The 57671-nt window shown below is 63.2% G+C and carries 50 protein-coding genes and 1 pseudogene (2 of these 51 running past the window's edge); 15 read left to right on the forward strand and 36 right to left on the reverse strand.

Features of this window, described 5'->3' with window-relative positions; genetic code table 11:
* Positions 1 to 931: the 5' portion of an efflux transporter outer membrane subunit gene (locus tag SB772_RS28935; protein ID WP_410836586.1), read on the reverse strand. Its footprint begins 530 nt before the window's first position; the window shows 931 of its 1461 coding nt (coding positions 1-931); it begins with the start codon at positions 929 to 931; its stop codon lies beyond the left edge, outside the window.
* A gap of 94 nt (positions 932 to 1025) precedes the next feature.
* On the opposite strand from SB772_RS28935, the gene SB772_RS28940 reads away from it, so the two are divergent.
* The 3 genes from SB772_RS28940 (at position 1026) to SB772_RS28950 (ending at position 5965) form a co-directional block, all read left to right on the forward strand.
* Positions 1026 to 1643, forward strand: a complete 618-nt coding sequence (locus tag SB772_RS28940) for a TetR/AcrR family transcriptional regulator (protein ID WP_410836587.1) — start codon at positions 1026 to 1028, stop codon at positions 1641 to 1643.
* A gap of 81 nt (positions 1644 to 1724) precedes the next feature.
* Positions 1725 to 2840 carry an efflux RND transporter periplasmic adaptor subunit gene (locus tag SB772_RS28945; RefSeq protein WP_410836588.1) on the forward strand — a complete coding sequence of 372 codons (1116 nt, stop codon included), beginning with the start codon at positions 1725 to 1727 and terminating at the stop codon, positions 2838 to 2840.
* Positions 2837 to 5965: an efflux RND transporter permease subunit gene (locus tag SB772_RS28950; protein WP_410836589.1), complete on the forward strand. Its 3129-nt coding sequence runs from the start codon at positions 2837 to 2839 to the stop codon at positions 5963 to 5965. Before SB772_RS28945 ends, SB772_RS28950 begins: the two co-directional genes overlap by 4 nt.
* Before the next feature lie 351 nt (positions 5966 to 6316).
* On the opposite strand, the gene SB772_RS28955 is transcribed toward SB772_RS28950, so the two are convergent.
* From SB772_RS28955 to SB772_RS28970, 4 genes are all read right to left on the reverse strand, one after another.
* On the reverse strand, positions 6317 to 7759 hold the full coding sequence (locus tag SB772_RS28955) for an MFS transporter (RefSeq protein ID WP_410836590.1): 1443 nt from the start codon (positions 7757 to 7759) through the stop codon (positions 6317 to 6319).
* A 104-nt stretch (positions 7760 to 7863) separates the two neighbouring features.
* Positions 7864 to 8940, reverse strand: coding sequence for a 4-hydroxyphenylpyruvate dioxygenase (hppD, locus tag SB772_RS28960; protein WP_410836591.1), 1077 nt, complete (start codon positions 8938 to 8940; stop codon positions 7864 to 7866).
* A gap of 41 nt (positions 8941 to 8981) precedes the next feature.
* Positions 8982 to 10133 carry a CaiB/BaiF CoA transferase family protein gene (locus SB772_RS28965; protein WP_410836592.1) on the reverse strand — a complete coding sequence of 384 codons (1152 nt, stop codon included), beginning with the start codon at positions 10131 to 10133 and terminating at the stop codon, positions 8982 to 8984.
* 7 nt (positions 10134 to 10140) lie between these two features.
* Positions 10141 to 11082, reverse strand: coding sequence for a hydroxymethylglutaryl-CoA lyase (locus SB772_RS28970; RefSeq protein ID WP_410836593.1), 942 nt, complete (start codon positions 11080 to 11082; stop codon positions 10141 to 10143).
* Between the two features lie 146 nt (positions 11083 to 11228).
* On the opposite strand from SB772_RS28970, the pseudogene SB772_RS28975 reads away from it, so the two are divergent.
* Positions 11229 to 11357 (forward strand): annotated as a pseudogene (locus tag SB772_RS28975) (LysR family transcriptional regulator); the annotation flags it as partial.
* 436 nt (positions 11358 to 11793) lie between these two features.
* On the opposite strand, the gene SB772_RS28980 reads toward SB772_RS28975, so the two are convergent.
* The 3 genes from SB772_RS28980 to SB772_RS28990 form a co-directional block, all read right to left on the reverse strand.
* Entirely contained in the window at positions 11794 to 12366 is a 573-nt protein-coding gene (locus SB772_RS28980; protein WP_410836594.1) for an OsmC family protein, read from the reverse strand.
* Positions 12367 to 12407: 41 nt separating this feature from the next.
* On the reverse strand, positions 12408 to 13340 hold the full coding sequence (locus SB772_RS28985; RefSeq protein ID WP_410836595.1) for a hypothetical protein: 933 nt from the start codon (positions 13338 to 13340) through the stop codon (positions 12408 to 12410).
* Between the two features lie 305 nt (positions 13341 to 13645).
* Positions 13646 to 14689 (reverse strand): AraC family transcriptional regulator, encoded by a 1044-nt coding sequence (locus SB772_RS28990; protein ID WP_410836596.1) that lies wholly within the window; start codon positions 14687 to 14689, stop codon positions 13646 to 13648.
* Between the two features lie 551 nt (positions 14690 to 15240).
* Between SB772_RS28990 and SB772_RS28995 the strand changes: the two genes are divergently transcribed.
* Positions 15241 to 15546, forward strand: a complete 306-nt coding sequence (locus SB772_RS28995) for a hypothetical protein (RefSeq protein ID WP_410836597.1) — start codon at positions 15241 to 15243, stop codon at positions 15544 to 15546.
* Positions 15547 to 15998: 452 nt separating this feature from the next.
* Here SB772_RS28995 and SB772_RS29000 read toward each other — a convergent pair whose 3' ends face one another.
* The 3 genes from SB772_RS29000 to SB772_RS29010 form a co-directional block, all read right to left on the reverse strand.
* Complete coding sequence (locus tag SB772_RS29000) at positions 15999 to 16577, reverse strand: MFS transporter (RefSeq protein ID WP_410836647.1); 579 nt, start codon at positions 16575 to 16577, stop codon at positions 15999 to 16001.
* On the reverse strand, positions 16577 to 18193 hold the full coding sequence (locus SB772_RS29005) for an MFS transporter (protein WP_410836598.1): 1617 nt from the start codon (positions 18191 to 18193) through the stop codon (positions 16577 to 16579). The genes SB772_RS29000 and SB772_RS29005 overlap by 1 nt, the downstream gene beginning before the upstream one ends.
* Positions 18194 to 18802: 609 nt before the next feature.
* Positions 18803 to 19165, reverse strand: a complete 363-nt coding sequence (locus SB772_RS29010; RefSeq protein WP_410836599.1) for a winged helix-turn-helix transcriptional regulator — start codon at positions 19163 to 19165, stop codon at positions 18803 to 18805.
* A gap of 84 nt (positions 19166 to 19249) precedes the next feature.
* Here SB772_RS29010 and SB772_RS29015 point away from each other — a divergent pair, with 84 nt between their 5' ends.
* The 3 genes from SB772_RS29015 (at position 19250) to SB772_RS29025 (ending at position 21100) form a co-directional block, all read left to right on the forward strand.
* Complete coding sequence (locus tag SB772_RS29015; RefSeq protein WP_410836600.1) at positions 19250 to 19576, forward strand: nuclear transport factor 2 family protein; 327 nt, start codon at positions 19250 to 19252, stop codon at positions 19574 to 19576.
* Complete coding sequence (locus SB772_RS29020) at positions 19576 to 20355, forward strand: SDR family oxidoreductase (protein ID WP_410836601.1); 780 nt, start codon at positions 19576 to 19578, stop codon at positions 20353 to 20355. The genes SB772_RS29015 and SB772_RS29020 overlap by 1 nt, the downstream gene beginning before the upstream one ends.
* Before the next feature lie 130 nt (positions 20356 to 20485).
* On the forward strand, positions 20486 to 21100 hold the full coding sequence (locus tag SB772_RS29025) for a LysE family translocator (protein ID WP_410836602.1): 615 nt from the start codon (positions 20486 to 20488) through the stop codon (positions 21098 to 21100).
* A 22-nt stretch (positions 21101 to 21122) separates the two neighbouring features.
* Here the strand turns inward: SB772_RS29025 and SB772_RS29030 are convergent, their stop codons facing one another.
* A complete protein-coding gene (locus SB772_RS29030) occupies positions 21123 to 22550 on the reverse strand; it encodes a PLP-dependent aminotransferase family protein (protein WP_410836603.1) in 1428 nt (475 codons plus the stop codon).
* Positions 22551 to 22752: 202 nt separating this feature from the next.
* Here SB772_RS29030 and SB772_RS29035 point away from each other — a divergent pair, with 202 nt between their 5' ends.
* Positions 22753 to 24081, forward strand: a complete 1329-nt coding sequence (locus SB772_RS29035; protein ID WP_410836604.1) for an aspartate aminotransferase family protein — start codon at positions 22753 to 22755, stop codon at positions 24079 to 24081.
* A gap of 97 nt (positions 24082 to 24178) precedes the next feature.
* Here SB772_RS29035 and SB772_RS29040 read toward each other — a convergent pair whose 3' ends face one another.
* Complete coding sequence (locus SB772_RS29040) at positions 24179 to 24697, reverse strand: DUF6496 domain-containing protein (protein ID WP_410836605.1); 519 nt, start codon at positions 24695 to 24697, stop codon at positions 24179 to 24181.
* Between the two features lie 259 nt (positions 24698 to 24956).
* Between SB772_RS29040 and SB772_RS29045 the strand changes: the two genes are divergently transcribed.
* The gene (locus SB772_RS29045) at positions 24957 to 25208 is read left to right on the forward strand and encodes a hypothetical protein (protein WP_410836606.1); all 252 of its coding nucleotides are present in this window, start codon (positions 24957 to 24959) and stop codon (positions 25206 to 25208) included.
* A gap of 54 nt (positions 25209 to 25262) precedes the next feature.
* Here SB772_RS29045 and SB772_RS29050 read toward each other — a convergent pair whose 3' ends face one another.
* The 11 genes from SB772_RS29050 to SB772_RS29100 form a co-directional block, all read right to left on the reverse strand.
* Positions 25263 to 26480 (reverse strand): ABC transporter substrate-binding protein, encoded by a 1218-nt coding sequence (locus SB772_RS29050; protein ID WP_410836607.1) that lies wholly within the window; start codon positions 26478 to 26480, stop codon positions 25263 to 25265.
* 71 nt (positions 26481 to 26551) lie between these two features.
* On the reverse strand, positions 26552 to 30160 hold the full coding sequence (locus SB772_RS29055; protein ID WP_410836608.1) for a molybdopterin cofactor-binding domain-containing protein: 3609 nt from the start codon (positions 30158 to 30160) through the stop codon (positions 26552 to 26554).
* On the reverse strand, positions 30157 to 30723 hold the full coding sequence (locus tag SB772_RS29060) for a (2Fe-2S)-binding protein (protein ID WP_410836648.1): 567 nt from the start codon (positions 30721 to 30723) through the stop codon (positions 30157 to 30159). The genes SB772_RS29055 and SB772_RS29060 overlap by 4 nt, the downstream gene beginning before the upstream one ends.
* 31 nt (positions 30724 to 30754) lie before the next feature.
* Complete coding sequence (locus tag SB772_RS29065; RefSeq protein WP_410836609.1) at positions 30755 to 31954, reverse strand: amidohydrolase family protein; 1200 nt, start codon at positions 31952 to 31954, stop codon at positions 30755 to 30757.
* 72 nt (positions 31955 to 32026) lie between these two features.
* Positions 32027 to 32740: an ABC transporter ATP-binding protein gene (locus tag SB772_RS29070; protein ID WP_410836610.1), complete on the reverse strand. Its 714-nt coding sequence runs from the start codon at positions 32738 to 32740 to the stop codon at positions 32027 to 32029.
* Positions 32737 to 33546, reverse strand: coding sequence for an ABC transporter ATP-binding protein (locus tag SB772_RS29075; RefSeq protein WP_410836611.1), 810 nt, complete (start codon positions 33544 to 33546; stop codon positions 32737 to 32739). The genes SB772_RS29070 and SB772_RS29075 overlap by 4 nt, the downstream gene beginning before the upstream one ends.
* Positions 33543 to 35477 (reverse strand): ABC transporter permease, encoded by a 1935-nt coding sequence (locus SB772_RS29080; RefSeq protein ID WP_410836612.1) that lies wholly within the window; start codon positions 35475 to 35477, stop codon positions 33543 to 33545. The genes SB772_RS29075 and SB772_RS29080 overlap by 4 nt, the downstream gene beginning before the upstream one ends.
* Positions 35478 to 35495: 18 nt before the next feature.
* A complete protein-coding gene (locus SB772_RS29085; protein ID WP_410836613.1) occupies positions 35496 to 36080 on the reverse strand; it encodes an amino acid synthesis family protein in 585 nt (194 codons plus the stop codon).
* A gap of 109 nt (positions 36081 to 36189) precedes the next feature.
* The gene (locus SB772_RS29090; RefSeq protein ID WP_410836614.1) at positions 36190 to 36780 is read right to left on the reverse strand and encodes an amino acid synthesis family protein; all 591 of its coding nucleotides are present in this window, start codon (positions 36778 to 36780) and stop codon (positions 36190 to 36192) included.
* Entirely contained in the window at positions 36756 to 37697 is a 942-nt protein-coding gene (locus SB772_RS29095) for a UPF0280 family protein (protein ID WP_410836615.1), read from the reverse strand. The genes SB772_RS29090 and SB772_RS29095 overlap by 25 nt, the downstream gene beginning before the upstream one ends.
* A 14-nt stretch (positions 37698 to 37711) precedes the next feature.
* A complete protein-coding gene (locus SB772_RS29100) occupies positions 37712 to 39319 on the reverse strand; it encodes a 6-hydroxynicotinate reductase (RefSeq protein WP_410836616.1) in 1608 nt (535 codons plus the stop codon).
* Between the two features lie 397 nt (positions 39320 to 39716).
* Here SB772_RS29100 and SB772_RS29105 point away from each other — a divergent pair, with 397 nt between their 5' ends.
* Entirely contained in the window at positions 39717 to 40430 is a 714-nt protein-coding gene (locus SB772_RS29105; protein ID WP_410836617.1) for a TetR family transcriptional regulator, read from the forward strand.
* A 79-nt stretch (positions 40431 to 40509) separates the two neighbouring features.
* On the opposite strand, the gene pcaC is transcribed toward SB772_RS29105, so the two are convergent.
* The 5 genes from pcaC to SB772_RS29130 form a co-directional block, all read right to left on the reverse strand.
* A complete protein-coding gene (gene pcaC / locus SB772_RS29110; RefSeq protein ID WP_410836618.1) occupies positions 40510 to 40902 on the reverse strand; it encodes a 4-carboxymuconolactone decarboxylase in 393 nt (130 codons plus the stop codon).
* On the reverse strand, positions 40899 to 41690 hold the full coding sequence (gene pcaD, locus SB772_RS29115; RefSeq protein ID WP_410836619.1) for a 3-oxoadipate enol-lactonase: 792 nt from the start codon (positions 41688 to 41690) through the stop codon (positions 40899 to 40901). The genes pcaC and pcaD overlap by 4 nt, the downstream gene beginning before the upstream one ends.
* A 5-nt stretch (positions 41691 to 41695) precedes the next feature.
* Positions 41696 to 43075, reverse strand: a complete 1380-nt coding sequence (locus SB772_RS29120) for a 3-carboxy-cis,cis-muconate cycloisomerase (protein ID WP_410836620.1) — start codon at positions 43073 to 43075, stop codon at positions 41696 to 41698.
* Positions 43076 to 43232: 157 nt separating this feature from the next.
* Positions 43233 to 43892 carry a 3-oxoacid CoA-transferase subunit B gene (locus SB772_RS29125; protein WP_410836621.1) on the reverse strand — a complete coding sequence of 220 codons (660 nt, stop codon included), beginning with the start codon at positions 43890 to 43892 and terminating at the stop codon, positions 43233 to 43235.
* A 13-nt stretch (positions 43893 to 43905) separates the two neighbouring features.
* Positions 43906 to 44604 carry a 3-oxoacid CoA-transferase subunit A gene (locus SB772_RS29130; RefSeq protein ID WP_410836622.1) on the reverse strand — a complete coding sequence of 233 codons (699 nt, stop codon included), beginning with the start codon at positions 44602 to 44604 and terminating at the stop codon, positions 43906 to 43908.
* A gap of 345 nt (positions 44605 to 44949) precedes the next feature.
* Here SB772_RS29130 and SB772_RS29135 point away from each other — a divergent pair, with 345 nt between their 5' ends.
* On the forward strand, positions 44950 to 45879 hold the full coding sequence (locus SB772_RS29135; RefSeq protein ID WP_410836623.1) for a LysR family transcriptional regulator: 930 nt from the start codon (positions 44950 to 44952) through the stop codon (positions 45877 to 45879).
* A 123-nt stretch (positions 45880 to 46002) separates the two neighbouring features.
* A complete protein-coding gene (gene folE, locus SB772_RS29140; protein ID WP_410836624.1) occupies positions 46003 to 46641 on the forward strand; it encodes a GTP cyclohydrolase I FolE in 639 nt (212 codons plus the stop codon).
* A gap of 154 nt (positions 46642 to 46795) precedes the next feature.
* Here folE and SB772_RS29145 read toward each other — a convergent pair whose 3' ends face one another.
* From SB772_RS29145 to SB772_RS29160, 4 genes are all read right to left on the reverse strand, one after another.
* On the reverse strand, positions 46796 to 47701 hold the full coding sequence (locus SB772_RS29145) for a DMT family transporter (RefSeq protein ID WP_410836625.1): 906 nt from the start codon (positions 47699 to 47701) through the stop codon (positions 46796 to 46798).
* A gap of 443 nt (positions 47702 to 48144) precedes the next feature.
* Complete coding sequence (locus tag SB772_RS29150; protein WP_410836649.1) at positions 48145 to 48948, reverse strand: AraC family transcriptional regulator; 804 nt, start codon at positions 48946 to 48948, stop codon at positions 48145 to 48147.
* Between the two features lie 85 nt (positions 48949 to 49033).
* Positions 49034 to 49960, reverse strand: a complete 927-nt coding sequence (gene epsC / locus SB772_RS29155; RefSeq protein ID WP_410836626.1) for a serine O-acetyltransferase EpsC — start codon at positions 49958 to 49960, stop codon at positions 49034 to 49036.
* A 167-nt stretch (positions 49961 to 50127) separates the two neighbouring features.
* A complete protein-coding gene (locus tag SB772_RS29160; protein ID WP_410836627.1) occupies positions 50128 to 50361 on the reverse strand; it encodes a hypothetical protein in 234 nt (77 codons plus the stop codon).
* A 320-nt stretch (positions 50362 to 50681) separates the two neighbouring features.
* Between SB772_RS29160 and SB772_RS29165 the strand changes: the two genes are divergently transcribed.
* Both SB772_RS29165 and SB772_RS29170 read left to right on the forward strand, forming a co-directional pair.
* Positions 50682 to 51137, forward strand: a complete 456-nt coding sequence (locus SB772_RS29165; RefSeq protein WP_410836650.1) for a DUF3005 domain-containing protein — start codon at positions 50682 to 50684, stop codon at positions 51135 to 51137.
* 242 nt (positions 51138 to 51379) lie between these two features.
* Complete coding sequence (locus SB772_RS29170; RefSeq protein ID WP_410836628.1) at positions 51380 to 51985, forward strand: short chain dehydrogenase; 606 nt, start codon at positions 51380 to 51382, stop codon at positions 51983 to 51985.
* Positions 51986 to 52066: 81 nt separating this feature from the next.
* Here the strand turns inward: SB772_RS29170 and tssM are convergent, their stop codons facing one another.
* The 3 genes in view from tssM to tssK are tightly spaced (at most 58 nt apart) and all read right to left on the reverse strand, a layout consistent with a single transcriptional unit that may run on beyond the window.
* Positions 52067 to 56164, reverse strand: a complete 4098-nt coding sequence (gene tssM, locus SB772_RS29175; protein WP_410836629.1) for a type VI secretion system membrane subunit TssM — start codon at positions 56162 to 56164, stop codon at positions 52067 to 52069.
* Between the two features lie 29 nt (positions 56165 to 56193).
* Positions 56194 to 57525 (reverse strand): type VI secretion system protein TssL, long form, encoded by a 1332-nt coding sequence (tssL, locus tag SB772_RS29180; RefSeq protein WP_410836630.1) that lies wholly within the window; start codon positions 57523 to 57525, stop codon positions 56194 to 56196.
* Between the two features lie 58 nt (positions 57526 to 57583).
* Positions 57584 to 57671, reverse strand: partial view of a type VI secretion system baseplate subunit TssK gene (tssK, locus tag SB772_RS29185; protein ID WP_410836631.1) — the end only. 1259 nt of this gene lie beyond the right edge of the window; 88 of the gene's 1347 nt are visible here — the last part of the coding sequence; the start codon falls outside the window, past its right edge — the gene reads right to left on this strand; the stop codon is at positions 57584 to 57586.

Below are 57671 nucleotides of genomic sequence, written 5' to 3' on the forward strand. Positions count from 1 at the left end.
CATTCGATGCGGCGAGGCGCCGCTCGGCCACGATCAGGTCAGGCCGGCGCCTGAGCAACTCACCCGGCGATCCGGTGGCCGCGATCTGCGGGGCGGCCGGGATGTCGCCAGCATCGGCCAGCTCTTCCCGATGCGTGCCGGGCTGCGCACCCAGCATCACGTCCAGTGCGTTCATAGCCGCGTCCAGACCCGTCTCGAGGACGGGGACGGAGGCCCGGACCTGGGCAAGCGCCCCCTCGGCCTGCCTCACCTGAAGCTCGGCCGCCAACCCCTTGCCATACAGAAGGTTGATCGTTGAAAGCAGATCCTGCCGGGTCTGCACCTGCCGCCGGGCAACCTTCAGACGGGCTTGCAAGCCACGGATGCTGATGTAGATGTCGGCGGTCTGTGCCGCCACAGCCAGGCGCGTGGCAGCTGCGCCCGCTTCCGAAGCCTGGTACTCGTCAAGCGCCGCTTCCCGTCCACGACGCAGCCCTCCAAACACATCCAGTTCCCAGCTCGCGCCAAGATTGGCTTCGTAATCGTTGCCGTAGCGGTCGAAGCCTGGCGTCGAGTTCAAGACCCGCCCCAGGGGCGTTTCAACGGATTGAAAGACTCTGGCGGCCTGGCCGCTGACATTGCCGGAAGGCAGCAACGCGGCATTCGCCGCCCCAAGTCCTGCACGCGCTTGCGCGACGCGAGCGGATGCCTGCACGAGGTCAAGGTTCTGCTCCAGCGCAAGAGCGACGAATCGTGTCAGTTGCGGATCGCTGAACCCGGTCCACCATGTAACGAGGTCGGCGGTGGCCGTCGCCTGCCGCTGCTTGACCGCGGCCTGCCCCTCGAACCGCTCGGGCATGGATACGTTTGGCCGGACATAGTCCGGACCGACGGCGCAGCCTGCCGAGAGGCTGGCGGCGATGAGCATGGCAAGGGTGCGTTTTGGCAGCATGGGCTTCTTCCGGCGAGGAAAACAAGTGATTGTGACTATAATACATTTTAGTCACTTGTTGTCGATTCCTGAGAGCAGCGGTAAGCTGCGAACCATGAAAAATGCAATCACCTATCCCGTTTCGGCCCGTGGCCCTGCCGACCACGACGTGCGCGATCAAATCGTTGCGGCGGCCACCGAGCACTTCAGTCGGTATGGCTACGAGAAGACAACCGTCTCCGATCTTGCCAAGGCCATCGGCTTTTCCAAGGCGTATATCTACAAGTTCTTCGAGTCCAAGCAGGCTATTGGCGAAATGATCTGTGCGAACTGCCTGCGCGAGATCGAAGGCGAGGTCAAAGCGGCCGTTGATGGCGCCGACCGGCCACCCGAGAAGCTGCGGCGGATGTTCAAGGCGATCGTCGAGGCCAGCCTTCGCCTGTTCTCGCAGGACCGCAAGCTTTACGAGATTGCCGCGTCGGCCGCCACCGAGCACTGGCAGGCGACGCTCGCCTATGAAGAACGCATCCAGAAACTGCTTCAGGACATCCTGCAGGAGGGCCGGCAGAGCGGGGACTTCGAGCGCAAGACGCCGCTCGACGAGACCGCGATGGCGATCTACCTGGTCATGCGCCCCTACCTCAACCCGCTCATCCTGCAGCACAGCTTCGATTACATAGTGGAGGCGCCGGCGCAGCTGGCCAGTCTGGTGCTCCGCAGCCTGTCGCCCTGAAACCAAGCGTTTGTGACTATTGACTATATTGGTCACTAGAACCATAATGAAAGCCATCATCACTTCGTCGATCGGACTTTCATGCTCTCGCGTCGCCTCGCCACCTCTACCGTCGTCTGTGCCTTGCCATTTGCGCTAGTCGCGTGCGGCGCAAAAGCACCATCCGATCCGCGCACGGAGGCGCCGATGGTGCGTGTCGCCATCGTCCAGAGCGCGGCTCCAGCGTCGCGTTCGTTCACAGGGACCGTAGCCGCCCGGGTGCAGAGTGACCTCGGGTTTCGCGTCGCTGGCAAGGTGCTCAAGCGGCTTGTGGATGCGGGGCAAACCGTCAAGCGCGGCCAGCCGCTCATGCGCATCGACCCCGTCGATCTGAAGCTCGCTGCGCAGGCGCAGCAGGAGGCAGTTGCGGCCGCGCGAGCGCGGGCGCAGCAGACGGCGCAGGACGAAGCCCGCTACCGCGACCTGCGCGGCACCGGCGCGATCTCGGCTTCGGCCTACGACCAGGTCAAGGCGGCGGCGGATGCAGCCAAAGCGCAGCTCAGTGCGGCCGAAGCCGAGGCCGGGGTTGCCAACAATGCAACAGGCTACGCCGAGCTGGTGGCAGACGGCGATGGTGTCGTCATGGAAACGCTGGCCGAACCGGGCCAGGTCGTCAGCGCCGGCCAGACCGTGGTGCGCCTGGCCCACGCCGGGCCCCGCGAGGCCGTTGTCCAGCTACCGGAAACCTTGCGCCCCGCGTTCGGTTCCGTCGCGCAAGCCGCGCTCTTCGGCAAGGAAGGCGTTAGCGTGCCGGCCACGCTGCGGCAACTGTCGGATGCCGCCGATCCACTGACCCGCACCTTTGAAGCGCGGTATGTGCTGCAAGGCGAACTGGCCAGCGCACCGTTGGGCACCACGGCGACGATCCAGATTCCCGATGGACATGTTTCCGTGCAGGGGGGCTTGCAGGTTCCGCTGGGTTCCCTGTTCGACGCGGGCAAGGGGCCTGGCGTGTGGGTCATCAACGGTAACCCGGCCAAGGTGTCCTGGCAGCCGGTCGTTGTCCAGCATCTGGATGACGACAGCGCGCGCGTCGCCGGTCAACTCAAGCAAGGCGATCGAGTCGTGGCGCTCGGCGCACATCTGCTGCACGAAGGTGAGCCGGTGCGGGTGGCAAGCCAGGCCGTCGCCATGGCAAGCGAGGGAGTGAGTCCGTGAGCGAAGGTCGTTTCAATCTCTCCGCGCTCGCTGTGCGCGAGCGCTCCATCACCCTGTTCCTGATCTGCCTGATCTCGTTGGCCGGGCTTGTTTCATTCTTCAAGCTGGGCCGTGCGGAAGATCCCGCCTTCACGGTCAAGGTGATGACCATCATCACCGCCTGGCCCGGCGCCACCGCGCAGGAAATGCAGGACCAGGTCGCCGAAAAGATCGAAAAGCGCATGCAGGAACTGCGCTGGTACGACCGTACCGAAACTTACACACGACCCGGCCTGGCCTTCACGACCTTGACCTTGCTCGACAGCACGCCGCCTTCGGAAGTGCAGGAGCAGTTCTACCAGGCCCGAAAAAAAGTTGGCGACGAGATAAACAACCTTCCTCCAGGTGTGATCGGGCCGATGGTCAACGACGAATACGCGGATGTCACGTTTGCGCTGTTCGCACTCAAGGCCAAGGGCGAACCGCAGCGCCTGCTGGTGCGTGATGCGGAATCGCAGCGCCAGCGTTTGTTGCACGTGCCAGGCGTGAAGAAGGTCAACATCATCGGCGAGCAGGCGGAGAAAATCTACGTCGAGTTCTCGCATGATCGCCTGGCCACGCTGGGCGTGAGTCCGCAGGACGTGTTCGCCGCGCTCAACAGCCAGAACGCGTTGACGCCGGCCGGCTCCGTGGAGACCAGGGGACCGGAGGTGTTCATTCGCCTGGACGGCGCCTTCGACTCGTTGCAAAAAATTCGCGACACGCCCGTTGTTGCGCGAGGTCGCACGCTGAAGCTGTCGGACATCGCCACCGTCAAGTGGGGCTATGAAGATCCGGCGACCTTCTTGATCCGCAACAATGGCGAACCTTCGTTGCTGCTGGGTATCGTCATGCGCGACGGCTGGAACGGGCTTGATCTCGGCAAGGCGCTGGACAGCGAGGTCGGTGCGATCAACGCCGGACTGCCGCTGGGCATGAGCCTGAGCAAGGTCACGGATCAAGCCGTCAACATCAGCTCCGCGGTCGATGAGTTCATGCTCAAGTTTTTCGTCGCGCTGCTGGTGGTGATGCTGGTGAGCTTCGTGAGCATGGGCTGGCGCGTGGGCCTGGTAGTTGCCGCGGCCGTGCCGTTGACGCTGGCGGCGGTCTTCGTGGTGATGGCCGCCACCGGCAAAAACTTCGACCGCATCACTCTGGGTTCGCTGATTTTGGCGCTGGGCTTGCTGGTGGACGACGCCATCATCGCCATCGAAATGATGGTCGTGAAGATGGAAGAGGGTTACAGCCGCGTGGCTGCTTCCGCCTATGCGTGGAGCCACACGGCGGCGCCCATGCTGGCGGGCACGCTGGTGACGGCCGTGGGCTTCATGCCCAATGGCTTCGCGCGATCCACCGCCGGCGAATATACCAGCAACATGTTCTGGATCGTCGGCGTTGCGCTGGTTGCATCCTGGGTGGTGGCGGTGGCGTTCACGCCTTACCTTGGCGTGAAGATGTTGCCCGATTTCAAGAAGGTCGAAGGCGGCCACGACGCGATCTACGACACGCCGCGCTACAACCGTTTCCGTCAGCTGCTGGGTCGCGTTATTGCGCGCAAATGGCTGGTCGCCGGTTCCGTCGTGGGTCTCTTCGCCGTGACCATACTCGGCATGGCGGTGGTCAAGAAACAATTCTTTCCCATCTCCGACCGTCCTGAAGTGCTGGTCGAAGTGCAGATGCCCTACGGCACGTCGATCGATCAAACCAGCGCTGCCGCGGCGAAGGTGGAAGCGTGGCTCGCCAGGCAGAAGGAAGCCAGGATCGTCACTGCATACATCGGCCAGGGTGCGCCGCGTTTTTACCTGGCGATGGGACCGGAACTGCCTGATCCGTCGTTTGCCAAGATCGTGGTTCGCACCGACAACCAGGAAGAGCGCGATGCGTTGAAGTTGCGATTGCGCCAGGCCGTCGCCGATGGCCTCGCGTCCGAGGCGCGCGTGCGCGTCACGCAACTTGTATTCGGTCCGTATTCGCCGTTCCCCGTTGCCTACCGTATCTCCGGTCCAGATCCGGACAAGCTGCGCAGCATCGCGGCGGACGTTCAGCAGGTGATGGATGCCAGCCCGATGATGCGCACGGTCAACAACGACTGGGGCACGCGCACGCCCACCTTGCACTTCACCTTGCAGCAGGATCGATTGCAGGCAGTAGGACTGACCTCCAGCGCCGTGGCACAGCAACTACAGTTTTTGCTGAGCGGCGTGCCTGTTACCACCGTGCGCGAGGACATTCGCACTGTGCAGGTGATGGCGCGTTCGGCCGGCGATGTTCGTCTCGATCCCGCCAGGATCGGCGACTTCACACTGGCTGGCGCCAACGGGCAGCGTATTCCGCTATCGCAGGTCGGCAAGGTCGATGTGCGCATGGAGGAGCCGATCATGCGCCGGCGCGATCGCATGCCGACGATCACGGTGCGCGGCGATATTGCCGACAACCTGCAGCCGCCGGACGTATCCACGGCGATCACCAGGCAGCTTCAGCCCATCATCGCCAAACTGCCCGGCGGCTATCGCATCGAGCAGGCGGGCTCCATCGAAGAATCGGCCAAGGCGACGACGGCCATGTTGCCGCTGTTCCCGATCATGCTGGCGATCACTCTGCTTATCATCATCTTCCAGGTGCGCTCGATCTCCGCGATGGTCATGGTGTTCCTGACCAGTCCGTTGGGGCTGATCGGCGTGGTGCCCACCCTGATTCTTTTCCGGCAGCCATTCGGCATCAACGCGCTGGTCGGCCTCATTGCGCTGTCGGGAATCCTGATGCGTAACACGCTGATACTGATCGGGCAGATCCACCAGAACGAGCAGGCGGGCCTGGATCCGTTCAACGCACTCGTTGAAGCAACCGTGCAGCGTGCCCGGCCGGTGATCCTGACCGCGCTGGCGGCGATCCTGGCATTCATCCCACTGACCCATTCGGTGTTCTGGGGGACCCTCGCTTACACGCTGATCGGCGGCACTTTCGCAGGGACGATTCTGACCCTTGTGTTCCTGCCGGCCATGTATTCGATCTGGTTCAAGATCAGGCCTGGCAATACAGCCGGTCGGAAAGAACGGCGGGATCGGGCACAGCCTGCGGAACAGATGCAGGCGTCAGCAAAGGTTTGAGCATGAAGTGAAAATCTGTCCCGCCCAACGCGACGACGAATGACGCTTCATGGCCGATACTGTTTGAAAAGTCGGTCTGCGAAAAAGGCGACTCGACCGCTGGACCTGACGCCCCCATTCAGTTGCTCTTCGACGATGCTCGCAATTTCTCGAGACTGACGATCCGGCCCGCGACAGCAGTTGCCGCTCGATTACGCTCGCGTTCTGCGACAGGAACAAAATTCGACCATCAAAGCGCACCGTCCTCGACGGATCAGACGGCTGCGAAGGTGACTGATACACGATGGTCTCCGGTATGAAAACTGCGTCTACGGCGTGAGCACGAAAGCGGAACTGGAGTCGTTATAGAACTCACCGATTCAGCTCCTCAAGTCGAACACCGTTGGTCCTGGGTCCAAACACGCCGATCGCGACAGCAACGACCAGCATGCAACCGGTGATGCCGGCGAACACACCCGCGACGCCGAAATCCCGTAACAGGAATGCGATGAAGAATCCCGACATCATCGCCCCGATGCGGCTGACCGAATACACGATACCGCTTGCACGGCAGCGCACCGCCGTTGGGAAGAGTTCCGCCTGGTAAGCGTGGAAGGACACGGAGATGGTCTGCCCGGCCAGACTGATCAGCACGCCCAGAATGATGAGCGGCACGACTTCCTTCACTTGCCCGAAGGCCAAGCCGCAAACGATCACCGCAAGCGCCCCGCCGACGATCAGCCATTTACGCTGGATCCTGTCGGCGTAGAGCATCGCGAGCATCGGGCCCGCCGGCATCGCGAACGCGATGATGAAAGAATACAGCAGGCTCTTCGTCACGGTGATGCCCTGGCCGATCAAAAGCGTCGGCACCCAGTTGGCGAAGCCGTAATAGCCGACCGCCTGGCAGAAGTTGAAGATGATCAGCATGATGAGACGCGAGCGGTACGGCTGCTGCAACAACTCCGCAAACGACGCGCGTCGATGCGCGGGCTGCTCGATCACCGGAAGCGGCGGCGGCGGCAGTGGCTTGCCTGTCTGGCGCATGACGGCCGCCTCGATCTTCGACACGACCCGCTCGCCCTTCTCCACATGGCCGTGCGTCGCGAGCCAGCGCGGGCTTTCCGGTACCGAGCGGCGGATGAACCATACGAGCACCGCACCGATCGATCCCGCGAGCACTACGACACGCCATCCGTCGACGCCGAACAAGGTCGTCGGCACGAGCCAGTACGAGAGGATCGCCGCGACCGGAGCGGCCGCGAACATCACCATCTGGTTGAATGCCATCGCGCGGCCGCGCATGTGTTGCGGGACCAGTTCGGTGACGTAGCTGTCGATCGTGATGATCTCCACCCCCACGCCGATGCCCGTGATGAAGCGCCACAGGATCACGCCTTCGGGCGTCGTCTGGAAGGCCATGATCGCCGAGCCGACCGAGTACCACAGCAGCGAAAAGGTGAACACGGCGCGGCGCCCGTAGCGGTCCGGCAGCCAGCCGAACCCGAAGGTGCCGATGAAGAGCCCCGCGAACGTCGCGGCGATGAAGCCGGCGATGCCGGTGAAGCCGAAGAACGCGCTCGTCGTGGTCTTGAGGAGACCGCTCTTCGCCATGCCCGGCGCGATATAGCCGGTGAAAATCAGGTCATAGACTTCAAAGAAGCCGCCGAGCGAAATGAGAAACACGAGCATCCAGAGATGTCGCGTGATGGGCAGTCGATCCATGCGCGCGGAGATTTCCGCGCCGGGGTCGATGCCGATGCGAACGTTCGGCGACGCAAGCGGGGGGCTACCCGCGGTGACGGTCTGCTGCATGTCTGTCTCCTGCTTTGTGCACTGGCGGCATTCTTTTGTGTGCATGCCTGCCGGTATGAAGGTGATGGGCCGCATGCTGCTCGCGCACGGCCCGCGATTGGAAGCTAGTTCTGGCCGACGACACCCCGGCGGATCTGATCGCGTTCGATCGACTGGAAGAGCGCCTTGAAGTTGCCTTCGCCGAAGCCGTCGTCGCCCTTGCGCTGAATGAATTCGAAGAAAACGGGGCCGAGCAGCGTGTCCGAGAAGATCTGCAGGAGGAGGCGCGGCCTCTCCCCGCTCGTGTCGCCGTCGAGCAGGATGCCGCGCGTCTGAAGCTCCGGGACCGGCTGGCCGTGACCCGGCAGGCGTTCCTCCAGCATCTCGTAGTACGACTCGCCCGGCGCGGTCATGAGCGGGACGCCGGCCATCGCGAGCTTGTCGATCGTCGCCGGCAGGTCGTCGGAGAGCAGCGCCACGTGCTGGATGCCCTCGCCATTGAACTTCATCAGGAACTCTTCGATCTGCCCCGCGCCCTTCGACGATTCCTCGTTCAGCGGAATGCGGATCTTGCCGTCCGGGGCCGTCATCGCTTTCGACGTGAGGCCCGTGTATTCGCCCGAGATATCGAAGTACCGGATCTCGCGGAAGTTGAAGAGCTTCTCGTAGTAGCCCGCCCAGAACGCCATGCGTCCGCGATAGACGTTGTGCGTGAGGTGATCGACGAGCTTCAGTCCATAGCCTTCCGGACGCCGGTCCACGCCTTCGACAAACCTGAAGTCGATGTCGTAGATCGATTCGCCGTCCTCGAAGCGGTCGATCAGATAGAGCGGCGCGCCGCCGATGCCCTTGATCGCGGGCAAGCGCAGTTCCATCGGCCCGGTGGGCATGTCGAGCGGCTGCGCGCCGAGTTCGAGCGCTCGCGCATACGCCGCATGCGAGTCCTTCACGCGAAATGCGAGACCGCACGCCGACGACCCGTGTTCCGCCGCGAAGTAAGCGGCCGGGCTCTTCGGCTCGCGGTTGACGATGAAGTTGATGCCGCCCTGCCGATACAGCACGACATCCTTCGAACGATGGTGCGCCACGAGTGTGAAGCCGAGCTTCTCGAACACCGGCTCCAGCGTGTTCGGCGTGGGCGACGCGAATTCGACGAACTCGAATCCCATCAGGCCCATCGGATTTTCAAAGAGATCTGCCATTTCGTATGCTCCGTGATTCGATGCGCTTTCAGCGCGGAAGCTCATGCGCTCACTCGACTCTTCAGACGCGACAGCACTTCCTGCGTGTGCTCGCCGACGCGCGCGAGCGCGTGGCGCACGCCTGGACGCCGGCCACCCATCGTCAGCGGCAGGAGCACGACTTCGGTCATGCTGCCGTCTTCGGTTTCCATCGGCACAAGGCCGCCGCTTGCCTTCAGATGCGGGTCGTCGAGCAGTTGCTCGGGCCGCACGATCGGCGCGTACGGAATGCCGGCTGCTTCGAGCTTCGGCGAAAGTTCTTCAACGCGATGATCCTTGAGAATGGTGCCGAGAACTTCGAGCAACTCAGGGCGGATCGCAACGCGCAACGCATTGGTCGCGAAGCGCGGCTCGGCTGGCAGATCCGGGCGTTCAAGCACGTCGCACAGCGTGATGAACTGTTTGTCGCTGACCGCGCCGATGAAAAGCTGCTCGCCTTCCGCCAGCGTGAACACGTCGTAGACGCTCCACGCCGACACCCGCGCGGGCATCGGCGGTGGCGGCTCGCGGGTCATCGCGTATTGCTGCATGTGCTGCGCGCTCAGGAACACGCAGTTCTCGAAGAGTGCGCTCTGCACTTCCTGGCCTTGGCCGGTGCTTTCACGCTCACGCAACGCGGCGAGCACGCCAATCGCGCCGAACATGCCGCCCATGATGTCGTTCACCGACGTTCCCGCGCGCAGCGGCCGACCGATCGGGCCCGTCATGTAGGAGAGGCCGCCCATCATCTGCACGACTTCATCGAGCGCGAGGCGCTTCTCGTACGGCCCGGGCAGAAAGCCCTTGTGCGACACGTAGATGAGGCCGGGGTATTGCTTCGAAAGCGTGTCGTAGTCGAGGCCCAGCTTTGCCATCAACCCCGGGCGGAAGTTTTCGAGCATCACGTCACAGGTGCCGATCAGTTCCACCGCCGCTTCCTTGCCCTCCGGCGTGTTGATGTCGAGCACGACGCTCTTCTTGTTGCGATTGAACGAGCGGAAGAAGCCGATGCCCAGACCCGGCAGCTTGCGGGTTTTGTCGCCGCCGGGCGGCTCGATCTTGATGACCTCGGCGCCGAGATCGGCGAGGATCATGCCGCACGTCGGCCCCATGACCATGTGCGTGAATTCGATGACGCGCACGCCGTCGAGGGGAAGTCGGGTGTTGTTGCTCATGATGTCCTCAAGCGTTGAGCGCAGCCGGAACCGCGAAGGTTTTGGGCAGTCCGGCGAGCCACAACGCGCCGTGAAGCGTTTCGCCTTCGAGCCACCGCGCGACCTTCGCACGCAGTGCCAGCAAGGCGGGAATATCGATGCCGGTTTCGATGCCCATGCCGGCGAGCATGAACGCCAGGTCCTCGCTCGTTGCGTTGCCGCTCGCGCCCGGCGCATGCGGGCAACCGCCGATGCCGGCGAGCGTCGCATCGAAGCGTGCGACGCCGGTTTCGAGCGCCGCGTACACGTTGGCGAGCGCGAGGCCGCGCGTGTCGTGGAAGTGGCCGCACCAGAAGCGCTCGCCGGCAATCTTGCGGGCCTTCTCGAACAGATCGCGCACGGCGGTGGGGCCGGCGTAGCCGACCGTATCGGCGATGCTCACGCGATCCGCGCCTGCATCGAGCAAAGCCTGCATGCAGCGCAGCACTTCGGCCTCGTTGACGTGGCCCTGGATCGTGCAGCCGAACGCCGTGCCGATGCCGCCTTCGATCAGCGTCTTTGAACCGGCCGCATCGCGTGCGGCCCGGATGCGCGCCACTTCGGCAACGACTTCATCGGGCGTTTTGCGCAGGTTGGCGAGGCTGTGCGCATGGCTCGCTGAGAGCGGCACGAGCAGCAGGTCGGCCTGGGTTTCGATGGCGCGCTCGGCGCCTTTGAGATTCGGCACGAGCACCGAGACGACGAGGCCCGGCAGCGTCTTCGCGTAGGCGACGAGTTCAGCGGTGTCCGCCAGTTGCGGCAGAAGGCGCGCGGGAACGAACGAGCCGACTTCGATTTCCCGCTGGCCGGCGGCGTAGGCATCGCCGATCCATTCGATCTTGCGTTTCGTGGGAAGAATCGTCTGGATGCTTTGCAGGCCGTCGCGCAGGCCGACTTCGCGAATGACGACGTCCGTGGGGAACGAGGGCATGGTGCTGTCTCCGTTTGTCTCGTGCCGGTCGTAGGGTCGCCGGCGTTGTGCTAACTTTAGACATTCCAGCGAAACCTTAAAGCGGTATTTCGGAACGGGTGGCGTTCCAATCAGGAATGTCTGATCGAGCGACCTGGAGACTGCAAATGCGCGACATCGACCCCAAAACGCTGCGGCTTTTCGTCGCCGTGTGCGATCACCGCAATATTGCGCGGGCGGCGGAGAAGGCGCACATCGAGCCGTCCGCGATCAGCAAGCGCATCGCGCAACTGGAGAGGCCGCGCAGCGCATGGTTGACTATCTTGCGAGCTGGGTCGAACGGACGCCGACGATTAAGTCGTGAGAGCCGCAACGATTGCGTTCGCGTTCACGTCGTGACGCTATGGCCCATGCGCCATAGATGGAAGAGTGCTATGCCGCATCGGGCCACATCGCCGTTTCTTCCATCAAGACCTGTTCGACGCCTGCCAGCGCGCGCGGTGGCACACTCATAGTCCTCTGAATGATGGCGTGCGCTCGCGCGTGACCGGCCGAGCTAATTCTTTCCAAGCGGGCGCGACCTACCCGTTTTCCGTTAGATCTTGTCCAGGAAGGCTTTGCGCTAAGTACTCAGCAAGGCTGAGGCTTCTCCCCGTTACGGGTACCTCCTTCCATTTTCAAAAAGGCGGCGCGACGGAAACGATTCGGGTCGCGGCGCCCACATCGCGAAGTTCACCCGACCAGAAGAGTCGATTTCAAGGCGACGGCATTCGCCAGATTGTAGACATTGGGAGACGTGGCCATTACCGCGTCATGGATTTCGGCGAACTGTTGCTTAGTACCGCTGCCCTTGATACGAACGGTATAACGCAGGCTCTCGTAGCCGTTTGCCACTTGCGGGTCGATCCCAAGAAAACCCCTGAGGTCGATTTCACCCTCAGTCTCAATCTCCAGGGATTCGAGCGTAATCCCGCGGACGGCGCATTGCGCCACGTAACCCACCGTTATGCAGGCATTCAGCGCCGCGATCAGATGCTCCTGAGGATTGGCAAACTTATTCGAACCACCGAGTTCGCAAGGCTCGTCGATATCGATGGTGAACCGGCGCGACACATCCTGCCCTCCGATCGAGAACCCCTCTACCTCGGCGCGAGTCCGGGTCTGGCCCTGCCAGGTCGTCGCTACGCGCCAGCTTGTGGTGGCTTTCGAGGCATCGCCCTTGACGCCTTCAATCAGGACGAACAAGTCGTCGACGTTGAGGCCATTAACGATGTTCGGTTCGTTAGTCTGTGCATCGGCATTCATATTCCATCTCCTTTACCTACGTGGATTGTTCAGCTTCGCTCTCATTGAAGTGTGGCTAACGCAGCCTGGATGCGCATGCCCTGGTCTTCGGAGATGAGGCTATAAAGGACCTCCCCGAAATGGGGATGACGTGCGCCCGAGTGGATGTATTGCCACCGGTAAGCATCGAGGAAATTCGCTTCGACCGACAGGGTTTCTGCCTCGTCGACTGCGCGGCCGCAGTTCGCCACGAAGTAACGCGTGTCGGCTGCGGCCTGCGCCTGCAGAATGCCGTCGATCGCGGCGACCAACTCGATGAATTCGTCAACAGCCTTGTCGCGATCACTGGCCGTCACAGTGGCGTCGTGACGCGCCCATTCGAGCTCGTCGAGGATGGCGTGCTGGCTCTCCTCCTTCCAATGGTAGAGGAACACGTTCTTGAATAGCTCCGATAGCTGATCGTCTGGATCGATACTCTGGCGGTAGTGGAGCTGGCTGAATAGTTCGATATCCAGCGTCAGCGCCAATACGGCCCACGTGCTTTTCCCGAGGACTACAGAGGCAACGGCATTTGGTTCGACGTCGAAGCGATAGCCGGGGGGAAGGGTTTCACCGATCATCTCGTCGATGCGACGAAACAGCGCCTGATGCTTAAGTTCCTCGTCGCTGAATCGGACCAGCGCCTCAAGCGCCACCTGGTCGCCGAGCCAATAGTCACGGCTGACTTCCAGCATCTTGGCGTTGATGAAGCGCTCTACCAGTCCGAACACGTTGGCATACGTGCGTCCCTGAATCTGGCTGACGAAACGCTTCTCGCTCTCGGAGAGCGTAATGAAATTCGGAGCCAGTGAGAGCCCGTCGGGCAGATATTTCTGAGAAGTGTCAAAGGTGCGGCCTCCGATCACGTCACGGTCGATGTCCCAACTGACCATCTTTGAGGCGCGAATGCACCGGGCGTAACGATCGCGGTCAGAGAGTCGCGATACTGCGTTCATGGCATTTCTCCCAATACGGACCGACGTGCGGTCGAGCTGTGAATGTTCATCTACCGGCCAGAACCACATGGCTGATCTGGCATTCCGGTACGCTCAAATGTACGATCGGGAGACGAGAGGTTCTATGATCGGGCCGCCGGGAGATATGACCGAAACGCCTGGTCAGCTTTGAAGCGTGTGAATGAACGTTGCGTCGGGCATGGCAGGGGGCATGATAGCGATTTGGCCAATCGGCGCAATGAGCTACCGATCAGATCGTGCGCTGGCTGGTGTTGTCGAAGCACCGTTGCGTTTAGCAGTCGGTGTCACTGCTCCGGTGGTGGCGTGATACCAGTCACGCCGAGTGCGGCCTGCGCAGATTCGGCAGCGCCATTCATCTTTCCTTTGCTCTTGCGCCAGCCTGCCGGCGGCATTCCAAATTCCCGCCTGAAGGCTCGACTGAACGCTGCCTCCGACTCGTAACCAATGTGCTCCGCTACAGCGGCGAGTGACTTACTGCCGATCAGGAGTTCCTGCGCCGCGATCTGCATGCGCCATCGCGCCAGGTACTGCATTGGCGGTTGTCCAAGAAGGTCGGTAAAGCGTTGCGCCAACGCGGAGCGCGACAACCCCACCTTGCGCGCAAGCTCATCAACGGTCCAGGGGTGGACTGATTGAGCATGGAGCAACGAAAGCGCACGTCCCACATAGCGATCGCGCACGCCGGCCAGCCATCCTGTCTGGTCGGCAGGTAGCGCTTCAATACAACTACGGACCGCCTCGACAAACAGGAGTTCGGACAGTCTGGCGAGGACGATCGTACCGCCCGCACGCGAATGCGCCGCTTCGTCGGCAGCAAATTTGAGGGAGCACTCAAGCCATGCTGCTCGCGGATCGCGGCGCATATCAATCTTGAAGAGTCGCGGCAGCGATGAGAGCAGTGGGTTGCTCAGGATATCGTCGCAGGCCAAAAAGCCACATACGATGCGAGTCGTAACCCCCCCGCCTCCGTGGGATAGCGTCATCACCTCACCGGGTGTTGCCGCCAACGGGCCGGCTAATAGCAACTCCGATGGCGTGGGCGAGATATCCACGGCGCTGCCCATCAGATGCGTTTCACCTTGCGGCACCACGAGCAGTTCGCCAGCACTAAGATGAATAACCGAATCGGGGTCGCCTGCAAGTTGGGCCCAGCAGCTGCCGTCTATGATCAGATGATATGAAATTACACGCTCAGATCGCGGCAGATACTCTGCACAGAGCGCAGCATCTGTGCGGCCTATAAGGCACCACGGTGCCGTGAAGGTTCCGTTCAGATACACGGCGCCGCTCAGGCGCACAGCGCGCAGAACGTCAGAAACTGCATCCATAAATAGCCCGCGTGAAATGCGATTTCCCGGGCAAGGGAACCGGGATGCCGGCCATTCTTCAATCTGGCCGCCGGGTACATGTTATACCTGCTGCGGCAGTCGATGACAAATCCCTTACTGATGATTTCACCACGCTTGATCCACCGTCGCGCGATTCCTGTGGATGTTCGCGGGTGGTCCCTTAGCGAGCATGCTGACCCCGATTGGTTCCGGCGTCAGGCCGTCCCGAGTCTCCGCGTCCTTCTGTCGTTTATGGTCTGCGTGGCAATCGCGATCTGGATTCGCGGTGTGCCAGCGCGGTGACGTCTTGCCTCATCATCACAGCCCCTTCGGGTCTGCCTCGATACCTTCGAGTGTGGGCGCATCGCTTCGTGATACAACCGCGTGGAACCAGATCGCGCCCTTCTGCAGGAGGACCGGACAATCTTTGTGGACGCCCAGAAACGGCCAGGCGAACCATAGGCAAGACTTGGACGATCGGGCAAAAAACTTCGACGCACGGACAGGACGGCAACAGGTTGCGAGAGGCAAAGTTCGTCATAGGACGGGACGTGACAGATCAACGTCATCCGCACTTCGCAGCCAAACCTTCCACGGATTCCGGAAGCCTGGCGCGCCTCCAGACTTGCGCAGATCGGTTGACACGCACAGTGGCTTACCGGTTCGGGCAAACGAAACAGCGTGAGATGCCGATGAAACGCCTGATAAGCCGTGCGATGTACCACCCGCTCATCGCGCTATCCATGTTTTATTTGACCGACCTGATGCACAACGTCGACTACAGTCCGGCCGGTGCTCTGCTCGTTCTGGCAGCGAAATCTATGTCCCGTGTCGTGAGCCTGTTCAACAAGGGGTAGCGCCATACGACGGTACGGCACGCCAGGTGGATTAATCGGACGCAAGATGGAAGCATGGGGATAGACAAGCTAGATCTTGTAATAGTCCTAATGGTTAGCTATCCAGAACGGTCAACGCGCAACAGACCGGATCGGGCCGCATTCGTCCGTTGCCAAGATGAAGCCGACGTTCGAACGACTGCATGAGAAAGCTTGCCAACGACTGTAGATGGCCGGACTGCGTCTGATGCAATAGACATAGATCGAAGTCAAACTCAGCCCGACGCGGTCAGCTCAGGTCAACCCGGAGCTGCCCAACCGACAGACAGGCACGAACGTCCGAATGCCATCCCGAAGTGATCAGTCAATATGCCACCGCAGTCAACGTACGTGGCGCTGAATGAAAAGCCGGAGAGATTGCCTTCAACGAAAGTGCCATGTATCCCATGTATCTATTGAGCACTGACGGCCCCCTAAAGCTTGACGGAACCAGGGAGCGCTCGAGCAACTTCAGACGACTTGAGCGCGGCCTCGTAGCGTCCCATGCCGAACATGCTGAGTGCAGCAACGATAGTGGGAATCGCTATCAGCACGAACATGCCAGGCAGGCCCAGATGCATGGCTAGCAGCATTCCGCCGACCATCGAGCCCATGATCGAACCCACCCGGCCAATGCCGAGTGCCCAACTCACGCCGGAGACGCGGCTGGAGGTTGGATAGTAGGCCGCCGCCAGTGCATTGAGGCCGGTCTGCGAGCCTCCGGTCCCAAGACCAGCCCCAAAGACTGCGAACACCAGCATCGGCAACGACGAAGCGACGCCGATGAGCAGGATAAACATGGCGGCAATAAGGTAGGAACTTGTGAGCACCAGACAAGGGCTGTGCCTGTCCATCAGGCGGCCGATCAGCACTGCGCCGACCGTGCTGCCCAAGGGCAGCACGGCGGTGATCAGCGCTGTCATACCCAGAGGGACGCCTGTGTTGTTAACGACCGTGGGCAGCCAGCTGGCATGAATGCCGCAAGCAGACGCGTCCGGCGACGCGAAGCACATCACTTGCGGGGCTGGATGGTCGCCACGGCGAGACCCGCTCCTGCGAACGCGCACGCGGCGGACACCAGCGCGACTGCGCGTAGCGCGTCAGCGATGGCGTCGGCTTCCGCCAGCGCCAGGGGTGTCTGGGGCGGCGTATGGGCATCGCCGGCTGCCGCCCCGGCTTGCGCGTCCGGCTCCAGCAACTGCCCGGTCTGGCGTGCGCCCTGAGGAACATGCAGTTCGTCGAGCCGCGCCGACAGCGCCGCGTGGTGCGACCACACGAACACGATGCCGAGAACCGCAATCGCCAGCAGGCTCGCCACGCGTGCAACCGCGTTGTTGATGCCGGAGGCGACGCCTGCGCGGTCGCCCGGCACCGAGCCCATCACGGTCGTCGTGAGTGGCGCGACCGTGATGGTCATGCCGAGCCCGAGCACGGCGAGCGCAGGGAGGAATCCGGCCCAATAGCTGCCGCGCACGAACGGCAGCGCGAGCATCACGAACCCGATTCCGGCGACGCCCGGGCCGGCGCTCAACAGGACCCGCGAACCGAAGCGGCTCGTCAGCCCGCCGGTGAAGCGCGACAACAAGCCGATGATGACCGGCACCGGCAGCAGCGCCGCGCCCGCTTCGGTTGCGGTGTAGCCATATGCGCGGATCAGCGTGAACGGCAGGAAGAACAGTGCGCCGCCCAGACCGAAGTAGAGCAGCAGCGTGACGAGGTTGGCGCCCGTGAAATCGCGCGAGCGGAACACGTCGAGCGGCATCATGGGGTCACCGCTGTTCGCTTCGATCATCACGAATGCGGCCAGCACAAGCACGCCGGCGCCGATCGCGCACAATACGAGCGGATGCGCGAAGCCACGCGCCGACGCCTGGGTCAGGCCATAGGTGAGTGCGGCGAGCCCCGCTGCCGCACTGAGCGCGCCGGGCCAGTCCAACTGTTGAGGCGCATCGAGCTTGTGGCTGTTCGGCACCGACGAAATCGCGAGCGCAATCGTCACCGCTGCAAGCGGCACGTTGAGGAAGAAGATCGCGCGCCACGACAACGCGTCGACGAGCAAGCCGCCCGCCACCGGCCCCACCGCCGACGTGATCGCGCCGACGCCCGCCCAGGTGCCGATTGCCCGTCCGCGCTCTTCGCCTTCGAATACGGCGCCGATGATTGCGAGACTGCTGGGTACGAAGAGCGCAGCGCCAATGCCCTGCACCGCGCGCCCGGCGATCAGTGAACCCGCGTTCGGCGCGAGCCCGCAAGCGGCCGACGCCAGCGTGAAGACCCCGATGCCCGCGATGAACACCGTGCGGCGGCCGAGCTTGTCGCCCATCGATCCGCCCACCAGCACGAGGGACCCGAGAAAGAGCAGGTAGGCGTTGACGATCCACTGCATCGCCGCGACGCTCGCGCGGAGCTCGCTCTGAATGGCGGGCAGCGCAACATTGACGACGGAGCCGTCGATAAACGCCATGCTCGAGCCGAGGATCGCCGCGGCGAGCGCAAGACGCTTGCGCCGGCACGGGCGGTCGACCGCGGTGGGCTGCGTGCGGATGATGAGCTCGTCGCACGGGCTCGCTTGCGCAGCGACGATGTGCGCGGTCTTTTGGTCGCTATCGAGAAGATCCGGGTTGTCCAAGCCTGCTCCCCTGCTGGTCGATGGTGACTAGCATAGCAACTGGAGCGCGGGACCGCAGGTGCGACCTGGTCGCGGGTCCAACGTCAGCAAAGCTGGGTGAATCGGCCGTTCGAATGACGGTTTTGTGGGTCGGACGAACGGCAACTGTTGGCTACCGGCAACCGGACCAGGCACTACACTCGTAGAGGGCAAACGGGAACTTATTTCGGTCCCCGTCCAAGATCCGCGTAGTAAGGCTGCAACCAAGCGTTCCGTCGGAGGACATGATGAACGTGAACGCAGCCCGGTCCGCATATGCCAGCATCATGGCGAAGAAGCAATCAGCCACTTCGTGACGATATGCTTTGTTGTTCGCGTAGTTCGTCCGTCGGGTTCCAGATTGACGCAGCCGTTCCAACCTCAGGACTACCGGCTCGCCAAACGACCGGAGATGGCCGGAGCCCTACCGCGCGAGCGGTTTCGTTCTCCGACCATACCGCGACCCGACGGCGTGACTCCGAAAACGTTGGAAGAGCACCCCAAACCGATGCAGACGCATACGTTGACTTGCAGCAGACACCTGGTCGACGACCCACAAAATTCGAATTCAGGAAAACAGGTCAGTCAGCCTTAGGCACGCACGCTCGACGCAGCCGATGGAAAGTCTTCGCGGCGCTCCGCCCATTTCAGGATCGCATCCAGTGCCGGGCACAGCGCCTGCCCCCAATCGGTTAAGCGGTAGTCCACCTTCGGCGGCACCTGGTGATAGACCGTGCGCGTCACAATGCCGTCCTCTTCGAGGCGGCGTAGCTGCTGGGCAAGCATCTTTTGCGTGATGCCGGGGATCAGCCTCTCGAGGTCCGAAAAGCGTCGCACCTGACCACCGAAAAGGTGAAACAGGATGACCAGCTTCCAACGTCCTTCCAGCAGCTTGAATGCGGCTTCGACGTCGATCGCGGCGGTCGTGGGAGTGTAGGTTTTTCGGTTTGGCATACTTACTTTTTAGTGCGTTCTTGCGATGTGGTAACTATAGCGCCATCATTGGGACATGCAAACGTGACGTTCAGGAAAAGTCCGATGAACATGACCCTGCCGCCGCCACTGGATGTCTATCTGAACGCGGAAACCACCAGCGACACCGCTCCTCTCGCGAACTGCTTCGCTGCCGATGCCGTCGTGCGCGACGAGGGCCGCACTATCGAGGGGCTCGAAGCCATCCAGGCCTGGAAGAAAGACGCCAAAGCCAGGTACCAGTACAACGTCGAGCCGCTGGACTTGTCCCAGGATGGCGCCGCCGTGACGATGCACGCCAGGCTCACCGGCGCCTTCCCCGGTAGCCCGGTCGAGCTGACCTACACGTTTGTCCTGGCCGGCGGTAAGATCGCGTCTCTGGAGATTCACTGATGAGCGCCAAACTCGAACTTCAGGGCTTACGGGCGCTCGTCACAGGCGGGACCAAAGGCGTTGGTAAAGCCGTTGTCGCGCACCTTTGCGAGGCCGGCGCGAACGTCCTCGCGACGGCACGTTCGCGTCCCGATGACTTCTCCGAAGAAAGGTTCATCGGTGCGGACATCACGACGGCCGAGGGCTGTAAAACCATTGTCGGCGCCGTGCTCGAACGGCTCGGCGGCGTCGATATAATCGTGCACGTGGCGGGTGGCTCATCTGCGCCGGCGGGTGGCTTCAGGGTGCTCGACGACGACGAATGGAACAAGGCATTGAGCCTGAACCTGTTCCCGGCAGTGCGCATCGATCGCGCGCTGTTGCCCTCGATGGTCGAGCAGCGCTCGGGCGTCATCATTCACGTCACGTCGATCCAGCGGCAGTTACCGTTGCCGGAAGCCACGATTGCCTATGCCGCCGCCAAGGCTGCCCTGTCGAACTACAGCAAAGCCTTGTCCAAGGAAGTCAGTCCGAAAGGCGTTCGGGTCGTGCGTGTCTCCCCGGGCTGGGTCGAGACGGATGCCGCCGCGAGTCTCGTTGCCGAGATCGCCCGGCAGAACGGCATCGACACAGAAGGCGCCCGCAAGATCATCATGGATTCGCTCGGGGGCATTCCTCTCGGCCGGCCATGCTCTCCCCGGGAGGTGGCAGAACTCATCGGTTTTCTCGTCTCCGCGCGGGCCAGCGCCATCACCGGCACTGAGTACGTCATCGACGGCGGGACTGTTCCGACTGCGTGATCAAGCCGCTTGTCGGTGGACGACGACGAAGCGCCGACCGTACCGGACACCATCCCACAATCCGTACCGGTACTGTACCGGCCTGTGTCGCTAGAATGCCTGAAAGCCCTATCGACACCGGAGCCGCCCCATGTCTTTCCTCAGCCTCAGCGCGTTGCCCGCCGGCATTCTGTTCGCGCTCGTCACCACCATCACGCCCGGTCCGAACAACACCATGCTGCTGGCCTCGGGTGTCAACTTCGGCTTTCGCCGCACGCTGCCGCATGTGTCGGGCATCAGTGCAGGCGTCGTGCTGTTGATGCTGTCGGTGGGCATCGGTCTCGGTGAAGCCTTCGTGCACTTCCCGGTGCTGTACACGGTGCTCGAAGTGGCAAGCGTCGCGTACCTGCTGTATCTCGCGTGGAAAATCGGCACGTCGGGCGAATTAAAGGTGAAGAAAGGCGAACGCCGGCCCATGAAGTTTCACGAAGCCATCGCCTTTCAGTGGGTGAATCCGAAGGCATGGATGATGGTGCTGACCGCCGCCACCACGATTCACCTCAGCGAGAGCTACAGCCTCAACGCACTGGCGATGGCGATCATTTTTTATGTGGTCGGTTTTCCGTGTATCTGCCTGTGGGCGGGCTTCGGCACTGCCATGCGACGCGTGCTGTCGGACCCGAAGCGGCTGCGCATCTTCAACGTAGCGATGGCGCTGCTGCTGGTGCTGACGCTGTATCCGATCGCGCTGAAGCTGCTCGGCTAGGCGGCATTCGCTAGCGCACGGTCTAAACCAGGCCCCGCCCTGAATCCTGGCCAACTCGCTCGATGAAGCGCCACAACGCATCGTCGGTCGAGTACGGCGCGTTGAAACGGAACCAGGCGCTCGATGCGTCGTCGGGGCGGAAATAAGAGCCGGGTGCAAGCCAGATGCCGTGCGTGAGCGCGGCCGTCGCCACCTCGCCGGCCCGCTCCGCCTCGATCGGCAGGCGCGCCCACAGGAACAAGCCGGCCCGCGGCCGGTGAAACACTTCGAGCCCGAGCGAGTCGAGCCGCTCTTCGACGGTCGCATGCGCCACCTTGAGCCGCTCGTTCACGGCTTCGACGTGGCGCGCATAGCGCCCTTCGAGCAGCACCTTGTCGACGATCCGCTCGATCGCTTCCGACGACGTCAACCCCACCGCCATCTTCGTGCGCGCCAGCTCGCGCAGCACCGCGCGCTCGGCGACCACGTAGCCGCAACGCAGCCCCGGCGTCACCGTCTTCGAAAAACCGCCGACGTACAGCACCCGCTGCAAGCCTTCCATCGCGGCGAACAGCGGCGCGCCGGGCGGCGCCAGTTCACGGCTGACGTCGTCCTCGATCACCCACATGCGCTGGCGCTCCGCGATCTGCAACAGACGAAACGCGGCCGACATGCCGAAGGTCGCGCCGGTCGGATTCTGCAGCGTGGTGTTGACGAAAATCGCCTTCGGCTTGTGCTGCGCGACCAGCGCCTCGAGCACGTCCGTATCGACGCCGGCCGGCGTGCGCAGCACGCCATGCACGACCAGCCCGGCCAGCTTGAGAATCTGCAGCAGATTGCAGTAGCCGGGATCTTCGACGATCACGGCATCGCCCGCCCGCAGCAGCGTGCGCACGATCAGATCCAGCCCCTGTGTGGCGCCCTGCGTGAGCAACACGTTCGAGACGTCGACCGGCAAGCCGCGCCGGTCCAGTTGCTCGGCGATCCGCTCGCGCAGCGGCGCGAAGCCGTACGGATGCCCGTAATCGCCAAGCCGCGCCGCCGGCACCCGGCTCATGGCGCGCAGCGCGTGCTGCAAACCGGTCTCGTTGATCCATTCGTTCGGCAGCCAGCCGCCGCCCGCCTTGATCGGCACCGAATGGTCGGCGAATACGTCGGACAGGAGCCACGTCGCGGTCAAGCTTGGCGGTTGCCAATCGGTCGCCGCGACTCGCGCGGATGGCGCGCGCGCCGCCACGCGATAGCCCGAACCGCGCCGGGCCACCACCAGCCCCATCGAAACCAGACGGTTGTACGCCTCTGTGACCGTGAAGGTGCTCAATGCATGGCTTTGCGCCAGTTGACGCACCGACGGCAACAGCGCGCCGGCGCGCAGCGATTGCGCCTCGATGGCGCGCGCGAAGCCTTGCACTACCTGCTCGACGAGCGTCGGGGCGGCGCGGCGGTCGCGCTCAAGTTCCAGTTCGATCATGTAAGGACGGAGGGTTGTGCGGCAGATCAGGTTCTACCGGCGAGGCGGGTCTGCCGGCTAAGTTCAGGCGGCCGCGGTATCCAGACAATCGTCACAGTTATCGCAATTTCACCAACACAGTTAGCGCCACACTGCTGCAACTGTTTATGCCGCCATTAAACCGCGGACGCTACAGTTTCGCTACCACTTCGAGGAGAAAACCATGACTTCGCGCCCCGTCATCGACGACCTGTCGTCTTTCTGGATGCCCTTCACCGCCAACCGCCAGTTCAAGGCTGCGCCGCGCCTGCTGGAATCGGCCAAGGGCATGTATTACCGCACCACGGACGGGCGCGAGGTGCTCGACGGCTGCGCGGGTCTCTGGTGTGTGAATGCCGGCCATGGCCGCGACGAAATCGTCGCCGCGATCACCGGGCAACTGTCGACGCTCGACTTTGCACCGACTTTCCAGATGGGCCATCCACTTGCATTCGAAGCGGCGTCGAAAGTCGCCGAATTGATGCCGGGCGGCCTCGACCGGATCTTCTTCACGAATTCCGGTTCCGAATCGGTCGATACCGCGCTGAAAATCGCGCTGGCGTACCACCGTGCACGCGGCGACGGCCAGCGCACGCGTCTGATCGGCCGCGAGCGCGGCTATCACGGCGTGGGCTTCGGCGGCATTTCGGTCGGCGGGATCGCACCGAACCGCAAGACGTTCTCGGGCGCGCTGCTACCGGCGGTCGATCATTTGCCGCACACGCACAACCTCGAACACAACGCGTTTTCGAAGGGCCAGCCGGCGTGGGGCGCGCATCTCGCCGACGAACTCGAACGCATCGTCACGCTGCACGATGCATCGACGATCGCCGCCGTGATCGTCGAACCGGTGGCGGGCTCAACGGGCGTGCTGATTCCGCCGCAAGGCTATTTGCAGAAGCTGCGCGAGATCTGCACGAAGCACGGCATCCTGCTGATTTTCGACGAAGTGATTACCGGTTTCGGCCGCGTCGGCAAAGCCACGGCGAGCGAATACTTCGGCGTGACGCCTGACCTGATCACGATGGCGAAGGCGATCAACAACGCCGCGATCCCGATGGGCGCGGTGGCGGCGAGCCGCACGATCCACGACACGATCGTCAACAGCGGCGCGCAAGGCGCGATCGAACTGTTCCACGGTTATACGTATTCGGCGCACCCGGCCGCGGCTGCGGCGGCGGTGGCGACGCTTGATCTGTATCGCCGCGAAGGCCTGTTCGAGCGCGCTGCAACGCTCGCCCCGAGCTTCGAAGCGGCGGCCCACACGCTGCGCGGCGCGAAGCATGTGAAGGACATCCGCAATCTCGGCATGATCGCCGGCGTGGAACTGGAACCGCGCGACGGCGCGCCGGGCGCGCGGGCTTACGAAGCGTTCGTGAAGTGCTTCGAAGCGGGCGTGCTGGTGCGCTTTACCGGCGACATCCTCGCGTTCTCGCCGCCGCTCATCATCGACGAAGAGCAGATCGCGCGCATCTTCAAGACCGTGGGCGACGTGCTGGCGACGGTGCATTAAGGCGCAGGAAAGACCGCGGCGCGCCTGGCCCGGGTTTGACTCGCGCCCGGCCCGGGTTTGACTTGAACGCGCCGTGGTCCGTCGGACGCGCGCGGTGCTAATGATGCGCGCGTGAAGCCCTCGTGCGCGCGGCCTTCTTCGCTGCAGCCGAGCGGCCTGCAGCACCCTTCGTCGCAGCCGCCTTCTTCGCCGCTGCAGAACGGCTGGCTGCCGGACGTTTGGCCGCTGCCGACTTCGCCTGTTTCAACATGGCAGCGGGCGATGCGCCGGCGCTGCTTTCGCGCTTCAAAGCAGCGGTTGTGGCGCGCGAGCGCCGTGCCGTCGACTCGCTGCTCTTCTTCGCCGTGCGCTTATGCTGGCCCAGGGCGTTGTCCCTGTCGGCCTTCTTGCGGGTCGCCGCGCTCGCGGTGCCCTGCTTCGGCGACTTCACGGCGACGCCCGCGCGGCGCGCCTCTGAGAGGCCGATAGCAATCGCCTGCTTCGCCGATCTGACACCGTGCTTGCCGGCGCGCACCTTATCGACCTGTTCCTTGACGAATTCTCCGGCCTGGGTGCTCGGTGCTTTGCCGGCACGCTTGTCGGCTTCAGCACGTTTGATGGTTTTCCGTTCGGGCATGAGAGTTCTCCAGTTGGCTGTTGGCATTGGTCGTGTAGCAACACATGTGCCGGAGCGGTTCGGGTTGCTATCGATTTGCCTGGAAGCGCATTCTGGCCGGGTTTTTGCGCTTTTAGCGCTGCCTGCGGGATTGCGGGATTGCGGCCCGCGGCGCCGCAAAACCCCCGGAAATTGCCGGACAAGGCTCGCGCCCGCCACCTGGACGGCGTATGGTGATAGCGAGGGTTGGCGCCGTGGTCCGACCCGCGTGGAGACGCCCATGAAGATACCTACTGTTCGCGCAGGCGTGCATATCGAAGGCGTGCACTGGATCGCCGAGTACGCCGAAGACGTTCATGAGATTCGCGTGTTTCGCGAAGGTCAGGAGGTGGATGTGCACAATGCGCCTTCCACGCTGTTCGGCGATGAGGAGAATGCCGGGTCCAGGAACACGGCTGATCATCGGGCGATGGAGGCCGCTGTGCTCGCCTATTTAAAACGGTTCGTTATTGAGCATGATGCGGAGGAGTAGGTTTTTGCGCGTAGCACCCGGTTTGGTTGTTTGCCGCGACGCGCAAAAGAGCCCTTATTCAGCGGCACGCAACTTCTTAACCTCTGCATCGGAAGGCTGCACACTACTGCCATCGATATACCGGTAAGAACTCATCACCCCCTTACCATCCTTGACGGCCGTCACGCCCACATAGGCCCCCATAGTCGACTGATTATCCTGCGCCCGATAAGTAATCGGCCCGAAGGGCGTCTCAACCCCGAGCCCCTTGAACGCGGCAGCAAGTTTGTCAGGATCAGTGGACCCAGCCTTCTTGATACCGGCAGCAACCGACATCAAAGCAGAATAGCCAACCACCGACCCCAGTCGCGGATAATCGTGGTACTTCGCCTGATAGGCATCGACAAACTTCTTGTTGGCCGCCGTATCGATCGAATACCAGGGGTAGCCAGTCACGATCCAGCCGCTAGGCGCTTCAGCACCCAACGGGTCAAGATAATCCGGCTCACCGGTCAGCAACGACACCACACTCCGGTCCTTGAACAACCCGCGCGTATTGCCCTCCCGGACAAACTTCCCAAGATCGGCGCCAAACAGCACGTTGAAAATCGCATCAGGCTTCGCATCGGCAATCGCCTGCGTGACCGCGCCCGCATCGACATTACCGAGCGGCGTCGCCTGTTCGGCGACAAACTGCACGTCAGGCTGCGCGGCCGTCAGCAGCTTCTTGAACGTCGCCACCGCCGACTGCCCATACTCGTAATTCGGATACACGAGCGCCCAACGCTTCTTTTTCAGCTTCGCGGCTTCAGGCACCAGCATCGCGACCTGCATGTACGTCGACGGACGCAAACGGTAGGTGTATTTATTGCCGTCAGCCCAAACTATCTTGTCGGTCAACGGTTCGGCAGCGAGGAAGAAAATCTTCTTTTGCTTCGCGAAATCGGTCAGCGCAAGGCCGGTGTTCGACAGGAAGCCGCCAAACAGCAGTTGTACCTGCTCGCGTGCGATCAATTCCTGCGCGACGCGGATCGTGTCCCCCGGATTGCCGTTGTCGTCGCGCGACACGACTTCGAGCTGTTTGCCCAGCACGCCACCCGCCGCATTCACCTGTTCGAGCGCGAGATTCCAGCCGTTCCTGTAAGGCCCGAGAAAGGCGGGCTGCGCCTTGTAGCTGTTGATTTCGCCAATCTTGATCGTCTGTGCGCTCGCGCCGAAGGCTGTCAGCGACAGTGCCGTCGAGACCGAAAGCGAAACCGTGAGGCGAGAGATCCATCCTGCGCGCGTGGTCATGCGTTTCTCCGTTATCAAAAGAATGGCGGGAATGCCGGTCGTTTTTATCAAGCGTTGAAGCGTTTAGCGATTCATTCGGCCCGTGGCGTCGCGCGAATTCTGGCGACGCTCGCCGTGACGTCCTGCCATGCGGGTTTGCCGCCGGCAAACTGCTGACGCAAATACGAAACGAGTTCGGCCACCTGGGCGTCGTTGAAGCTGTCGCGGTAAGCCGGCATCGTACCGAGTTCGGGCCGCGCAGGCGAGCCGATCCCTTCGAGAATCACGCGGATCAGATTGTCGGGCGTCGCGCTGTGCAGATTCGTGTTGAGCGCCAGCGACGGATGCGCACCGAACAACTGTGGCCCGCTGCCGGTGTGATGACAGGCGGCGCAGGCGCCGTCGAAGAGCCGCGCGCCGAGGCCGGAAGCGGTGCCTGTGATTGCGCTGGCCTGCTCATGCTGACGCGCCAACGCCTGCGGATCGGCATTGGGCTCGAGCGGATTGAGCGACGCCAGATAAGCGGCCATCGCGCGAATGTCGCTGTCGGGCAGCGCCGCCAGATCGCCGACGACCGGCGCCATCGGGCCCGCCGCCACGCCATGCAGCGGCGCGTGACCGAAGCGCAAATAACTGAACAGTTCGTCCTCGCTCCAAGGGACGGGCGCATTCGAAAGCGCCGTCAACGCGGGCGCTTCCCAGCCTTCTGCCATGCCGCCACCCATAAAGGCCGCGCCGGCTTGCTCGGCGCCGAATGTGTTGCGCGGCGTATGGCACGCGCTGCAATGGCCGAGGCCGTTCACCAGATAGGCGCCACGATTCCATTGCGCGCTTTGCGTCGCGCTGGCGGTGAACCTATTGCGGCCGAGAAACAGCCCGTTCCATGCAGTCATCAGCGGACGCACGCTAAACGGAAACGCCAGCTTCGTTTCGGGCGGCCGTGAGCGCACCGGCGTTTGTGCCATCAGGTACGCATAGAGCGCTTGCAGATCGTCGTCGGAGGTGTTCCTGAACGACGTGTACGGAAACGCGGGATACAGATGATGTCCGTCACGGCTGATGCCCTGCCGCATCGCGCGCACGAACGCTTCCAGCGACCACGTGCCGATGCCGGTCTGTCCATCGGGCGTGATGTTGGTGCTGTAGACGGTGCCGAACGGTGTGTCGAGCGGCTTGCCGCCGGCATTCGGCACACCGTTGTGCGCGGTATGGCAAACGGCGCAATTCCCCAGCGAAGCAAGCAGTTTGCCGCGCGCGACCAGCTCCGGTGCGAACGCGCTCGCAAGCGGCGGCGTGATCGGCGCAATCGCCTGCGGCGTCAAATCCAGCGCACCGAGCCAGCCGGCCGCGCCAGTCGCCAGCGCGCCGAGAAAGCCCAGCCGCCAGCGCTTCTTTTTGCGCGCCGCCGCTTCGTCGGCCTGCGCATCGGCGAGCGCGGCGCGAATCGTTTCCGGTGTGAACGGCGGCCGGCGAAAACGCACGCCGGTTGCGTCGTACAGTGCGTTGGCAATCGCCGCCGCGCCGGGCAGCGACGCCGATTCGCCGGTGCCCATCGGCGGCTCGCCGTGGCGCGGCATCATCACGACGTCGATGACCGGCACTTCACGGAACGTCAGGATCGGATACGCGCCCCACTCCTGGCTCGTCACGGCGTTCTCGCCGAAGGTCACGCGCTCCTTCAACGCGCGGCTGGTCGCCTGGATCACGTTGCCGTGAATCTGATGGCGCACGCCGTCCGGATTGATCATCGTGCCGGTGTCCTGGCCGACCACCACGCGCGTCACCGCAAGTTCGCCGCTGTTGCGATTGACTTCGATATCGGCGACCCACGCGGACCATGCCGCGCCGAAGCCGGGGAATTTGCTGTGCACGTAGCGGGCATAGGCAAAGCCTCTGCCGCGCGCGATGTCGCCTTCGTCCGCTTCTTTCAACGCGACGTTGCGCGGCTCCCAGCCAGCTCTCTCCGCCACCGCTTTGACCAGCTCGATCGCACGCGGATCGGTCAGATGCTTCAGGCGAAATTCGACCGGATCGACACCCGCCTCGGCCGCGAGTTCGTCAATGAACGATTCGTGCGCGAACGTATTCGGCAACGCGGAGACGCCTCGCAACCACGACGCTCGCACGATCGGCGGCGTGTCGTCGCAGACGATGCGCATCGTGCGGTAGTCGTACGGCGGCACGGCCGTGCGGTCGCCCATTTCGAACACCTGTGGCTGCGCGGAGATCGTCCCGGTCAGCAGCAACGCCAACGTGGGCGCGTCGTTCGACGGATAGCGTGTCGCGAAATCGTACGCTGCAAGCTCGCCTTCAGCACTTAAAGCGCCGCGCACGTCCATCAATTGCGCAGCGCCCTTCGGTTCCCATCCATGCTCGTCTTCGCGCGACAGTTGCACGCGCACCGGAGCGCCGGCCGCGCGCGACAATAGCGCGGCGTCGGCGGCGACATCGTCCGCGCAATTGCGGCCATAGCAGCCCGCCGCATCCATGCGCACGATCTCGATGCGGGCTTCGTCGAGCGCCATCAGCAACGCAAGATCGGCGCGCAGCGAATGCGGATTCTGCGTGCCCGACCAGACCTTCAGCGTGCCGTCGCGATAGTCGGCCACCGCGCACGACGGCCCGATCGACGCGTGCATCTGGAACGGCCACACGTACGTCCGCTCCAGTGAGCGAGCATCGGCGTCACCGAGCGCTGCGTCGACATCGCCGTCGATCACCAGATCGCGGTGCGTCGACGGATTCGCGCGTAACGCAGCCTCCACTTCTTCGCTGGTTTCGAGCGGCGGCAAAGCTTCCACCGCTTTCCATTGCACGTTCAGCCGCTTCACCGCCTGCTGCGCGACTTCCTCGCGCTCGGCCACGATGCCGACAAAGTCACGAATCACCACCACCTTGACGATGCCAGGCAAATCGCTGAGCGAGTGCTCATCGACATGCAGCAAGCTGTTGCCCACGAAATCGCCCTGCGCGACGCCCGCATAAGGTGGCCGCACCACCCGGCCATGCAACATGCCCGGCACGCGCAGGTCGTGGACAAAGCTCAATTCGCCAGTAGCCTTGGCGGGAATATCGACGCGCGGCGTACTCTTACCGACGATCCTGTACGTGTCCGGCGATTTCAAAGGGGCGTCGGTGGCTAACGTCAGTTCGATGTGTCGTCCCGCGATTAATTCGCCGTAGGCGATGCCTTTTTCTGCACCGTCGTCGCGGTGAAAAACCACACCGTCTCGCACGTCGAGCCTGTCTGCACTCACGTTCAAGCGTGAAGCCGCTTCCGCCAACAGAAACTGCCTTGCCTGCGCCGCCGCCTGGCGCAACGGCACCGCCGAAATCTGGATCGTGGCGCTCGCAATCGTCGGCCCCTGATTGGGCACTTCGCCGGTGTGTCCAAGCACAAGCGACACGCGCGTCAACGGCACGTCCAGTTCTTCCGCGACGATTTGCGCGAGCGCGGTGCCGATGCCCGTACCGAGATCGACATGACCGTTGAACGCGACCACGCTACCGTCGTCACGCACGACGAGGAACATGTCCGCCTCAGTAGGCACAAAAGACGAACGCGACCCCGGCTGACCGATGGCCGGCTTCATCGGCGCTTGCGGCGGCCGCATGACGATCAGCACGTTCTGCGCGTCATCGAGCTGTTGCCGCGAAGGCGGCGCGGACCGGCGATCGATGCTGAAATCTGGCCCGGTCATGCCCGCGCTCCTGCTTGCGTGACCGATTGCTCGTCCGATTGCGCGACCGATTGCGCCGCCGTTTGCGCCGCCGTTTGCGCCGCCGTGTGCGCAGCCAGCAATTCAGCGGCACGCTGCACCGCGCGCACGATCTCGACGTGCGTGCCGCAGCGGCACAGGTTGCGCGACAACTCGCGCCGGATCGTATCGACGCTCGGATGCGGATCGCGATCGAGCAGCGCTTTGGCGGTCATGATCATGCCGTTCAGGCAATAGCCGCACTGCGCGGCCTGTTCCTCGATGAACGCCTGCTGCACCGGATGCAGTGCGGCACGCGTGCCCAGTCCTTCGAGCGTGGTGATCTCGCGGCCCAACGCGACCTTCGCGGTCGTCACGCAGGAACGCGTCGGCATGCCGTCGAGCAGCACCGTGCACGCGCCGCATTCGCCGAGGCCGCAACCGAATTTCGGGCCGTTCAGCGCGAGGTCGTTGCGCAGCAAATAAAGCAGCGGCGTGTCGGCAGCGGCGCTGACGAGATGCGTCGCGCCGTTCACCTTCAGCGTGAGAGTCGCCGGGCGGTTCATGAAGGAGTGAGTCACGCCGTGCGGCGCGCGTTCAGATCACCACCGGCACTTCGGTCGCCGGCGGGGTATTGCGGCTGCGGCGGCAGCGGATCAAACCGTCGATCATCACCATGCCGACGCCCGGAATATCGCCGAGCTGCACGCTTTCGAGCAGCGTATCGGCGGCCGTGTGCTGCGCGCGGTCCATGAACACGAGGTCGGCGGGACGGCCCACTTCGATCAAACCTTGCCGCAGCTTGCGTTGCCGCGCCGTGTTGCCGGTCGCGAAGCAGAAGGCGATTTCAGCGGGCACATCGGCGAGGCTCGAGATCAACGCGATCATCCGCAGAATGCCAAGTGGTTGCACGCCTGAACCCGCGGGACTATCGGTGCCGAGAATGATCCGGTGAGGACACTTCAACTCGATTGCATGGCGCGCGGTGAGCAACGCGATCCGCTCGTTGCCGTTGTGAACGATCTCCAGTGCGCGGCTCGATTGCTCGCACAGATCGCATACATGCCGATACGACAGCGACGTATGGCCGCCGTTGATATGGCCGATCACGTCGGCATCCGCGGCAAGCACCACATCCCGGTCGATCAGGCCCGAGCCCGGAATCGACGGACCGCCCGTGTGAATCGTGCTTTGAATTCCATACTTGCGCGCCCACGCGACCATTTGCGCCGCTTCCTCGCCGCCCTTCACGCTGCCGAGACCGACTTCGCCGAGCAGCTTCACGCCCGCTTCCGAAAGCTCCTTGAAGTCTTCCTCGACCATGCCCTTCTCGATCACCGGCGCGCCGGCCATCACCTTCACGCCGCCGCCGACGCCCGCGCCGCGCATGCCTTCGAACGAACGTTGCGCGGTGATCGCGAGCGCCTTCACGCCGAGCACGTCTTTCGGGCGGCCGGGCAAATGCACCTCACCGGCGGAGATCATCGTGGTGACGCCGCCGTTCAGATTCGATTCGATCCAGCCCATCTGATTCTGCCGCGGCGTCCAGTCGCCGAACACCGGATGCACGTGCGAATCGATCAGGCCGGGCGCGACGGTGGTGCCTTTGCAATCGACGGTCGTGCGCGCGCCTTCGAGGTCGCAATCCTGTTCGCGGCCGACCGCGACGATCACGCCGTCGTCGATCACCAGCGTGTCCGCGTCGAGAATCGGCTGGTCGATGTCGCCGGATAACAGCAGGCCGATGTTCGTTACCGCGACCTTGCCCGACAAGCCTGTCAACGTCTCTGCTGCCATCTTCTTCTCCTTTCGCAACGACTGCCCCGCGCGGCAAGCGGGCATGCCATGCACGCCTGCCCGCCGATGGAATCACACGCTCAGATAAGCGCGCCTGACTGTTTCGTTCTTTGCGAGTTCGCCGATCGTGCCGCTGAAACGGATCTGCCCTTTTTCGAGCACGTACGCGCGGTCGCTGACCAGCTCGGCGAAGTGCAGGTTCTGTTCGGACAACAGAATCGACAGCCCTTCGCGCTTGAGTTCGAGAATCATGTTCGCCATCTGTTCGACGATCACGGGCGCCACGCCCTCGGACGGTTCATCGAGCAGCACCAGATACGGATTGCCCATCAGCGTGCGCGACACGGTCAGCATCTGCTGTTCGCCGCCGCTCATCTGGCCGCCCGGACGTTTCGGCATTTCGCCAAGGTTGGGAAACAGGCGGAACAGTTTGTCGGGCGTCCATTGCGGCGCGCCTTCGCGGGGCGGCTGACGACCTGTGTCGAGGTTTTCCATCACGCTCAGATCGGCAAACACGCGGCGGTCTTCCGGCACGAAGCCCATCCCCATCCGCGCGATTCGATACGGCGGCAACGTCGTTATGTTCTGGCCGCGGAAACGCACTTCGCCGTGACGACGCGGCAGCAGCCCCATGACCGCTTTCATCGTGGTCGATTTGCCCGCGCCGTTGCGGCCCATCAGCGCCACGACTTCGCCGCGGCCGACTTCGAGGCCGACGTCGAACAGGATGTGTGCACGGCCATAGAACGCGTTGAGGCCGGAGACTTTCAGCATCGGCTCGCTCATTGCAGCGCTCCCTGCCCTTGATGACCGCCTGCCGCTTCATGCAGCGGCGCATGCGGCCGGAAGGTTTTGCCCGTGCCGAAATAGACCGCCTGCACGCGTGCGTCGTTACGGATCGTTTCCGCGTCGCCCTCGGCGATCAGCTTGCCGCGCGCGAGCACGATCATGCGATCGGCGTACGCGAATACGACGTCCATGCTGTGTTCGGTGAACAGCACGCCGATTCGATGTTCCGTCACGAGGCGTTTGGTCAGTGCCATCAAGTCGTTGCGTTCCTTCGGCGCCATGCCGGCGGTGGGCTCATCCATCAGCAGCAGCTTCGGGCGATTCGCCAGCGCGATCGCGAGTTCGACGCGTTTGACGTCGCCATAAGCGAGCACGCCGCAGGCGCGATGCGCGTCGGCGGCCATGCCGACCTGTTCGAGCAACGCGAGCGCTTCGTCGGCATAGCGCGAGCCTGCGGACTTCCACAGACCGAAGATCTTGCGTTCACGCGACACCAGGGCCATCTGCACGTTTTCGAGGACGGTCATCGAGTTGAAGGTCGCGGCGATCTGGAACGTGCGGCCGACGCCCAGCCGCCAGATATCGCGCGGCCGCATGCCGACGAGTTCGCGATCGTCGAGTCGAATCGATCCGGACGACGGTTGCAACTGACCGTTGACCATGTTGAAGCAGGTCGACTTGCCCGCGCCGTTCGGGCCGAGCAAGGCGAGCAGCTGACCGGCTTCGAGATCGAAGGAAACGTCGTCGACGGCTTTCAGGCCGCCGAACGATTTGGACAGGCCGGACACGCGCAGCAAGCTCATAGCCCCTCCTTGATCGCGGTAGCGTGTGGCGGCGACTTGGCGCTTTCTTCAGCGGTATCATCGTCGCCAAAACGATCGCGAATGAAGCCGGCAATCCCTTTCGGAAACGCGATCACCAGCAGCAGGATCGCGAGGCCGAGCAGCGCCTGCCAATAATCGGTTTGTCGCGCCACGGTGTCCTGCAACCACGTGAACACCGCTGCGCCGACAAGCGGGCCAGTTAGTGTCTGCAAGCCGCCGAGCAGCACCATCACAAGGCCGTCGACGGAGCGGCTCACGCTAATGACTTCCGGCGAAATCGTGCCCTTGGAAAACGCGTACAACGATCCGGCCAATCCGCAAAATAGCGACGCAATCACGAACGCCGCCCACTGCACGCGCTTCACGTCGATGCCGATCGCCTCTGCGCGCAACACCGAATCGCGCGACGCCCGCATCGCGTAGCCAAGCGGCGAGAACAGCATCCTGCGCAAAAGCCACACGCCGATCACCGCACAGACCAGCGTCACATAGTAAAAAGCCACCGGCGACGACAACCAGTTCGACGGCCACAAACCGAGAATGCCATTGCTACCGCCCGTCACGGCGTCCCACTGAAACACCACCGACCAGACGATCTGAGCGAACGCGAGCGTCAGCATCGCGAGATAGACGCCGGAGAGGCGCACGCAAAACCAGCCGAATACCAGCGCGCCGGCCACCGCGAGCGAGGGTCCAAGCAGCAACGCGGCTTCCATCGGCAGATTCAACACTTTGAGAAACAGCGCCGCACCGTATGCGCCGAGGCCGAAGTAAGCGGCATGGCCGAACGAATGCATGCCGCCCGGGCCCATGATGAAATGCAGACTCGTTGCGAACAGTACGGCGATGAGAATTTCGACAAGCAGTACCGGCATGTACGGAAACGCGTTCGCCGCGAGCGGCGCCAATACCAGCATCATCAGCGCGATCCCCGCTAGCCACTTCAGACGCTTGCCCGCGGGCCTCAAAGGTGCTTCCGGTGCCGCCATGCCCCGCACGACAGCGCTCGCCCGGCCGAGCAAGCCCCAAGGCCGCACCACCAGCACCACCGCCATCACGACAAACTCGGCGACCAGCGTGAAGCGGCTCAACGACAGATCGATACCGAACACCGACACGTGTCCGATGCCGATGCACAGTGCCTTGATTTCCGCGATCAGCAGTGCAGCGACAAACGCGCCCGGAATCGAACCCATCCCGCCGACCACCACCACGACAAACGCATTGCCGATGGTCTCCAGATCCAGCGACAGATTCGCCGACATCCGCGGCCCTTGCAGCGCACCGCCCAAACCGGCGAGAAACGCGCCGACGAAAAACACGCCGGTAAACAACCACGCCTGATTGATGCCGAGCGCGCCGAGCATCTCGCGATCCTGCGTCGCGGCGCGCACCAGCGTGCCCCAGCGGGTGCGCGTCAGCGCGTACCACAGCAGCAGCAACACCACCGGTCCGATCACGATCAGCGCGATATCGTAAGTGGGCAGCGGATGACCGAGGAAATCGACCGCGCCCGCCAGATGCGGCGCGCGCGGACCGAACAGATCTTCAGGGCCCCACAGCCACAACGCGGCGTCGCGAAAGATCAGCACGAGCGCGAACGTCGCCAGCAAATGAAACAACTCGGGCGCCTGATAAATACGCCTCAAAACGATCATTTCGACCAGCGCGCCAAGCACAGCCACGACCAGCGCGGCCGCCAGCACCGACAACCAGAACCCGCCCGCCGTATGGCCGAAGCGGCTCGCGATGCTATACGCGACATAGATGCCGAACATATAGAACGAGCCGTGCGCGAAGTTGACGATGCGCGTCACGCCGAAGATCAGCGACAGACCGGCGGCGACGAGAAACAGCGTCGACGCGTCGGCGAGTCCGTTGACCAGCTGTACCAGCAAATTCGAAAACATCGTGATCCTCGAAACAACTCAACGCAAACCGTCTTCGCCCTTGATCTCGCTCACCTGCAAGCCGCCGACGCGCGGCAGCGGCCGTCCCGACGCCGTCACCGCGACCGCCACGACGATTTCATCAGCGCGCGGCGCGTCCGACACGCGCGCTTCGATTGCGTCGAAATGGCTGCGCACGAAGGCGGCGTCCTTGTGGCCGAGCGGCACGTCGATCGCGGTGCCGAGCGTACCCATTTTCTTCGCCGACGGCACCAGCGCCGCGCCCTTGCCGACCGCAACCCGCAGCGGCGCGCCGAGCTTCGGATGCAGAATCGCCGCTGCATGTTCCAGTTCGCCCGCCTCGCCGACGATAGCCGCCTTGCCGTAGCTTTGCGCGTCGGCCGGTTCGATACCGAGTGCCTCGACGCACTTGTTGCCGAGCAATCCGCCGAGTTCCTCGCCGGCTTCGATCAGCGCGTCGAGCCTGGCCTCATAGCGGCCCGCATACGGATTCTCGATCACTGCAATCGCTACCGCGCGGCGTGCCGGCGGGTTGACAGCCTGCCCCATTTCAATGCGTACTTCATCGACCTGCACGACCAGCTTGCGAAGCTTGATGGCCATTTCGCTCTCCGTGTTTGGGTGCCGTGTTTGGGTGCCGTGTTTGCATACCCATGTTGCTTGCGTTCAGTGCTTTGTTCAGTTCGCGGTTCAGGACGCGCTCACGAGGCAATCAGCGCAAGCCGTCCTTGCCGACTATCGCCTCTTTCGCAAGACCGCCGACCCGCGCATGCACGCGCTGCCCGGTGCTCATCACGAGGATATACACCAACTCATCCGCAGCGGGCGCGCCGGGCACGCGCACTTCGATCGCGTCGAAATGGCTGCGCACATAGCTCGCGTTGACGTGCGTGAGCGGCACGTCGAGCGCGGTGGAAGGCGCGCCGACCTTCTTGGTCGACGGCACGATCGCGTTGGTCGGCACGCCGTTTTTCTCCAGCAACTCACGCATTGCATAGCCGCCCGGCACATGCCACAGCGCGCCGTGTTCGAGTTCGCCGCGCGAGCCGACGATCGCGCCTTTGCCGTAGCTTTCAATCGACGCGTGCGGCACGGCCATCGCCGCGAGCAGCCGCTGCGCCATGTCGAAGCCGATCGGCTTGAGCGCTTCCATTGCGGATTCGATGTGTGCTTCGTAGCGCCCGGCGAACGGGTTCGTCATCACCGCGGCAATCGCGCCGCGCCGCAACGGCTGCGCGGGCGCGGGGCCGAACTCGTGAAAAATGTCTTCGACGTGCGTCAGCACGCGGCGTATTTCGAACACGGAGCCTCCGTTGGTTTTCGAGCGCGATGCGTCAGAAGCGCCGCGCCTTGCTGAATCATGCCGACGACGCGCACTTGCCCTTGCAGGAACAGCGCGGCGCTTTCGATCAAACCTCGTTCACGCAGACGCTCAGCCGTTTCGGCACCACGGGACAGCGCGCAATCGATCAGTGGTTGCGGCAAGGGCGGCACGTCGACGGTCACCAGCATCTCGCCGAGATCGCTATCGTCTTTCAACGACGACGCCGGGCGGCGCACGATGCCCGCATGATCGCAATCGACAGCGTTGGCGATCATCGTCGCGGCGGCGTCGGCAGCGGCGGCGTTGCACGCGAGCACGGTCACGCTGTCGGCGATACCGAGGCTGAAGCTTCGGCCACGCCAGCCGCTTGTTGCGATACCACGGACCGGCATGCCGGCGTCGAGCGTGAGGTTTGCATCGAGCGCCTGCTCGCCCGCGAGCCTGGTGCCTGACAGTTCGGCGAGATTGCTCAATACACCGACGCGGTACTGCTGCCCGCCTGTCAAATGCAACGCAATGTCGCCGCCATTATTAATGAAGGCGCGCGATACGCCGGGCCGCGCGAACGCCGCGATCAGTTCATCGGCGACACTGCCCGCCACCGCCGCCATGGGTGTGATGTAGCGTGCGCGGTGAGGAAAACATGCGCGCCACATGCGGCGGGCTACCTCGCCTTTCAACTCACATTCGTTCTGCGCGGCCTCATTCGGCAACGCCTGTCGAAGTAGCTTAAGCTCACTGACCAACTCGGGCAACACGCCGACAAAACGCGTCCAGCAGGCCTCAAATGCAGCCTGCACCGCCGCCGGCTCGCCATCGGCGCCGAGGATCAGATCGATCGGCCCGTGCTGCCAATGCCAGCGTGCCGCGTCGAGTCGAATGCGGGTTGCGTTCATCGCGTTTATCGCCTTCATCCGGGCATCGGCGGCGTGGCTAGCGGCCACGGGTTGTCGGGATTGCGCGGCAACGTCCGGCGACTGAGCGGTGCACCTTCCGTATGTTCCGGCCCGTTTGCCAGCACACTGGCCAACGAACGCACGGCGTCGAGATGGCCGCCGAGATCGCGATACGCGTCATACGTCATGCTGAATTCGATCGGCGCGACGATCGCGGGCGTCGGCACGCTGCCGAACGATCGGTCAGGCATGCGCGAAACATCGACCATCACCGTAATGCCACCGCCGGGCCACACATAGGCAGGCGCGCCGCCGCAGGTCACGTTCACCCGTTTCTGCTTGACGGCGCGCGTCAGCAGCACCGGATTCTCCGTTGCCCCCGCTCGCAGACTGCCGCCTGCGCCGCCGAGAAACAGCACGGTCGCCAGCGACGGCTCGCAATTTTCGCCTATCCGATCGACTGTGCCGCGCACAGCGTCGGGCATCGACGCCATGCGCGGCACCAGATCGCGATCGAGTTCGTACCACTGCGCGTGTTCGCCGGTGGTCGACACCATCAGCAGGCGCATGCCGGGTTTCGCCACCGCCGGGTCGAAGCCTTCGACAATCGCCAGCGGGTCCCGGATGTCGGTGCCGCCCCAGCCGGTGCCGGGATTCGCCACCTGGAAATAGCGGCCCGGCGTCGACTTGCGTCCGCGAATCTTCACACCTGAGCGCGTCATGCCGAGGCATCGGCCCGCCTGGTGTTCGGTCAGCACGCCGGTGATGTGATCGTCGACCACGACCACTTCATCGGCATGACCGAACCATTGTTTCGCGAAGATGCCGATGGTGGCCGAGCCGCAACCCACGCGCATGCGCTGCTCTTCGATGCCGTCGACAATCGGCGCCGCGCCCGCGCGAATCACCAGACTCGAACCGCCGTCGATGGTCAACTCCACCGCTTCCTTGTTGCCGAGCGCGAGCATCATGTCGCAGGTTACGCGGCCTTCTTTCTTGCTGCCGCCGGTCAGATGATGGACGCCGCCGAGGCTCAGCATCTGCGAGCCATATTCCGCGGTGGTCACATGGCCCACGATCTCGCCGTGGCAACGCACGTTCGATTGCTCCGGCCCGAGAAAGCGATCGGTATCGATCTTCACCTTGAAGCTGCAATAGCTGAAAATGCCCTCGGTGACGACCGTAATCATATCGACGCCGTCGAGCTTCGAAGAAACGATAAACGGCGCGGGCTTGTAGTCGGGATAAGTGGACGATGCGCCGACACCGGTGACAAACAGCGCCTGTTGCGCAGCGGGATCAGGCGCTTCGGGAGATGCACCGAATTCGACCGTAGCATCCGTACTGCCTGCACTCGTTTCGGACGATGAAGCCGCACGCGAAAGAAACACCACCGGATCGACGCGAATCAGCCGGCCATCGGCATTCGCATAGCGATCGCATGCGCCGGTGCGGCCTTCCGATATCTGGCACAACACCGGACACGCATTGCATTCGATCTTGTTCGACGCCATCCGCTCGCTGCGTGGCGCCGCTTTTTCCAGCACAGTGGGACCCGGTGTCGAGGCGGTTTCACCGTCGACGCTCTCCGCACCGAAATCGACCTTCGTATGTTCTGTCATGGTGGGGTTCCCATACGACGACATTACAATCGGTCCTACCCGGCTGACGAATAACCCTCGTTTAAAGGGACTTTCGCGTCGCCCGTTTTTTTGAATGTTGCGGTCACTCACCGTTCGTGTAGTATCCACTACACCAAACTTGCCTGAAATCTAACCGATCAAAATAGACTGTGCAATGTGTTTCCCAAGCTGTTTCTAAACGTGTTCCCAGGCTACCCCCGGATGCTGCGGCGCGGCATCCTCGCGTGGATCACAAGCCAATCTACGCCGAAGCACATGTTCGTGCAGCGCGTTCCGCAGCATGCGATGCGGGCTGTATGATGAGGCGCGCCACTGTCCACTCCGCCCGCGGCGCATGTCGTTTAATCAGACGCTAACAAAGGGAACCGAGACCGCCATGAGTCCCTCTGCCGCCCGCAAGCCGGGCGCTACCGGTATCCGTGCGAAACAGGCGCAGGACACGCGCGCCAAGATTCTGAAAGCGGCGATCAAGGTCTTTGCGAAGCAAGGCTACGCAAGCGGCCGCGTCGAAAGTATTTCGAAGGCCGCGCGTTCGCACGACCGTATGATCTATTATTACTTCGGCAGCAAGGAACAGTTGTTCGTCGAAGTACTGGAAACGATCTACACGCAGTTCAACGAAGCCGAAAGCAAGCTCGATCTCGATCTCGACGATCCCGCGCACGGCTTGCAGCAGATGGTCGAATTCGTCTGGCAGTATTACCTCGATCACCCCGAGTTCGTCACGCTGCTGTCGAGCGAGAATCTGCATCAAGGCAAGCACGCGAAGAAATCGCTGAAGCTGAAGGAGATTTCGGGCTATGCGATTTCGGTCGTGCAGAAACTACTGGATGCAGGCAAGGCGCAAAACGTGTTTCGCGCCGACGTGAAAGCGCGCGATGTGTACATCATGATTGCGTCGCTCGGCTATTTTTATAACGCCAATCAATACACGTTGGGCGCGTTTCTCGGCGAGCCGCTGATGGACAAGGCGGCGCTCGCGCATTGGCGCGAGGTCATCGAGGATACGGTGTTGCGCGCGGTGCGCTTGCAGTTGCCGGCGGATGCGGCAACTGCGGGTCAGAGCAAGAGTGAGAGCAAGATCGCCTGAAACGGGCGATGCGGCGCAGATTTAATTTCTGATCATTCGCGCGGCGTGCGTCTGCACGCCGTGCCCTGCTACGGCAGCCTTACGGCTTCGCTGCGGCGTCGTCTTCGCGGAACAGCTTGTCGGCGAGGTGAAACGCCGAATTGGCTGCCGGCACGCCGCAATAGATCGCGGTTTGCAGTAGCACTTCCTTGATCTGCTCGCGCGTGACGCCGTTGTTCTTCGCGGCGCGCAAATGCAAGGCAAGCTCTTCGTTGCGGTTGAGCGCGACCATCATCGCGATCGTCAGAAGGCTGCGCGTATGGCGCGGCAAGCCTTCACGCGTCCAGATTTCGCCCCATGCATAGCGGGTGATCAGGTTCTGGAATTCCTCAGTCAGCTCCGTGCGGTTCGCCAGCGACCGGTCGACGTGCGCGTCGCCCAGTACCGCGCGGCGCACGCCGAGTCCGGCTTCGTAACGGTCTTCGTCGTTCATCGCGGCCCCGTCAGGAAGTCGAGCACGGTCTTCGTGAAAGCATCCACTTGCTCGATGTTGGAAATATGCGCGGCGTCCAGCTCCACGTAACGCGCGCCCGGAATCGCCGCCGCCAGTGCGCGGCCTTGTTCCGGCGTCGCGGCCAGATCGTGCGTGCCGCTGATCACCAGCGCCGGCACCTTGATGCCGGGCGCTTCAGGGCGCAGATCGGCAGCGTCGATTGCGTCGCAATTCGACGCGTAGCCTTCCTTGTCCGTGTGCACGAACACGTCGCGGATCATCGCCATCACGACCGGCTCGCGCTCGATAAAGTCAGCGGTGAACCAGCGCGGCAATACCACATCGGCCAGCGCGAGCATGCCTTCCGTGCGGGCTGCCGCGGCGCGCGGCACCCAGACTTCGGGCGAACCGATGCGCGCGGCGGTGTTGCTCAGCACGACACGTTCAAGACGATTCGCGTGACGCGCGGCCAACGCGATGCCGGTCAGGCCGCCCATCGATATGCCGCAGAAATTCGCGCGCGCGATCTTCAGCGTATCCATCAGGCCGAGCACGTCGCCGCTCAGCTGGTCGATCGTGTATGGACCTTTCGGCGCTTCCGAGTGACCATGACCGCGCGTGTCGTAGCGCAGCACGCGGAAGTGTTTTGACAGCGCCGCGACTTGCGGCGTCCACATCGACAGATCGCTGCCGAGCGAATTCGACAATACGATCCACGGCGCGTTGCCGTGGCGGTCACCGTCGATTCGATAATGAAGCTCGGTGCCGTTGACTGCGGCGTAGGGCATGCCGGTTACTCCCTGGAGGTGGCGCGCTTGGCGCGCGTGGTATGAAGCGCCAGCGCGGCGTCCACATAAGCGTGTGCCTGACCGACGTATTGAGCGGGGTCGAGCAGCTTCTGCAAGCGCTCGAGCGAAAGATGTCCGGTGACGGCCGGGTCCGCCGAGAGCACCTCGAAGAGCGTCTGACCGTCGCGGATCGCCGCCTTCGACGCACGCTCGACCAGATGATGCGCGTCGAGCCGGCCAATGCTGTCGCCGAGCGCGAGCATCACCGCTTCGCCGAGAATCAATCCGCGCGTGACGTCGAGATTCGCAGCAAGGCGCGGCACGTTGACGTTCAGGCCGGTGGCGATCTGTTCGATGTTGGCGAGCGCGCCGCCTGCCAGGCGGGCGAGATCGGGCAGCGCGTCCCATTCGGCTTGCCAGCCTCCGAGCGCGCGTTCGTGTTCCTGCACCATACCGGCGAACACCGTGGCGACCAGCCCGGGGGCGCGGGTCGCGGCGGTCAGCACCGCCGCGCAGCCGACCGGGTTGCGCTTATGCGGCATCGTCGACGACCCGCCCTTGCCTGCCGCAGCGGGCTCGGCCAGTTCGTCGATTTCGGTTTGCATCTGCAACGAGATATCGCGTGCGATCTTGCCGAGCGTGCCGATCAGCATGCCGAACAGCGAGGCCGTTTCGGCGATGCGATCGCGTTGCGTGTGCCACGGCAAAGTGGGCACGGTGAGATCGAGTTCTTGCGCGAGGGTTTGCGTGACTTGCGGTGCGGCGTCACGCAAGCTGGCTAGCGTGCCCGCCGCGCCGCCGAATTGCAGCACCAGCACGCGCGTGCGCAGCGCATCGAGCCGTTCGCGATGACGCAGCAGCGCATCGAGCCATTGCGCGAATTTCAGACCGAGGGTGATCGGCAGCGCCTGCTGCAACCATGTGCGGCCGATCATCGGCGTCGCCCGATGCGTGGCGGCAAGCTTCGCCACCACGTCGCAGGTGGATTGCAAGCCACGGTCCAACAGATTGAAAGTGTCGCGCAGTTGCAGCACCGTCGCCGTATCGATGATGTCCTGGCTCGTCGCGCCCCAATGGACGTATTTCGACGCTTCGGCATCGGCGGCTTTCACGCGCGCGGTGAGTTGCTTGACGAGCGGAATCGCGAGGTTGCCGCCGAGCGCCGCGTCGCGCGCGAGCGCGTCGGCGTCGAGTTGATCGGCCTGGCAGGCCGCTTCGATCGCGGCTACCGCGGCTTGCGGAATCACGTTATGCGCAGCCGTTGCCCGGGCGAGCGCCGCTTCGACATCGAGCATCCGTTGCAGGGTGGCACGCGGCGCCCAGATGTCGTTCATCGGCTGCGTGCCGCAAAGGAGTCCGGTCAGACGGGCGCTGGAGTCGAGCATGATGGATCGATGATCGAGGGAATCGAAGGTGACGGTTTTGTCGCGGCGCTCAGGATGCTGTGAGACGCGCCTGACGCACAGTCCGTTTAGACAATAGACAGCGTACCGCACACGGCGTTGTGGCGTATTGTGCGCCGCCGTTAGCCGCGCGTGACGGTTACGCTGCGCGAGCCGATTGGGTGCCGTCGATCAGCGGCACGCCGGTCAGTTTGTGCAGTGCATCGAAGTCGATGTCCGAGAAGATCTCGCGCACGACGAGGCCTTGCTCGGTGACGTCGATCATCGCCAGATCGGTGTAAATGCGATTGACGCAGGCGACGCCCGTGACCGGATACGTGCATTCGGCGGCGATCTTGCTTTCGCCCTGCTTGGTCAGGTGCTCCATCATCACGTAGACCTGCTTCGCGCCGATTGCGAGGTCCATCGCACCGCCGACGGCCGGAATGGCGTCGGGCGCGCCGGTATGCCAGTTCGCGAGGTCGCCCTTCACGGACACCTGGAAAGCGCCGAGCACGCAGAAATCCAGATGCCCGCCGCGCATCATCGCGAACGAATCCGCGTGATGGAAGTAGGCGCCGCCCGTAAGCAGCGTGACGTGCTGCTTGCCGGCGTTGATCAGTTCGTCGTCTTCCTCGCCGGGCGCGGGCGCGGGGCCCATGCCGAGCAGACCGTTTTCGCTGTGCAGGAAGATTTCCTTGTCGGCGCCGAGGTGGTTGGCGACCAGCGTCGGTACGCCGATGCCGAGGTTCACGTAGGCGCCTTCGGGGATGTCCAGTGCAACGCGCCTGGCCATTTCATCGCGGGTCAATTTTTTCATGTCGGTCTCCGGGTCAGGCGGCAGTGGCGGCGGCGCTTCGATGTGCTGCTTGCGGCACTTCGATCACGCGCTGCACGAAAATGCCGGGCGTGACGATCACTTCCGGATCGAGTGCGCCGAGCGGCACCACTTCCGACACCTGAATGATCGCGGTTTTGGCCGCGCTTGCCATGATCGGTCCGAAATTGCGGGCTGTCTTGCGATAGACGAGGTTGCCCCAGCGATCGCCCTTATATGCCTTGATCAGCGCGAAGTCGGCGTGCAGCGGCGCTTCGAGCACGTAGTGCTTGCCGTCGATCAGGCGGGTTTCCTTGCCTTCGGCGAGTTTGGTGCCGTAGCCGGTCGGCGTGAAGAATCCGCCGATGCCGGCGCCTGCCGCGCGGATGCGTTCGGCGAGGTTGCCTTGCGGCACCAGTTCGAGTTCGATTTCGCCGGCGCGATAGAGCGCGTCGAACACATACGAATCGGTTTGGCGCGGGAATGAACAGATGATTTTGCTCACGCGTTTGGCTTTGAGCAGCGCCGCGAGGCCGATGTCGCCGTTGCCTGCGTTGTTGTTGACGATGGTGAGGTTACGCGCGCCTTGTTCGATGAGCGCGTCGATCAGTTCGGACGGCATGCCTGCCGTGCCGAAGCCGCCGATCATGACGGTGGCGCCGTCGTGGACGTCGGCGACCGCCGCTTGAAGTGACTCGAAAATCTTGTTGATCATGTCGAATTTCCTTTTGGGGCGCTGCGTACCGCTTTTGGCCTTCGCCTTTGCGGGCGGGCTTTATGCGGGACGGTCTCCGGGCCGTTTTGCCCGGTTGTGCCTGCCGGGCGGAAGCGCTGGTTCATCGTCTTGGTTTTGTTCGCTAAAAGAACAGTGATTCGATTAGCGAACGTTTCAGCGAATTATGGTTGCCCTTCGGGCGCGTTGTCAAGGCAGGGGAATCCTTAATCATAGGTTTTTGCCTACCGCATTGGGGTAGGCTTACCCCACTATCCAATTTACCAATTTACCCCCTACCCTCTATCCAGATAGCGAATACCTCTCCATAGCGCCGCAGGCAAGAAAATGCCAGACCTAGCTTTAGACCTGAACCTGATCCCCTACCTGGTAGCCATGGAAGACACCCGCAATGTCAGCCGCGCTGCGGAACAGCTAGGCGTAAGCCAGCCGCGCGTCAGCACCGCACTAGGCCGCTTGCGCGAGTACTTCGACGACCCGCTGTTCGTGCGCACATCCCGCGGCATGGAACCCACACCGCGAGCGCTAGCGATCCTCCCCGCGGCCCGTGACGCGCTCCTGCGTATCGAAAAAGGCATGCTCGACGTGCAAGACTTCGACCCCGCAACCAGCACCCACACCTTCTCCATCGCGCTATCCGACGTCGGTGAAATCGTCTTCTTGCCGCGTCTGCTGCAACGCTTCGCCGAGCGCGCGCCCAACGCAAATCTGCGCTCGGTGTCGCTGTCACCCTCGCATGTCGAACGCGGACTCGAATCGGGTGACGTCGATCTGGCCGTCGGCTATTTCCCCGACCTGTCCGGCAACAACTTCTTCCAGCAGCGTCTCTTTACCCATCGATTTATCTGCCTGATGCGCACGGGTCACCCGCTCTCAAAAGCGCCGCTCACGCTGTCCCAGTACGTGACGTCAGGCCACGCGGTGGTCCGCGCCGAAGGACGCAGCCAGGAAGTGCTGGAGCTATACCTCGAAAAGAAACGCATCAAGCGCCGCGCCGTGCTCGAAACGCCTCACTTCATGAGCCTGCCGTTCATCCTCGCGCGCACCGATCTGCTCGCGACCGTGCCGCACGCGATCGGCTTCGCGTACGTGTCGGAGCATGCGTCGATCACGCTCGTCGAGCCGCCGTTGCCATTGCCGCGCTTCGATCTGCGGCAGCACTGGCATCGCAAGTTTCATAACGATCCGCGCGCGAGCTGGCTGCGCGGCATCGTCGCCGAACTCTTCAACGACGCTAAGGACGAGTGGCCGAAATAGCCGCCGCCCCGACAGCGAACGTGGACATCGGCACGACCCGTCACAAAACATGGAACAATGGCCTCACTCATTGAACCCGCGCGCTCCATTTAGCGTCGACGCGCGATCCCGGAGGAGCGACGGATGACCAGCAGCAAGACAAAGAAAACCAAACCCGCAGGCGCACCGGAACGCCCAAGCCGCGAGGAGGCCGAAGCAGCGGTACGCGTGCTGCTGCGTTGGGCTGGCGACGATCCGCAGCGCGAGGGTCTCGTCGATACGCCGGCGCGCGTGGTGCGTTCCTATGAGGAGTTCTTCGCGGGCTATCAGATCGATCCACGCGAACTCCTCGCCCGCACCTTCTCCGAAGTGGACGGCTACGACGAAATGATCGTGCTGAAAGACATCCGCTTCGAAAGCTATTGCGAACATCACATGGTGCCGATCATCGGCCGCGCGCATGTCGCCTATCTGCCGGGACATCGGGTGGTCGGCATCTCGAAGCTGGCGCGTCTCGTCGATGCGTTCGCCAAGCGTCTGCAGATTCAGGAAAAGATGACGGTGCAGATCGCCGACACGTTGAACGACGTGCTGCAACCCGAAGGTGTCGGCGTGATTCTCGAAGCCGCGCATCAATGCATGTCGACACGTGGCGTGCATAAGGCCGGCGTCACGATGGTCACCTCGCGCATGCTGGGCACGTTCCGAACCGATCCGTCGACGCGTCGCGAGTTTCTGGCGATCGTGGGCAATCCGGGTGTGGTGTCGGTCGCCAATACGTAAGCGGCGAGACCGGTGGTGCGGCCGCATCGAATGCCGCTTGGCCCCTCTGGCGTTGCCGCGCGCCGCATGGATCCGGCCAAGGCGGCGCGCGACGCCGCCCTGCTTTATGCTGCAGTTTCGAACCGCTGCTCGATTCCCGAGTTCGAGCAGCGCCTCACGCTGTGCTGCGCGCCGTACGCGTCTGGCCGAAAGTGGCGAGCAGCACTGCACCGAGCACGCACGCGACGCCTGCGAGTTGCGCCGCACTGACCGGCTCGTGCAACACGACAGCGGCCAGCGCGACCGCACTCACCGGCACGAGTGCGGTTATCAGCCCCGCTTCCGCGCCGCTGATTCTCGCGGCGCCCGCGTACCAAAGAACGAAGCCCGCCACGGTCGGCACAAGCGCGTAGTACACCACGCCGCTCAGCGCGTTCGCATCGAACGGCAGGTGCCAGGGTTTTTCGAAACATGCCGGCACGATCGCGACCGCGAAGCCGATACCGCACATCAAGGCTGACAACGGCAACGCCGCAACGGGCGTGCGCAACTTTCGATTGAGCAGGATGAACAGTGCCTCGCAGACAATCGCCGCGAACACCAGCGCATTACCCGTCAGCGAACTGGCCGCATGCGGCGCGGCAAGATCGTCGATACGCACGGTGCACACCAGCACGCCCAAAGTCGCGAGGACGATCGCGCCGATCAACGCGGGTGCGGGCCGCTCGCCGAGCGCGAGCATCGCGACCAGCGCGGAGACAGCCGGCAAGGTCCCTGCGATCACACCGGCATCGGCCGCCGAGGCAAGCTTCATGCCGCTGATCAGCAACACTGTATAACCGACACTACCCGCGCCGGCCTGGGCGACCACCAGCAGCGTGTCGCGCCGATCGAGACGCGGCCAGCGCACGCCGCGCCCGCGCATTACTAGTACGAACATCGGGAACGCAATCGCAAAACGTAGCGCGGTCGCGCTGAACGGCGGCAATCCCGTCGCAATCGATTTGCTGACGACCACCGTGCTGCCGACGCCGATCATCGCCAGCGCGCAGAACAGGTATCCCGCATAGCGCGAATTCATGCTGCCATCCTTATTCGTTGGAGTGAGCAGGCAGATTAGAGCCGGAGCAGGCGGAAGGTCTTGAACGAAATTGCAGGGATGCAGGCTTGGCGCACGGCTCGGGAAGGACTCGCCGGCGCGAACCAGGCAAACAGTTTCAGAAAGTACCTGCAGGCGCAAACCCCGCGTGCGGTTTAAGAAGCACCTCTCGGCGCGCGCAGCGCCGCCGGAAGTATGACTGCGTTGTCACCAGCGCGGAGTGCGCGAGAGCACCGATTCCAGATGCTCCACTACCTCCTCCAAGCCAGGGGACCCGCTTAAGAATTAGCGGTTTGAGCCGCTTTCTTTTGCCTACTTTTCTTTGCGGCCGGCAAAGAAAAGTAGGTGCCGCCCCGCACAGGGGCAACGCTAATAAACCACTGACAAAGCAAGGAAAGGCAACGCCGTAGGCAACCAGCCAAACCTCACCGCATGGCCACCGCATACCCCGCCGGCGTAACCCCAAGCAACCGCACAAACGCCCGCGTCATATGGCTCTGATCGGAAAACCCAGCAGCGGCAGCAGCATCCACAAGCGGTACACCCCGCGCGATGAGTTGCCTCGCGAGCCCAATACGCCGCTGCATTCGATAAGCGTGAGGCGGCAGCCCGATCTCATGAGCGAAGCCGCGCAGCAATTGAAAGCGGCTCAAGCCCGAATCCGCTGCAAGATCAGCAAGCGTAAGCGCTGAAGAAGGATCATCGTCAATACGAGCCTTAGCCCGCGCAATCGGCCCCAACGCATCCACCGAGGACGAACGCGCTTGCAGCGTCGCGTGACGCCTCACAAGATACCCGAGCAACCCAAGCAACGCTTCTTCGCGCACCAGATCGTCGGGTACGAATTGCGCTTCGACGGACACCGCGAAGAGCCGCTCGAACAGCACTTTCAGCAACGGATCCCGCGCGACGGGCTGCGTAAGCTCGATTTCACGCGCGGCGACACCGCCGCCCAACTCACAGGCCACGCCGCCCAGCATCGACGGCTCGAAGTACAGCATGCGCCATGCACGGCCGCGCTCGTCAAGCGGACTGCCATCGTGCACTTCACCGGGATTGACCATGATCGCGTCGTTCGCGCGCGCTTCGACCACACCGCGCCCGCTCGCCGACCGATGTCCGCCGCTGACGATCACGCCCACCCCGAAGCGATCATGCGAATGACGTGGAAACGAGTGCGCGGTTTCGGCCACCGTCGCTTCGACGCCGGCAATCGCGCAACGAGGCATATGAACACGGCCGCGCGACACGGACTCGCCCCTCAACCGTGAAACGGCAAACGGCACACCGACGTGCAAGCGAACGCGCACCTCATCAACGGCGCACCTCATCGCCACGGTCGCCTTCGCGAACCTTGCCTTGCGAGACGCTACTGCCAGGCGGCACGCTATGCGTGAGCCACACATTGCCGCCGATCACCGAGCCGCGCCCGATCGTCACGCGGCCGAGAATCGTCGCGCCGGCGTAGATCACCACGTCGTCCTCGACGATCGGATGGCGTGCGTTGCCCTTGACCAGGGTGCCGTCGAGATCGGCGGCAAAGCTCTTCGCGCCGAGCGTCACCGCCTGATACAGACGCACGCGCTCGCCGATGATCGCGGTCTCGCCGATCACGACGCCCGTGCCGTGGTCGATGAAGAAGCTCGGCCCGATGGTCGCGCCCGGATGAATATCGATGCCGGTCGCCGAATGCGCGATCTCGTTGATGAAGCGCGCCAGCAAGGGCACGCCGAGCCGATGCAGCGCGTGCGCGAGACGGTGGTGCGTCATCGCCCACACGCCCGGATAGCACAGCAGAATTTCGGTGATGTGCTGCGCGGCCGGATCGCCGGTGAAAGCGGCCTGAATATCGCTGACCAGCAACGCGCGAATGCCCGGCAACTGCGTGCCGAACTCGCGCGCGACATTGAAGGCGTGCGCCTTCAGTTCCGCCTCCGGCGTTTCGCCGAATTCGGGCAGAAAGCGCAGTGCGCGTCGAATCTGTTCGGCGAGCAATCGCAAGGTGCTTTCGAGCGTATGGCCGACATAGTAATCGACGGTTTCGTCGGTCAGATCGGGGGCGCCGTAGTGCGTGGGAAACAGCGCCGCGCGCAGGCCGGCGACAATGCCGGCCACGGCGTCGCGCGACGGCAACTCGCGAATGCCGAGCGGATGGCGCGTGCGATGCAATTCTTCGCGCGACGCGCGCAGGTCCGCGACGATCTGTTCGAGACCCCAGTTGTGGGAAGGCACGTTAGGCATAAAAGGACGGCGCCGTGCCGTGGGCACGGTTCAGAGTGATTGTCCCGAGAGATTACCGCGTTTTTCCGCGGCTCGCGCGGCGCAGCGCGCCTGCCATGTCGTTGCCGCGAGGTTGCCGCGCGGTCGCCGCGCAGCCACTGCGGCAGCCCGCCACCGCTGGATGCGATTCAGATGGTGACGCTGCTCGCGTCGATCCAGCGCACCGCCCAGTCGCGCGCGTGCGCGATGGCGGCTGCTTCGTCGGAAAAACGCAGATCGGTGGGGAAAAAACGGTTGGCGACCAGTTCGCCGTCGCTCGAGCGAGAGATGACCACATAAGCTTGCCAACTGCCATCGCCCGTGCGCGCCGGCGCGCAATTCAGCAAGTAGCCGCGATGTGTGAATGCAGCATCGAAATGCATGTGTCACCCGCCCTGACGGCCCCGTAAAATATGTTTTGAGTTAGCGCGCCGCCGTTCCATACCCGCCATGCTGAAACAGTCAGGCAAATGTCGTCGATCTAACTGAACTGCGCTCCGCTCGCCGGAGTAAGATCATACTCTGTAGAAAATACGCGTCCATTAAAAAAAACGAAAAGAATCGCGGGCGCAATCGCCAGGTGAAAACCCCTTCCGCCTGGCCGGGACGCAGTCGCGGCACAACCCGCACGCGCACAGACGTCGCGCTTGAGGAACGGCTTTTGCTGTACTTCGACCCTGTCCTCTTCATCGGAGAAAGCATGATGAACAGCACCGATATCAACAAGCGAGCAGACGTGGCCACGCTTCCGGGCGCCGCTCGCCTGAGCACGGCGGAACTGCACAACGATCGCACGCACGACAGCACCGTCGACACCGACGGCAAAAACCGCGAGGCGGCACGCATCGCGAGCCACAGCCCGATTGCCGTCGACGAGATCGTCACCAGCAATGCGACCCTGTGCAACAGCGTGCCGGAGGCGCTCGACGGCATGGCCGGCTTCGACAGCCGCATCGGCGGCAATCATCTGCTGCTGGCGCTCGAACCGGGCTATATGGTGATCGACAAAGGCATGTTCGAACCGCAAGGCGCAGATCCAGCCGATCATCGGTTCGACGACCCGCGCCAGGCCGGCGGTCACAGCGAACGCGGCCGCATCCATTACGTCCCTAACCATCTTCGGCCCACTCGCGTGATTGAATTACGCCGGACGAAATAAATCGTTCCCGCTTTGCGCATGGCTTACTCATACGTTTGAATCCAGCCGCTGACGCTTATTAATAAAGGAATTATTAAGCGCATGTCGTTTGAATGGCGATGCGCGCTTTGTCGCGCTTTGTGTCTGACTTTGTGTCTGGATTAGAAACCGCTGGTTGCAGGACCTGCACGCCATAGCGGCTTTTTCCGCTCATCCGATACCGGCACAATGCTCTGCACGTTTAACCCTCAACGGAGCAGCAGATGAAAAAGATCGTTGTGATCGGCTCAACCGGCACCCTCGGCCAGGCAGTGACAGCGGAATTGAAGGCGCGCCATGAAATCATCGAAGTGGGCGCGACGCGCGGCCAGTATCGCGTCGACAGCACCGACCCGGTGAGCATCGAGCGGCTCTTTCGCGAAATCGGCAAAGTGGACGGCGTTGTGACGACCACCGGCAAGCTGCATTTCGGCCCGCTGCCGGAGATGAGCATCGAACAGTTCTGGGTTGGACTGCGCGACAAGCTGATGGGCCAGATCAACGTGGTGCTGACCGCCCAGCAATACGTGAATGACGGCGGCTCGTTTACGCTGACGAGCGGCATCGTCGGCGACGAGCCGATTCGTGAAGGCGCGAATGCAACCACCGTGAATCTGGCGTTGGAAGGTTTTGTGCGGGGCGCCGCGATCGAACTGCCGCGCGGCATCCGCATCAATGTGGTGAGCCCGACGGTGCTGACCGAATCGCTCGGCGCTTTCGCACCCTACTTCCGTGGCTTCGAGCCCGTGACGGCTCAGCGCGCCGCATTGGCCTATGTGCGCAGCGTAGAAGGCGCGCAAACGGGCCGCGTATATCGCGTGGGGTATTGATTGGGATGCTGACTGCGGTTTTGAACAGGCATGTAGTGGCTCTACGGCCCTAGCGCTGAGCGGCTCGGGACCATGGTCGCGTCACCGGCCAACGCCGGACGCAGGCAACATCGGTGGGTTGGCCGATGGCAAACCCGGCGGCGGTCCGCTGTCGGTCAGGTTGAACATGGGCATCGAGCTGGGGCATCTGAAGGTTTTCAGGACATCGCTCGTCAGCGGATTGGCGACGCTGCCGGTACTCGCGATATCGAGCACGGCCTTGCGGCCGTCGAAGTCGAGTGCGACACGCGTACGTCCAGGCGTTGCGGTCTCGACCACGTGCCCTTTCTGCAGCAGGCGCATCAGCGCCCACGGGCCGTCCGTCGAAAGAGTCGATGTATCGGGCCGGATGCGAGGGTTCGCCGTGATCTCCGCGTGAACGCCGCCGCGCGGGCCAGGCCAGCTCACCATGAACGGCGTGACGGGGCCGTGCTGATAAAGCGTCGCCTGGCCATCGATGTCGATCGTCAACCCGGTAATGGTCGGGTCCAGTTCGGGAATCCGGATATCCGCCTTCCACGTCAACTGTTTCTGGCCTGGATCGCCGAAGAACACGTCGCGGATCGCCTTCGCGTGCTGGAACGGCTCGAGGTCGGGGCCCTGCACCGGCTCCGTTGCACCGGGCAACGTCCGGTAGCGCCAGGGCTTCGCCGATGTGTCGACAAACGGCGCCAGCGTCTTTGCGAAGAAGTCATCGATCACGCCGCCCTGGGCGAACACCCGTGTGAAGTCGTCGGTGCTCACGTCGCGCTGGCTGTCGGGCGCGAACGGATAGTTGCCTTCGATGGTCAGCCGGCAGGTGTCGCCGACGACCGCCTGCATCTGCCGCGACAGTAGCTGGCCAATACCCTGGTTGACCTCGCGCGAGCCGTCAGCGCCGAGTGCCAGCAGCACCGCGCGGAACGGCGCGGGCATCGTGTCGGCGGTCATCTTGATTTTTGCCGCCGTGTCGCTCGCCGGCGGCATGCTGTTGTTAGTCAGCGCGTTGTCGGCGACGGTGAGCGCCGTGTAATAGTCATTCAGCAGGTTCGTCACCCCGTCGAGGCCGGTCTTGCCTGCTTGTGCCGCTGCAGGCTGAGCTGCACCCTGAGCGTCGGCGCTGCCGGTCACCACCTCGCGCAGCGCGGCGAAGTGGCTGTCGACAAGTTCACGCTCGACGCGCTCCGATGCACGGATACCGAGCGCCTTGTCCGCCTTCTGGCTGAGCTGGTCGCTCGCCTTCTGCAGGAAGGAACCGTCCGACGTGGCCACGGGCTGCGTCAGCGTCGTTTCGTGCACCGACGCACGCGCAAGCCGCGTAAGCGGAGAGTCGGGCGCTGCAAAGCTGCGCAGCACCTGCAGGTTGAACTGCAGACTCGTCCCCGTCACCGTGCGGATGTCCCCGAGAAACGCATCCCACTGCTGCGCGTATTCCATCAGATACTCGCGGCGGATGGCTTCGGTCAGCGGATCGTCGGCGCCGGTCGCGGTACTCACAATCTCAGCCGTTTTTTTTTGAGCTGCATCGGACAAACCCGCCAGATATGAGCGGCCCATCACCCATGCGTCGTCATCCCGTGCAGCCTGCACGAACTCGGGTAGCCGCTTGTCGAACAGGTTCCGGTATCCGTCGAAGGTGAAGAGGCCCGGCACGCCGCGCGAAAGCGGCGCGCCGCTCGCCCGCGTGAAAACCGTTCCGGCCTGCGGGCCCACCGCGCGGATCAGCGTGAACTCGTCTGGCGCTTCCTTCTGCATGGCGGCCTTGGCGCGCTGATAGAGCCGGTCGGTCGCGTTGCTGCCATCGAGAAACGCACGCGCCTGCTGGATCAGCGCGTCGTTGCGAATCAGCGGCGACTGGACCACACGCTCGCCAGAAAAGAGCTGCTGAACATGGTCAATCATCGATGCCCGTCCGCCGAACACGGCAGCGCTGTCCGTCTTCGCCCAGTCGTCGAGCACCCAGGCCTTGACGTCAGTGGCATCGAATCTGGCCTTGTCGTAGAGCATCAGGTACACGCGCAACGCATCGTAGGCGGCCTTTGAGTCCTTGTTCGCGATAGCCTGCGAAATGACATCTTCCATCCGGTGCACAATCTGCGGCAGCAACAGGTTGTCCTCCAGCGCGTCGTACGTGTGGTGGCTTTCGGTCACGACGTCGGCTGCGGTGTACAGACCGTAACGGTATGCGCTATCGGGGTCCGACAGGTCGAGGCCCTGATACGTCGGCAGATAACGCGCATCGGTCAGCGTATCGGGCACGGCCTCTGGCTTCGGCTCCCGGTACAGCTGGGCCACCTTTGCCGCGAGCGCCTGCGCCTTGTGTCCGATTGCACCGAGATAGGCGCTGTTGTTGCCGAAGCTGATGCGCCAGCCGAGTGCGAACCACACGAAGAGCAGTAGCGCGAGTGCATGGCCAATCAGGCGCAGCAGGCGGAAGCGGTACTCCCACCGAAGATTCGGCCGCACCAGGTGGGCCTCCGGAAACACCACCCTGGTCAGCAGGTCGTGCAGGAAGAAGCCCTGGTTGCCTTCCTGCCAGAATGCGCGCGGGGTCGACACGCGTGCACGTGCAGCCGCGAGGCGCTGCAAAACCGTGCGCCGCTCAGCCACGATTTCGCTGCCGGCCTCGGTCTGTATCTGTGTTGCGCTCGTGAAGTACACGCCGCGCAGGGTTGCGTGCAGTTGAGTATCGTCATAGCGCGAATCGAGGAACACGCGCTCGATCAGCTCGCCAAGCGGGCGGGTCAGCGCGGCGAACTCTTCCGACAGCGCGGCCAGCCGACGGCGTTTGCCCGCGTCATATTCGTCCTGCAGGCGCGTATCGACACCCTCGGCCAGACGCGCGGTCAACTGGCCCAGTTCCTGGTTGCAGCGGGCACGGACACCTTCATTCGCGATGGTTTCCTTGCCGTATGGAAGCGTAAAGCCCCAGGTCTGCGCGCGGCCTTCCGCAGTCAGGGAACCGAAGTATTCGGTGAAACCCGTCAGCCGGTCCATCTTCGTGACCAGCAGGTAGACCGGAAAGCGGATGCCCAGCTCCGTACGCAGTTCGGCAAGACGTGCCCGCAGCGTCGCCGCTTCAGCAAGGCGCGCGTTCTTGTCAACACTCGTCAGCTCAGCAAGATCGACGCTGAGCAGCGCGCCGTTGATCGGCGCGCGCGGACGGTGCTGGCGCAGCAGCCGCAGAAAGCCCAGCCACTCTGCCGCATCCATTTCATTGCGGACTTTGGCAGGGTCTGCGTGTAGCGGGATGACAGCGGTTGCCGTGTCGCGTTTCGTTTCGGCAGCCGCCGTTGTGTTCTTTCCGTCAGCACCTTCGGTAACTTCACCGCCTGCCTCGCCGGCCGCCTTGCTGTCCGGTTTCCCGGATGAAGCGCTAACCGGCGGAGACGGCAGTTCATGCTGCGACGTCCCGTGGCGCGTGTAGTGTCCGGCCGTGTCGATCAGTACCGCCTCGTTGGTCAACCACCAGTCGACGGAACCGGCATCGCCCGCCAGCGTGCTCGTCGCCCGCTGCATCTGTTCGGCGACGGGAAACGACAGCCCCGCGTTCAGCAGCGCGCTGGTCTTGCCAGACGCGTTCGAGCCAAGCGTGATGTACCACGGCAGTTCATACAGGTAGCGCTTGCCCTGGAACAGCTTGCCCAGCCCGCGCGCACCGGTGCGCATCGCCTTCAGGCGCGCCAGTGCGCCGGCAACCGCCGCGTTGACCTTCTTCAACTGGCCAGCTGCGGGCGATTCCTCTTTTTTACCACCGAATTCGAGCAGCTTTTTGAGGAACTGCTCGTCGCTGCGCATCCGCTGCCAGAGCCGGAAAACCCAGTAGATGACGAACACCGTCAACACGACGGCGATGGCTATCAGCCGGGCCGACGCCGGCGCGAAAGGTTCATCGTGACCAAAGGCGAGAAGCGGCGCCGCGTACCAGATCAACAGGCACATCAGCGCGATGAAAACCACGCTGGTCGACCAGCCGGCAAGCCACAGCAGCACCCCGGCAAGCAGCAGCGCAATCACGAGGACGCGCATGCCAGTGGCCGCGAGTGGCTTGAGGCCGCCAAACGCAACCAGCGGGCCGACGAACCAGATGACGAGAGCAACGATGATGAGCGCAAGAAACGCGAGGAACTGGCGCGACACCAGAAAAGACAGCTTTTTCATGCTTATGTCCGATGAGTCTGGTTCGTCCGTTACCGCGCGACCGTGATTTCGACACGGCGGTTCTGCGCACGGCCTTGAAGGGTCCTGTTGTCGCCAACCGGATCGGCGTCGCCCTTGCCGACGGCTTCGAGACGGTTCGCCGGCACACCGGCGGCCTGCAGCATCTGCATGACCTGCGTAGCACGCTCCTCTGACAGCGCCTCGTTCGAGGCAAACTGGTGACTTCGGATTGGTACGTTATCGGTGTACCCAAGGACGGTCACCTTCCCCGGCACTTTCGCGATTTCGCCGGCAATCTTTGCGATAAGCGGCCCCATCGCCGCCTTCACCGACACGCCCCCCGGCGGGAACATCGCGTCGCCGCGGAACGTCACCGCGCTGTGGTGTGAATCCTCGTCGACACTGACGGTGCCAGCAGCGATTTCGTTTTTCAGCAGTTCCTTGAGGTGCAGCGACGGCGAAGCAGGGGGCGGTGTCATGTGCCCGATGTCGGCGATCTGCTTCTGGACAGCGGCGCTATGGTTTAGCAGTTCGTACTTGAAATAGCCGAACAGGCCGAGCAGGATCAACGAGAGCACAACGACCGTGATCCAGACCGGGAAGTCATAGAACGAGACACGCCTGCCCTTCACGTCGGATTGCCAGTGGGGCGACAGCGCGACGGGCACGGGACCCCGCTGCGACATGATCTCGTTGTAGAGTCGCTGCCGCACGGCGTCGTGCTTGCGCGGACCGTCGGCCTCATACCGGTAGCGGCCCTCGAAGCCCAGGCTCAGAATCCGGTAGATCACCTGGAGCAGGTCCCGATGTTCCTGAGGCTCGGTCATCAGCCGGCCAATGAGCAGATAAACCTTGTCGCCGCCCTGGCGGTCTTCATGAAAGGTCGTCGCAAGACCATTCGTGATCCACTCCACGCCGCGCTCGCCGCCCTTTCCCCAGGCAGTCTGCATGGCCGCTTCATCCAGCGCTGTACACAGGCAGTAACGTGCGCCGATCATATGGTCGCGGCGGATGTTGGACTGTTCGCACAGCTTCTGGAATACGCGCATTTCCTGCTCGAGCAACTGGCGAAGCTGGTCAATGCCGTCCTGATCCAACTGGTCGGGCATGTCGGCCAGCGCACGCAGCAAGGGGCGCGCGGCTTCGAGCAGCGGATTGCGGGCGGCCGCAATCGCGGAGAGGCGAGCCGCGGTCGACTCTCCCGGCGGGAGTTCCCAGCGAGCAGGTGACGTGGTCTCGCCCCAGGTCGAAGCCCCAGGCGATGTATCCGGGGCGGACGGCGGTACTGACGAGGGCTTCCCGCCTTGAGTATCCCGCCATTGCGCCCACTCGTCGGGACGGTTTGCTGCGTCTGAAGTCACTACATTCCCTCTTTCTGGTTTGCCGACGGAATCATCCGATCCACGCCGGTACCTGGCGTTATCCGCGCACGCCCCACAGTTCGACCTTCAGCGACGGGAAGTCACCGGCCACGTGTAGTGCCAGCCCACCGTGGCGCGCGATTTCG

It is taken from the genome of Paraburkholderia sp. SIMBA_030 (assembly GCF_046535245.1).
Classification (GTDB): Bacteria; Pseudomonadota; Gammaproteobacteria; order Burkholderiales; family Burkholderiaceae; genus Paraburkholderia.

Bases quoted from the DNA above. Each gene is read 5' to 3' on its own strand.
- SB772_RS29095 (WP_410836615.1), bottom strand. From the start codon at position 37,697: ATGAACGCAACCCGCATTCGACTCGACGCGGCACGCTGGCATTGGCAG.
- SB772_RS28945 (WP_410836588.1), top strand. From the start codon at position 1,725: ATGCTCTCGCGTCGCCTCGCCACCTCTACCGTCGTCTGTGCCTTGCCA.
- SB772_RS29145 (WP_410836625.1), bottom strand. From the start codon at position 47,701: ATGAATTCGCGCTATGCGGGATACCTGTTCTGCGCGCTGGCGATGATC.
- SB772_RS28940 (WP_410836587.1), top strand. From the start codon at position 1,026: ATGAAAAATGCAATCACCTATCCCGTTTCGGCCCGTGGCCCTGCCGAC.
- SB772_RS29065 (WP_410836609.1), bottom strand. From the start codon at position 31,954: ATGGCAGCAGAGACGTTGACAGGCTTGTCGGGCAAGGTCGCGGTAACG.
- SB772_RS29085 (WP_410836613.1), bottom strand. From the start codon at position 36,080: ATGGCCATCAAGCTTCGCAAGCTGGTCGTGCAGGTCGATGAAGTACGC.
- SB772_RS29105 (WP_410836617.1), top strand. From the start codon at position 39,717: ATGAGTCCCTCTGCCGCCCGCAAGCCGGGCGCTACCGGTATCCGTGCG.
- SB772_RS29015 (WP_410836600.1), top strand. From the start codon at position 19,250: ATGAACATGACCCTGCCGCCGCCACTGGATGTCTATCTGAACGCGGAA.
- SB772_RS29075 (WP_410836611.1), bottom strand. From the start codon at position 33,546: ATGAGCTTGCTGCGCGTGTCCGGCCTGTCCAAATCGTTCGGCGGCCTG.
- SB772_RS29100 (WP_410836616.1), bottom strand. From the start codon at position 39,319: ATGACAGAACATACGAAGGTCGATTTCGGTGCGGAGAGCGTCGACGGT.
- SB772_RS28965 (WP_410836592.1), bottom strand. From the start codon at position 10,133: ATGAGCAACAACACCCGACTTCCCCTCGACGGCGTGCGCGTCATCGAA.
- SB772_RS28955 (WP_410836590.1), bottom strand. From the start codon at position 7,759: ATGCAGCAGACCGTCACCGCGGGTAGCCCCCCGCTTGCGTCGCCGAAC.
- SB772_RS29060 (WP_410836648.1), bottom strand. From the start codon at position 30,723: ATGAACCGCCCGGCGACTCTCACGCTGAAGGTGAACGGCGCGACGCAT.
- SB772_RS29125 (WP_410836621.1), bottom strand. From the start codon at position 43,892: ATGAAAAAATTGACCCGCGATGAAATGGCCAGGCGCGTTGCACTGGAC.
- SB772_RS29025 (WP_410836602.1), top strand. From the start codon at position 20,486: ATGTCTTTCCTCAGCCTCAGCGCGTTGCCCGCCGGCATTCTGTTCGCG.
- SB772_RS29035 (WP_410836604.1), top strand. From the start codon at position 22,753: ATGACTTCGCGCCCCGTCATCGACGACCTGTCGTCTTTCTGGATGCCC.
- SB772_RS29160 (WP_410836627.1), bottom strand. From the start codon at position 50,361: ATGCATTTCGATGCTGCATTCACACATCGCGGCTACTTGCTGAATTGC.
- SB772_RS29135 (WP_410836623.1), top strand. From the start codon at position 44,950: ATGCCAGACCTAGCTTTAGACCTGAACCTGATCCCCTACCTGGTAGCC.
- SB772_RS29080 (WP_410836612.1), bottom strand. From the start codon at position 35,477: ATGTTTTCGAATTTGCTGGTACAGCTGGTCAACGGACTCGCCGACGCG.
- SB772_RS28985 (WP_410836595.1), bottom strand. From the start codon at position 13,340: ATGAACGCAGTATCGCGACTCTCTGACCGCGATCGTTACGCCCGGTGC.
- pcaD (WP_410836619.1), bottom strand. From the start codon at position 41,690: ATGCCCTACGCCGCAGTCAACGGCACCGAGCTTCATTATCGAATCGAC.
- SB772_RS29130 (WP_410836622.1), bottom strand. From the start codon at position 44,604: ATGATCAACAAGATTTTCGAGTCACTTCAAGCGGCGGTCGCCGACGTC.
- tssM (WP_410836629.1), bottom strand. From the start codon at position 56,164: ATGAAAAAGCTGTCTTTTCTGGTGTCGCGCCAGTTCCTCGCGTTTCTT.
- SB772_RS29020 (WP_410836601.1), top strand. From the start codon at position 19,576: ATGAGCGCCAAACTCGAACTTCAGGGCTTACGGGCGCTCGTCACAGGC.
- SB772_RS29000 (WP_410836647.1), bottom strand. From the start codon at position 16,577: ATGTGCTTCGCGTCGCCGGACGCGTCTGCTTGCGGCATTCATGCCAGC.
- SB772_RS29165 (WP_410836650.1), top strand. From the start codon at position 50,682: ATGAACAGCACCGATATCAACAAGCGAGCAGACGTGGCCACGCTTCCG.
- SB772_RS29050 (WP_410836607.1), bottom strand. From the start codon at position 26,480: ATGACCACGCGCGCAGGATGGATCTCTCGCCTCACGGTTTCGCTTTCG.
- SB772_RS29040 (WP_410836605.1), bottom strand. From the start codon at position 24,697: ATGCCCGAACGGAAAACCATCAAACGTGCTGAAGCCGACAAGCGTGCC.
- hppD (WP_410836591.1), bottom strand. From the start codon at position 8,940: ATGGCAGATCTCTTTGAAAATCCGATGGGCCTGATGGGATTCGAGTTC.
- SB772_RS29055 (WP_410836608.1), bottom strand. From the start codon at position 30,160: ATGACCGGGCCAGATTTCAGCATCGATCGCCGGTCCGCGCCGCCTTCG.
- SB772_RS29170 (WP_410836628.1), top strand. From the start codon at position 51,380: ATGAAAAAGATCGTTGTGATCGGCTCAACCGGCACCCTCGGCCAGGCA.
- SB772_RS29010 (WP_410836599.1), bottom strand. From the start codon at position 19,165: ATGCCAAACCGAAAAACCTACACTCCCACGACCGCCGCGATCGACGTC.
- epsC (WP_410836626.1), bottom strand. From the start codon at position 49,960: ATGCCTAACGTGCCTTCCCACAACTGGGGTCTCGAACAGATCGTCGCG.
- SB772_RS29150 (WP_410836649.1), bottom strand. From the start codon at position 48,948: ATGCCTCGTTGCGCGATTGCCGGCGTCGAAGCGACGGTGGCCGAAACC.
- SB772_RS29045 (WP_410836606.1), top strand. From the start codon at position 24,957: ATGAAGATACCTACTGTTCGCGCAGGCGTGCATATCGAAGGCGTGCAC.
- SB772_RS29120 (WP_410836620.1), bottom strand. From the start codon at position 43,075: ATGCTCGACTCCAGCGCCCGTCTGACCGGACTCCTTTGCGGCACGCAG.
- SB772_RS28980 (WP_410836594.1), bottom strand. From the start codon at position 12,366: ATGAATGCCGATGCACAGACTAACGAACCGAACATCGTTAATGGCCTC.
- folE (WP_410836624.1), top strand. From the start codon at position 46,003: ATGACCAGCAGCAAGACAAAGAAAACCAAACCCGCAGGCGCACCGGAA.
- SB772_RS28990 (WP_410836596.1), bottom strand. From the start codon at position 14,689: ATGGATGCAGTTTCTGACGTTCTGCGCGCTGTGCGCCTGAGCGGCGCC.
- pcaC (WP_410836618.1), bottom strand. From the start codon at position 40,902: ATGAACGACGAAGACCGTTACGAAGCCGGACTCGGCGTGCGCCGCGCG.
- SB772_RS28970 (WP_410836593.1), bottom strand. From the start codon at position 11,082: ATGCCCTCGTTCCCCACGGACGTCGTCATTCGCGAAGTCGGCCTGCGC.
- SB772_RS29030 (WP_410836603.1), bottom strand. From the start codon at position 22,550: ATGATCGAACTGGAACTTGAGCGCGACCGCCGCGCCGCCCCGACGCTC.
- SB772_RS29070 (WP_410836610.1), bottom strand. From the start codon at position 32,740: ATGAGCGAGCCGATGCTGAAAGTCTCCGGCCTCAACGCGTTCTATGGC.